The sequence below is a fragment of the Streptomyces sp. NPDC017979 genome (assembly GCF_044328175.1).
In the GTDB taxonomy this organism is placed as follows: Bacteria; Actinomycetota; Actinomycetes; order Streptomycetales; family Streptomycetaceae; genus Streptomyces.
This window is the reverse complement of the sequence record NZ_JBIRGU010000022.1, coordinates 1-56,437: the sequence shown is the minus strand read 5'-3', so window position 1 is coordinate 56,437 and position 56,437 is coordinate 1. Positions and strand designations below refer to the sequence as shown.

General features: G+C 70.0%; 57 protein-coding genes (1 of these 57 cut by a window edge). 33 read left to right on the top strand and 24 right to left on the bottom strand.

From position 1 onward, the window contains the following. Positions 1-1,560: the 3' portion of an amidohydrolase gene (locus tag ACH4E8_RS34250; protein ID WP_398455546.1), read on the top strand. It extends 411 nt beyond the left edge of the window; the window shows 1,560 of its 1,971 coding nt (coding positions 412-1,971); its start codon lies off the left edge, out of view; its stop codon occupies positions 1,558-1,560. A gap of 450 nt (positions 1,561-2,010) precedes the next feature. Here the strand turns inward: ACH4E8_RS34250 and ACH4E8_RS34245 are convergent, their stop codons facing one another. Continuing rightward, positions 2,011-2,598 (bottom strand): hypothetical protein, encoded by a 588-nt coding sequence (locus tag ACH4E8_RS34245; protein ID WP_398455553.1) that lies wholly within the window; start codon positions 2,596-2,598, stop codon positions 2,011-2,013. 41 nt (positions 2,599-2,639) lie between these two features. Here ACH4E8_RS34245 and ACH4E8_RS34240 point away from each other — a divergent pair, with 41 nt between their 5' ends. From ACH4E8_RS34240 to ACH4E8_RS34230, 3 genes are all read left to right on the top strand, one after another. After that, positions 2,640-2,942 carry a hypothetical protein gene (locus tag ACH4E8_RS34240; RefSeq protein ID WP_398455545.1) on the top strand — a complete coding sequence of 101 codons (303 nt, stop codon included), beginning with the start codon at positions 2,640-2,642 and terminating at the stop codon, positions 2,940-2,942. A gap of 807 nt (positions 2,943-3,749) precedes the next feature. Then, positions 3,750-4,346 carry a hypothetical protein gene (locus ACH4E8_RS34235; protein WP_398455544.1) on the top strand — a complete coding sequence of 199 codons (597 nt, stop codon included), beginning with the start codon at positions 3,750-3,752 and terminating at the stop codon, positions 4,344-4,346. A 188-nt stretch (positions 4,347-4,534) separates the two neighbouring features. Continuing rightward, positions 4,535-5,323, top strand: coding sequence for a sulfite exporter TauE/SafE family protein (locus ACH4E8_RS34230; protein WP_398455542.1), 789 nt, complete (start codon positions 4,535-4,537; stop codon positions 5,321-5,323). A 1,497-nt stretch (positions 5,324-6,820) separates the two neighbouring features. Here the strand turns inward: ACH4E8_RS34230 and ACH4E8_RS34225 are convergent. After that, the gene (locus tag ACH4E8_RS34225) at positions 6,821-8,107 is read right to left on the bottom strand and encodes a DUF6236 family protein (RefSeq protein ID WP_398455540.1); all 1,287 of its coding nucleotides are present in this window, start codon (positions 8,105-8,107) and stop codon (positions 6,821-6,823) included. Between the two features lie 240 nt (positions 8,108-8,347). On the opposite strand from ACH4E8_RS34225, the gene ACH4E8_RS34220 reads away from it, so the two are divergent. Then, positions 8,348-8,659, top strand: a complete 312-nt coding sequence (locus tag ACH4E8_RS34220) for a hypothetical protein (protein ID WP_398455539.1) — start codon at positions 8,348-8,350, stop codon at positions 8,657-8,659. A 69-nt stretch (positions 8,660-8,728) separates the two neighbouring features. Here the strand turns inward: ACH4E8_RS34220 and ACH4E8_RS34215 are convergent, their stop codons facing one another. The 10 genes from ACH4E8_RS34215 to ACH4E8_RS34170 all read right to left on the bottom strand — a co-directional run bounded on the left by ACH4E8_RS34215 (position 8,729) and on the right by ACH4E8_RS34170 (position 19,282). Further along, a complete protein-coding gene (locus ACH4E8_RS34215; protein WP_398455537.1) occupies positions 8,729-8,881 on the bottom strand; it encodes a hypothetical protein in 153 nt (50 codons plus the stop codon). Between the two features lie 49 nt (positions 8,882-8,930). Continuing rightward, entirely contained in the window at positions 8,931-9,095 is a 165-nt protein-coding gene (locus ACH4E8_RS34210; RefSeq protein WP_398455536.1) for a polyprenyl synthetase family protein, read from the bottom strand. A gap of 2 nt (positions 9,096-9,097) precedes the next feature. Further along, on the bottom strand, positions 9,098-9,364 hold the full coding sequence (locus ACH4E8_RS34205) for a hypothetical protein (protein WP_398455535.1): 267 nt from the start codon (positions 9,362-9,364) through the stop codon (positions 9,098-9,100). Positions 9,365-10,081: 717 nt separating this feature from the next. Continuing rightward, entirely contained in the window at positions 10,082-11,605 is a 1,524-nt protein-coding gene (locus ACH4E8_RS34200; protein WP_398455533.1) for an aldehyde dehydrogenase family protein, read from the bottom strand. 129 nt (positions 11,606-11,734) lie between these two features. Then, positions 11,735-13,300 carry a GMC family oxidoreductase gene (locus tag ACH4E8_RS34195; RefSeq protein ID WP_398455531.1) on the bottom strand — a complete coding sequence of 522 codons (1,566 nt, stop codon included), beginning with the start codon at positions 13,298-13,300 and terminating at the stop codon, positions 11,735-11,737. Positions 13,301-13,346: 46 nt separating this feature from the next. After that, positions 13,347-14,942 carry an APC family permease gene (locus ACH4E8_RS34190; protein ID WP_398455529.1) on the bottom strand — a complete coding sequence of 532 codons (1,596 nt, stop codon included), beginning with the start codon at positions 14,940-14,942 and terminating at the stop codon, positions 13,347-13,349. Then, positions 14,930-16,402 carry an aldehyde dehydrogenase family protein gene (locus ACH4E8_RS34185; protein ID WP_398455528.1) on the bottom strand — a complete coding sequence of 491 codons (1,473 nt, stop codon included), beginning with the start codon at positions 16,400-16,402 and terminating at the stop codon, positions 14,930-14,932. Before ACH4E8_RS34185 ends, ACH4E8_RS34190 begins: the two co-directional genes overlap by 13 nt. 130 nt (positions 16,403-16,532) lie before the next feature. Further along, complete coding sequence (locus tag ACH4E8_RS34180; protein WP_398455527.1) at positions 16,533-17,771, bottom strand: GAF domain-containing protein; 1,239 nt, start codon at positions 17,769-17,771, stop codon at positions 16,533-16,535. A 141-nt stretch (positions 17,772-17,912) separates the two neighbouring features. After that, entirely contained in the window at positions 17,913-18,515 is a 603-nt protein-coding gene (locus ACH4E8_RS34175) for an N-acetylmuramoyl-L-alanine amidase (RefSeq protein ID WP_398455526.1), read from the bottom strand. A gap of 410 nt (positions 18,516-18,925) precedes the next feature. Further along, on the bottom strand, positions 18,926-19,282 hold the full coding sequence (locus tag ACH4E8_RS34170; RefSeq protein WP_398455524.1) for a hypothetical protein: 357 nt from the start codon (positions 19,280-19,282) through the stop codon (positions 18,926-18,928). An 87-nt stretch (positions 19,283-19,369) separates the two neighbouring features. On the opposite strand from ACH4E8_RS34170, the gene ACH4E8_RS34165 reads away from it, so the two are divergent. The 3 genes from ACH4E8_RS34165 (at position 19,370) to ACH4E8_RS34155 (ending at position 22,963) form a co-directional block, all read left to right on the top strand. After that, positions 19,370-19,606 (top strand): helix-turn-helix domain-containing protein, encoded by a 237-nt coding sequence (locus ACH4E8_RS34165; RefSeq protein WP_398455522.1) that lies wholly within the window; start codon positions 19,370-19,372, stop codon positions 19,604-19,606. A gap of 701 nt (positions 19,607-20,307) precedes the next feature. Then, positions 20,308-21,969, top strand: coding sequence for an ABC transporter ATP-binding protein (locus tag ACH4E8_RS34160; protein WP_398455520.1), 1,662 nt, complete (start codon positions 20,308-20,310; stop codon positions 21,967-21,969). Between the two features lie 274 nt (positions 21,970-22,243). After that, a complete protein-coding gene (locus tag ACH4E8_RS34155) occupies positions 22,244-22,963 on the top strand; it encodes a hypothetical protein (protein ID WP_398455519.1) in 720 nt (239 codons plus the stop codon). Between the two features lie 25 nt (positions 22,964-22,988). Here ACH4E8_RS34155 and ACH4E8_RS34150 read toward each other — a convergent pair whose 3' ends face one another. Then, the gene (locus ACH4E8_RS34150; protein WP_398455518.1) at positions 22,989-23,756 is read right to left on the bottom strand and encodes a hypothetical protein; all 768 of its coding nucleotides are present in this window, start codon (positions 23,754-23,756) and stop codon (positions 22,989-22,991) included. A 404-nt stretch (positions 23,757-24,160) separates the two neighbouring features. Further along, complete coding sequence (locus ACH4E8_RS34145) at positions 24,161-24,613, bottom strand: iron chaperone (RefSeq protein WP_398455516.1); 453 nt, start codon at positions 24,611-24,613, stop codon at positions 24,161-24,163. Between the two features lie 514 nt (positions 24,614-25,127). On the opposite strand from ACH4E8_RS34145, the gene ACH4E8_RS34140 reads away from it, so the two are divergent. The 3 genes from ACH4E8_RS34140 (at position 25,128) to ACH4E8_RS34130 (ending at position 26,834) form a co-directional block, all read left to right on the top strand. Next, entirely contained in the window at positions 25,128-25,526 is a 399-nt protein-coding gene (locus ACH4E8_RS34140; protein ID WP_398455515.1) for a tyrosinase cofactor, read from the top strand. Positions 25,527-25,542: 16 nt separating this feature from the next. Then, positions 25,543-26,367: a tyrosinase family protein gene (locus tag ACH4E8_RS34135; RefSeq protein WP_398455513.1), complete on the top strand. Its 825-nt coding sequence runs from the start codon at positions 25,543-25,545 to the stop codon at positions 26,365-26,367. 122 nt (positions 26,368-26,489) lie between these two features. Next, positions 26,490-26,834, top strand: coding sequence for a hypothetical protein (locus tag ACH4E8_RS34130; protein ID WP_398455511.1), 345 nt, complete (start codon positions 26,490-26,492; stop codon positions 26,832-26,834). 284 nt (positions 26,835-27,118) lie between these two features. Here the strand turns inward: ACH4E8_RS34130 and ACH4E8_RS34125 are convergent, their stop codons facing one another. Further along, positions 27,119-27,709 (bottom strand): hypothetical protein, encoded by a 591-nt coding sequence (locus tag ACH4E8_RS34125; RefSeq protein ID WP_398455509.1) that lies wholly within the window; start codon positions 27,707-27,709, stop codon positions 27,119-27,121. Between the two features lie 99 nt (positions 27,710-27,808). Then, positions 27,809-28,348, bottom strand: a complete 540-nt coding sequence (locus ACH4E8_RS34120) for a GNAT family N-acetyltransferase (protein WP_398455508.1) — start codon at positions 28,346-28,348, stop codon at positions 27,809-27,811. A gap of 162 nt (positions 28,349-28,510) precedes the next feature. Here ACH4E8_RS34120 and ACH4E8_RS34115 point away from each other — a divergent pair, with 162 nt between their 5' ends. After that, positions 28,511-29,155 carry a dihydrofolate reductase family protein gene (locus ACH4E8_RS34115; RefSeq protein WP_398455506.1) on the top strand — a complete coding sequence of 215 codons (645 nt, stop codon included), beginning with the start codon at positions 28,511-28,513 and terminating at the stop codon, positions 29,153-29,155. A 31-nt stretch (positions 29,156-29,186) separates the two neighbouring features. Here ACH4E8_RS34115 and ACH4E8_RS34110 read toward each other — a convergent pair whose 3' ends face one another. The 4 genes from ACH4E8_RS34110 to ACH4E8_RS34095 all read right to left on the bottom strand — a co-directional run bounded on the left by ACH4E8_RS34110 (position 29,187) and on the right by ACH4E8_RS34095 (position 32,941). Further along, positions 29,187-30,332, bottom strand: coding sequence for an RNA polymerase sigma factor (locus tag ACH4E8_RS34110; RefSeq protein WP_398455552.1), 1,146 nt, complete (start codon positions 30,330-30,332; stop codon positions 29,187-29,189). Between the two features lie 8 nt (positions 30,333-30,340). Further along, the gene (locus ACH4E8_RS34105) at positions 30,341-30,748 is read right to left on the bottom strand and encodes a YciI family protein (RefSeq protein ID WP_398455504.1); all 408 of its coding nucleotides are present in this window, start codon (positions 30,746-30,748) and stop codon (positions 30,341-30,343) included. Positions 30,749-31,021: 273 nt separating this feature from the next. After that, the gene (locus ACH4E8_RS34100) at positions 31,022-32,044 is read right to left on the bottom strand and encodes a ScbA/BarX family gamma-butyrolactone biosynthesis protein (protein ID WP_398455503.1); all 1,023 of its coding nucleotides are present in this window, start codon (positions 32,042-32,044) and stop codon (positions 31,022-31,024) included. 279 nt (positions 32,045-32,323) lie between these two features. Further along, positions 32,324-32,941 (bottom strand): sigma factor, encoded by a 618-nt coding sequence (locus ACH4E8_RS34095; RefSeq protein WP_398455502.1) that lies wholly within the window; start codon positions 32,939-32,941, stop codon positions 32,324-32,326. Between the two features lie 250 nt (positions 32,942-33,191). Here ACH4E8_RS34095 and ACH4E8_RS34090 point away from each other — a divergent pair, with 250 nt between their 5' ends. From ACH4E8_RS34090 to ACH4E8_RS34010, 17 genes are all read left to right on the top strand, one after another. Continuing rightward, on the top strand, positions 33,192-33,368 hold the full coding sequence (locus ACH4E8_RS34090) for an acyl-CoA carboxylase epsilon subunit (RefSeq protein WP_398455501.1): 177 nt from the start codon (positions 33,192-33,194) through the stop codon (positions 33,366-33,368). Between the two features lie 760 nt (positions 33,369-34,128). Next, the gene (locus ACH4E8_RS34085; RefSeq protein ID WP_398455500.1) at positions 34,129-34,950 is read left to right on the top strand and encodes a BTAD domain-containing putative transcriptional regulator; all 822 of its coding nucleotides are present in this window, start codon (positions 34,129-34,131) and stop codon (positions 34,948-34,950) included. A 156-nt stretch (positions 34,951-35,106) separates the two neighbouring features. Next, positions 35,107-36,081: an aromatase/cyclase gene (locus ACH4E8_RS34080; protein ID WP_398455499.1), complete on the top strand. Its 975-nt coding sequence runs from the start codon at positions 35,107-35,109 to the stop codon at positions 36,079-36,081. A gap of 396 nt (positions 36,082-36,477) precedes the next feature. Next, complete coding sequence (locus tag ACH4E8_RS34075) at positions 36,478-37,545, top strand: type III polyketide synthase (RefSeq protein WP_398455497.1); 1,068 nt, start codon at positions 36,478-36,480, stop codon at positions 37,543-37,545. 66 nt (positions 37,546-37,611) lie between these two features. Further along, a complete protein-coding gene (locus tag ACH4E8_RS34070; protein ID WP_398455496.1) occupies positions 37,612-38,175 on the top strand; it encodes a cupin domain-containing protein in 564 nt (187 codons plus the stop codon). Next, positions 38,175-39,338, top strand: a complete 1,164-nt coding sequence (locus tag ACH4E8_RS34065) for a DegT/DnrJ/EryC1/StrS family aminotransferase (protein WP_398455494.1) — start codon at positions 38,175-38,177, stop codon at positions 39,336-39,338. Before ACH4E8_RS34070 ends, ACH4E8_RS34065 begins: the two co-directional genes overlap by 1 nt. Next, positions 39,335-40,330, top strand: a complete 996-nt coding sequence (locus ACH4E8_RS34060; protein WP_398455493.1) for a class I SAM-dependent methyltransferase — start codon at positions 39,335-39,337, stop codon at positions 40,328-40,330. The genes ACH4E8_RS34065 and ACH4E8_RS34060 overlap by 4 nt, the downstream gene beginning before the upstream one ends. An 89-nt stretch (positions 40,331-40,419) precedes the next feature. Continuing rightward, entirely contained in the window at positions 40,420-40,557 is a 138-nt protein-coding gene (locus ACH4E8_RS34055) for a hypothetical protein (protein WP_398455492.1), read from the top strand. 141 nt (positions 40,558-40,698) lie between these two features. Then, positions 40,699-42,285 carry an AMP-binding protein gene (locus ACH4E8_RS34050; protein WP_398455491.1) on the top strand — a complete coding sequence of 529 codons (1,587 nt, stop codon included), beginning with the start codon at positions 40,699-40,701 and terminating at the stop codon, positions 42,283-42,285. A gap of 80 nt (positions 42,286-42,365) precedes the next feature. Next, positions 42,366-43,436 carry a methyltransferase gene (locus ACH4E8_RS34045; protein WP_398455490.1) on the top strand — a complete coding sequence of 357 codons (1,071 nt, stop codon included), beginning with the start codon at positions 42,366-42,368 and terminating at the stop codon, positions 43,434-43,436. A 246-nt stretch (positions 43,437-43,682) separates the two neighbouring features. After that, entirely contained in the window at positions 43,683-43,907 is a 225-nt protein-coding gene (locus tag ACH4E8_RS34040; RefSeq protein WP_398455489.1) for a hypothetical protein, read from the top strand. A gap of 50 nt (positions 43,908-43,957) precedes the next feature. Next, positions 43,958-44,965: a mevalonate kinase gene (gene mvk, locus ACH4E8_RS34035; RefSeq protein ID WP_398455488.1), complete on the top strand. Its 1,008-nt coding sequence runs from the start codon at positions 43,958-43,960 to the stop codon at positions 44,963-44,965. Next, the gene (mvaD, locus tag ACH4E8_RS34030; protein ID WP_398455487.1) at positions 44,955-46,019 is read left to right on the top strand and encodes a diphosphomevalonate decarboxylase; all 1,065 of its coding nucleotides are present in this window, start codon (positions 44,955-44,957) and stop codon (positions 46,017-46,019) included. The genes mvk and mvaD overlap by 11 nt, the downstream gene beginning before the upstream one ends. Further along, positions 46,016-47,071: a phosphomevalonate kinase gene (locus tag ACH4E8_RS34025; protein WP_398455486.1), complete on the top strand. Its 1,056-nt coding sequence runs from the start codon at positions 46,016-46,018 to the stop codon at positions 47,069-47,071. The genes mvaD and ACH4E8_RS34025 overlap by 4 nt, the downstream gene beginning before the upstream one ends. Next, positions 47,068-48,159 carry a type 2 isopentenyl-diphosphate Delta-isomerase gene (fni, locus tag ACH4E8_RS34020; RefSeq protein WP_398455485.1) on the top strand — a complete coding sequence of 364 codons (1,092 nt, stop codon included), beginning with the start codon at positions 47,068-47,070 and terminating at the stop codon, positions 48,157-48,159. Before ACH4E8_RS34025 ends, fni begins: the two co-directional genes overlap by 4 nt. After that, positions 48,156-49,217: a hydroxymethylglutaryl-CoA reductase gene (locus ACH4E8_RS34015; protein WP_398455484.1), complete on the top strand. Its 1,062-nt coding sequence runs from the start codon at positions 48,156-48,158 to the stop codon at positions 49,215-49,217. The genes fni and ACH4E8_RS34015 overlap by 4 nt, the downstream gene beginning before the upstream one ends. Before the next feature lie 3 nt (positions 49,218-49,220). After that, positions 49,221-50,396 (top strand): hydroxymethylglutaryl-CoA synthase, encoded by a 1,176-nt coding sequence (locus tag ACH4E8_RS34010; RefSeq protein ID WP_398455482.1) that lies wholly within the window; start codon positions 49,221-49,223, stop codon positions 50,394-50,396. A 107-nt stretch (positions 50,397-50,503) separates the two neighbouring features. On the opposite strand, the gene ACH4E8_RS34005 is transcribed toward ACH4E8_RS34010, so the two are convergent. Further along, positions 50,504-50,686 (bottom strand): hypothetical protein, encoded by a 183-nt coding sequence (locus tag ACH4E8_RS34005; protein WP_398455481.1) that lies wholly within the window; start codon positions 50,684-50,686, stop codon positions 50,504-50,506. Beyond that, positions 50,683-51,171 (bottom strand): hypothetical protein, encoded by a 489-nt coding sequence (locus ACH4E8_RS34000; RefSeq protein WP_398455480.1) that lies wholly within the window; start codon positions 51,169-51,171, stop codon positions 50,683-50,685. Before ACH4E8_RS34000 ends, ACH4E8_RS34005 begins: the two co-directional genes overlap by 4 nt. A gap of 357 nt (positions 51,172-51,528) precedes the next feature. Between ACH4E8_RS34000 and ACH4E8_RS33995 the strand changes: the two genes are divergently transcribed. The 3 genes from ACH4E8_RS33995 (at position 51,529) to phzG (ending at position 53,727) form a co-directional block, all read left to right on the top strand. Further along, positions 51,529-51,942 (top strand): sigma factor-like helix-turn-helix DNA-binding protein, encoded by a 414-nt coding sequence (locus ACH4E8_RS33995; RefSeq protein WP_398455479.1) that lies wholly within the window; start codon positions 51,529-51,531, stop codon positions 51,940-51,942. A gap of 296 nt (positions 51,943-52,238) precedes the next feature. Further along, complete coding sequence (locus ACH4E8_RS33990; RefSeq protein WP_398455477.1) at positions 52,239-53,078, top strand: PhzF family phenazine biosynthesis isomerase; 840 nt, start codon at positions 52,239-52,241, stop codon at positions 53,076-53,078. Then, a complete protein-coding gene (gene phzG, locus ACH4E8_RS33985) occupies positions 53,071-53,727 on the top strand; it encodes a phenazine biosynthesis FMN-dependent oxidase PhzG (protein ID WP_398455476.1) in 657 nt (218 codons plus the stop codon). Before ACH4E8_RS33990 ends, phzG begins: the two co-directional genes overlap by 8 nt. Before the next feature lie 130 nt (positions 53,728-53,857). Here the strand turns inward: phzG and ACH4E8_RS33980 are convergent, their stop codons facing one another. Beyond that, a complete protein-coding gene (locus tag ACH4E8_RS33980) occupies positions 53,858-54,907 on the bottom strand; it encodes a methyltransferase (RefSeq protein WP_398455475.1) in 1,050 nt (349 codons plus the stop codon). A 228-nt stretch (positions 54,908-55,135) separates the two neighbouring features. Between ACH4E8_RS33980 and ACH4E8_RS33975 the strand changes: the two genes are divergently transcribed. Continuing rightward, positions 55,136-55,624 (top strand): PhzA/PhzB family protein, encoded by a 489-nt coding sequence (locus ACH4E8_RS33975; RefSeq protein WP_398455474.1) that lies wholly within the window; start codon positions 55,136-55,138, stop codon positions 55,622-55,624. 48 nt (positions 55,625-55,672) lie between these two features. Here the strand turns inward: ACH4E8_RS33975 and ACH4E8_RS33970 are convergent, their stop codons facing one another. Then, on the bottom strand, positions 55,673-56,092 hold the full coding sequence (locus ACH4E8_RS33970) for a hypothetical protein (protein ID WP_398455473.1): 420 nt from the start codon (positions 56,090-56,092) through the stop codon (positions 55,673-55,675). Positions 56,093-56,437: the final 345 nt, after the last annotated feature.

Sequence of the window (56,437 nt, the reverse complement as noted above, 5' to 3'; positions counted from 1 at the left end):
AACCCGAGCCTCGGCTATCTGGAGCTGACCATCCCGCAGTTGCAGGAGCTGCTGCGCGGGTTCCTCGCCGATCCGGCGTACGGGAGCGAGCCGGACGGCTGGCTGGTGGTGGCGGACTGGGACCCCGTGGGGCTGCTGCCCGTAGGGACCGTAGCGCACCACCGATTCCTCGACGCGCTGCCCACCCGCCGGCCGATCATGATCACTGCCACCGACGGTCACAACAGCTGGGTCAACCGGCGGGCGTTGGAACTCGCCGGGATCACCGCCACGACCCCCGACCCTCCCGGCGGGGAGATCGAGCGGGACGCGGACGGCGCGCCCACCGGGCTCCTGAAGGAGGAGGCACAGGGCCTGGTGCACTCCCTGGTGCCGGACCTCCCCTTCACCCGGGTGGTCGAGGCCACCGCCCACGCTCTGGCCGGGGCCGCTGCGCAAGGGATCACCGCCTTCCTGGACGCCTCCGCCGACGAGTGGCACCTCGATGTCTACACGGAACTCGCCCGCACCGGAAAGCTCCCGCAGCGCGTTGCCGCCGCGTTGCGGCTCGACGCCCACGAGATCCGGGAGCCGGAAGAGGGGCTGCGCTGGCTGGAGGCCACCCGCCGCCGGTACAAGGAGGTCGACAGACTCGACCTGCGGACGACGAAGGTGTTCGTGGACGGTGTGATGGAGTATCCCGCCCGTACCGCCGCCCTGCTCGACCCGTACCTGGACGGACACGGCAACCCCACCCAACACCGCGGACAACTGCAGCTGGACCCCGCCGACTTCGCCAGGCTCGCGGTACTCCTCGACCGCAAGGGTTGGCAGATCCACGCCCACGCCATCGGCGACCGCGCGACCCGGATTGCCCTCGACGGGTACGAGACCGCCCTCCGCACGCACGGCCGACGCGGCAACCGACACACCATCACCCATCTCCAACTCGTCCACCCCACCGACCTGCGACGCTTCGCCCAGCTCGACGTCATCGCCTCCATGCAACTCCAGTGGGCCATGCGCGACACCTGGACCATGGACGCCCTCCTCCCCTACATCGGCCCCGACCGCCACCGCCGCCTCTACCCCGCCCGCAGCCTCGAACGCCACGGCGCGCTCCTTGCAGGCGGCTCGGACTGGCCCATCGACCCGCTCGAAACCTGGAACCAGATCCGCACCGCGATCGACCGGGAAGGCGCCCATTCGGACGGCCCCCTTCACCCCGAGATGGAGGCCATCAACCGGGCGTCGGCGCTGCGCATGCACACCACGGGGGCCACGTGGCAGCTCCGGATGGACCGCCACATGGGCACCCTGACACCGGGTCGTGCCGCCGACCTCGTTCTCCTGGACCGCGACGTCACCCGCGTGCCGGTACCGGAGATCAGCAGCACCCAGGTACGTCTGACACTGGTGGACGGCGTACCGGTGCACGAGGAAGGCACCGCAACCGCACGGGCGGCACGGGCACGAACGGAGAACCCGGCCACCGGGGCCGCCCGGCGCCCGGCGCGTGCGAACCGCCACCAGGCATGCGAGGCCCATCACCACCAGCGGCCTTGGGGCGGCCGCCCGTAGCAGTGTGCAGCGGGTCGGCGTCATAGACGTTGACGTGGGGGCGGCAACGAGGGGCAACTTGTTAAGGCATCCCTCATCGGTCCCTGGGGCCCTGCCCGGACCGCGTCGGAGCGCAGGGGGCGTCACCCTCCGGCGGAATCGGCGCCCGTATCAAAAAGGGGGTACATCGGTGATGCGACGTCCAGCCGGAGCCGGTCGAAGCGCACCGGGTGCCGCCACGTTCCGCCTTTCAGCGCCGTGTCCACGATGACCTCGGCGACCAGCTGCGGTTCAACGAGCGCGACGTCGAGTCGGCGTGCGTGACCCCCAGGACGTCGTGAACCGTACGCCCTCCCACGGGTGCCGGGGTCCTGCCGGCGTCAGCCGCTCGACCAGGTCGCGGGACGCGTCCGGCCGCAGGGGTGTACTGCGGCCGACGGGCCGGAGCGTCCCGTTCTCGTCGAGGCGGCCCTAGATGAGAGTCTGCGGCCGGCGTACGGTGCCGGTGATCGCACCGATGATGGCTTCGGTGGTGTCTGTGGTTTTGATCTTGTACCAGCCGCGTCGGCCGGGCTGGTACCTCTGTCCCGCGCCCTTGGCCATCACGCCCTCGATGCCGATCGCGGACCAGTGGGTCATCCATTCCCAGGCTTGGGCCGGGTCGGTGGAGGAAGGACACAACATCCAGGGCGGGCCGAGAACATGCTCGGCGAACAACGCCTCCAAAGCGGTGCGGCGCGTTCGGTAGGGCTCGGTGAGCAAGTGGTGGGAGCCTCGCTGGAGGAGGTCGAAGACGACGAAGTACGGCGGCTTCTCCGCCGCCAGGTGCCGGGCGACCGCGGCGGTGCGGTTCCAGCGCCGCTGGAGCGCGCCGAAGTCGATCCGGCCCGCGTCGTAGATGACGAGTTCCCCGTCGAGGATGAGGTCCTCCCCGACGGCGGCGAGTGCCTGCGCAACCTGGGGGAACGCCGCGGTGAGGTCGGTGCCGCGTCGCGACAGCAATCGGGAGCGACCGTCGGCGGTGGCGTAGCCGAGGAGGCGGAAGCCGTCCCACTTGATTTGTGCGCTGTTGAGCTGTCCACGGACTATCGTCCAGCGTCATGTCGATCATGGGTTGGCGGGTGCACTTCACCCGCAGGGACCCGGCGTGGCCACGTGAAGCGACGCCGTTCATAAGGGAGTTCAGCGCTCTGTTCTCGGGTCTCGATCAGCGGTTAGACGACCTGGGCGTGCCCGAGAGGCAGCCGTTCCTGATCAGTCCAGCGGGTCAGTACGACGTGGCGCTGAACCGCTACTTCTCGGTGTGGTTGGCGTTGTCTCCGGTGGAACACCCAGGCCGCCCTGCCCGGGACCTGCGCACGTACTTCGACTTTCTGTGGTTCGGACGAGGTCGGTGCGACTGACGCGATGCGTGCATGGACGACCGAACGGCGTATGAGTGGTGGCGTCGTCGGGACGAGCACGGGCCTCGGGTGGGGACTCCAGCTGGGACCGGGAGGTCTCGACGGTCAACCAGTTCTATCTGTGGGCGATCGAGCAGGACCTCGTGCGGGCCAATCCCATCCGTCAGCGTGCCGCTGCGGCGTGGTCGTCCTGGGCGCGAGGTCCGGGGGTGGCACGGTGCGGCGGGTGCCGGCCGAAGCGTCGCACACGGGTCCGCGGCGTGAGGTGAAGTGGCTGCCGCCGTTGTCACCGTGCCACGGCCGCGTTCCTGACCCGCCACGATCCGGAGCCCGCAGCGTGAAACGCGACCTGCCCGACGTTGACACCGTCAAGGCCGCCATCGACACCGTCCTCGACGAGGTATCCGCCAGCGGACGCAGACCGACCGTCACCGCCATCGAGCGCCGTCTCGGCATCCCTCACGCCACCTTCAACCGCCACTACGCCGACCTGATCGACACCCACTTCCGGCCCCGGATCCCCGCTGCCCGCAGCCAGAGCGCACGGACCGGACGCAGACCGACGAGCCCAAGGAAGACAACCTCCGCCGGCTGCGACAGGAGAACACCGACCTGCGCCGGACCCTCGCCCTGTACGAGGAGGCCATCCGCCAACTCACCCTCGAAAATCACGCCTTGCGCGGCGGCGCCACCGTCATCCCCCTGCCCACGCGCAGTCGCCCCTCCTCACCATCACAGCCCTGACCCGGACGATGTCCGGGTCCGCCCAGCGCGTGAGGACCGGCGCCACCGCGTAGATGCGACGGTGTGGCCCTGACACCCCCGATCGAGCCGATGCTCGCCGAAGCCCGGCGGCAGCTGCCGCCGGACGAGGCGCTGCCGCGGGACTGGATCGCGGAACAGAAGTCGGACGGGTTCAGGGCCATCCTCTTCGCGCGCCCTGACCTGGCCATGGTCCAGTCCCGCCAGGGCTCGGACCTCACCGGCGCCTTCCCTGACCTCGCCACGACCGCCGAAGGGCTGATCGGCGGGGTCACCGGCACCCTGGCCTCACCGGCCACGCTGCTCCTGGCCCGGTACGGCGCCCTCGGTAACCTGCGCATGATCGCGCGCACCATACCCCTGTCCACCGCGGTACGCCGCGACCTCGCACAGCAATTACAAAGGGCCGACGCCGATCATCCCTGGCAAGGGCGCCATTTCAGTGCGGGCTGGGGCACCCGTGGCGAGCTGAATTCCACCCGGTACGGCCTGAGCTGGTGGCCGAGTTCCAGGCAGACACCGCCGTCGACGAGGGCCGCTACCGTCACCCCGTCCGCTTCCTGCGGCTGCGCGAGGACCTTGCTGTGCAGCGGGTACCGCCCTTCGGCACCTGACCGCGAAGCCACCGCGGCGATCCGGTAGGGCTGCTGTGCACCGGCCGCCCACCCGACCACCGACACCTGAGCACGGGGGCGACTCTGGATTCGGAGGATGCGTGTGGGTGCTGCCCGGGCTGTTCCTGCTGTTCGTGAACACCTCGTTGCCACCCCGCTCCGCCGGCGCCCCGGCCGTTGATACTGGCCGGGCACTTCGAGGGGGCGGGGACGGCAGTGGAGTGGACGATCTGGGCGGGGCTGGCCGCCGGGTTGCTGATCTCGGTGGTGACCGCTCCGGTCGGCGTGTCCGGAGCGGTCTTCCTCCTGCCCATCCAGCTGAGCGTCCTGGGCGTTCCCAGCCCTGCCGTCACGCCGACGAACCTGCTGTTCAACGTGGTGGCCGGGCCCGGCGCCCTGTGGCGCTACCGCCGCAACGGCGCCCTGCGCGGTCGCCTGGCCCGCCGGCTGATCCTCTGGACGCTGCCCGGCGTCGCCACCGGTGCCGCCGTGCGCGTGTTCGTCCTGCCCGGCCCGGACGTCTTCCGGCTGCTGATCGCGGTCCTGCTCCTGCCCCTCGGTCTGTGGCTGTGCATCCGAACCAGGCGCCCGGTCGGCGTACGGTCACCGGCCGAAGCCGCCACACCGTCGCCCACCGTGCTGTCGGTCCTGGCCCTGTGCGTCGGGGTGGTGGGCGGCATCTACGGGATCGGCGGCGGCTCCCTGCTCGGGCCGATCCTCGCCGCCCGCGGCCTGCCCCTGGCCCTCATCGCACCGGCCACACTCGCTGCGACCTTCACCACCTCCGTCGCCGGCGCAGCCGTGTACACCGCACTCGCGCTGGTGAGTACCGGCCCCGTTGCCCCGGACTGGTGGCTCGGGGTGGCCTGCGGCCTCGGTGGCCTCATCGGCGGCTACCTCGGCGCCCGGCTCCAGCCGCACCTGCCCGAGACGGCGCTCCGACTCCTGCTCGGCATTCTCGCCACCGCCCTTGGCGCCCTGTACGCCGTCCAGACGCTGGCCTGACACGGCGCAGCCCGGGCCGATGCCACATAGCGGCCTGGATGTGGATGCTGAGATCAGCGAACGAGCCATCGACACGGAGCAGTTCATGCGGACAACGGACAAGATCGATCCCTGTCCATAGCTTCGGTTCGAATACCACCCCGCCCGCCAGTGCGTTTGCGGCTGGAAGGTCGGGGCCTGGGAGGGCGCGGGCCAGTATCGGCTCGACAGACTCGGGGAAGTCCACGTCTGATCGGATAGCGGACTGCCGTGGGCGAGAGGTGGGTGGCGCGCGGGTGGGGCCTCCCGAAGGGTTCCTGTCGCACAGCCAGTTGCCGGTGGTCGATTGGCGGCTGGCTCTGCTGTGGTGCCCCTGGCGGCGTGCACCAAGCGCAGTACTGCGCCACGACGCTCCGCCAGCAGTTGGCCTCAGCGTCAGCGGTCGCGGATCCTTGACCACCACCAGCCCGCGGAGGTGTTCACCGGTCCAGGGTTCGGCAGGGTGCGACGCTGGAACTCATCGTCTATGCGAGTAATCAGCCGGCCGAGATCGCGTCGGGCACCGCCTGGGAGGTGAAGCATGGCTCCTTCCAGATCATCGCGGGCGTACTCCACCTCCAGTCCGGGCTGCCAGACCTCGGGTGCGTGCAGATGTCGGCCGGGTTGCTTGAACATCCATTCGAAATGGGCAAGTGCGTCAGCGACGGCACCAGGCCACATCCGTTCGTCCTCGACTCGGCGGACAGCTGGACGAGTCCTTGCGGAAACGCCTCGGATTCGCCCAACCACCACGTGTCTGCGAGGTCGCCACCGCTCGGCGCGGACGGCCTTCGGGCGCCTACGCGGCATCGCCCTCCCTGGTCAGCATGCCGTCATCCTGTCACGAACAGAGCCGGCTCCACATCGGCGCATTACGCATGCTCCCGCTGAGGAAGCAGGGGCAACGACGCCGGCGCGGTGCGGCTGAGGCTGGTTGGCGGACGGCTCGGTGTGAGCGAGGCGGGCCCGGTGTTGCCGTTCCTCTTCGTGGCTGCCTGGTGGGAGCGGGCTGGATCGAAGCGCTCGTCGTCCCGCCGGCAGAACTCCTCCGCGTCGAGGACTTCGCCCTCTGCGCCGCTGGCTGAGGACAGTGAGCACGGCGTGGCCCACGAACACCCCCGCACCGGCCAGCGACAACAAGGGCACATCTGTACGAAACCACGTGACAAGAAAATGGGTGCGACTGGCGGGGATGCCCGCTAACCGGCCCGCGCCCGCGGCTCCCGTAGGGCCCCCACGTCCGCCACACCGGTGGCGGCAGCTCCCGGCGCACTCGAACGACGTACCAAAACGCCGCGCGAGACGGCCCAAGTCCATCGCCGACGCCCGTCGGTGACGCTCCAGGGCGCTTGCGGGCCGTCCTTGGCCGAAGGGCTCGGGGGAGAATGCGCGTGCTGTGCGTCGCGGGCCAGGCGGGATGTCGAAGACACGGCCTACGCCCGCATCAGTCCTGGTGCTACAAGTATTCGCTGGAGCAGGCTAGATGTTGATGCCGAGACCACGCATGCCTGCGTACGTCCATCGGTTGATGAAGGAGCGTGGGTCGGCCACTTTCTCAGCCTCTAGCAGGTAGGTGACCGGCGAGTCGGACCGAATGCGGTCGCGTTCCTTGGCTGTGACGTGGTGGAGCCCGACCAGGCCGAAGCCGATCGATGCGGCGGTGACGGCCGGCCAGTCCGCTGCGGCGCCGCCGATGGCTCCCACGGCGGGCAGTTGCGTCTGGAGGTTCACCAGCCCTAGCCCCGAGCCGAGCTTGAGCCCCTTGATCGCGGCCTTGAGGTCGTTGAGCGGCTGCTCGAAGTGCGTCCGGCGGATGTGCGCCACATGGAGGGCGACGATCTGCGGATCCTGATTCTCCAGGAGGGAGCTCGTCAGCTCGGCGGCAGCTGCGTCGAGGGCGTCGACGAAACGGTCGAACTCGGATTGGTAGTCGGTGCGCAGCCTGATGATGTCGTCGACGGGTACGTCCGCGATGCCCTCGGGTAGCGGGAGCTGCGCGGCCAGCATGCCGACCACGGTTGCCGGGTTTGGGTTGTGCGAGTGGTGATCGAAGAGTTCAGCGGAGATCCGCTCCTCATCCCAGTCGTTCACCCTGCTTTGGGAGACGGGGTTGTCGGTGATCGGCGTCAGCCCGTGCTGCCGGGCCAGCTCCTCCGTCAGTGCCAACTTGTAGACCCAGGCGAACTTCGGGTCCACCGACATCCAGTCGTACTCATCGTCGCCGGACAGCAGGGTGGGGCGACGGGTGTTCAGGCCCAGCCGGGAATCGAGCAGCACTTGGCGCAGGGCAGGAGCGAACTCGTCCCAGTGCACCTCGACCAGGGACGTCCGGTCGTCCCGCGGTCGCCAGACCTCCGGCGCGATGGTGTAGCGGTTCACCGACCGCCATTCGGGAGAGCTCGGGTCGCTCTCGTCGATGTCCTCGGGGGACACGCCGAAGTAGCGGTGCAGCGCGTCGTGATGCCTGCCGATGACGTTGATGAATCCCGTGGCGATCGCTTCGGCCGCCGAGTCCGGAGGCAACTGCCGGATGAAGTCGAGCCCATCCGCGAGAGCGCGCACGGTGTCGGAGTCGTGGACCGGGTACTCCGCCGCGGCGACGCGTGCCAGCGCCGGCCAGTACAGCGCGGTGGCCTTGACCCACGCGGCGTCCCGGATGTGAACGTACGGAAAGTACAGGCCGATACGTGGCGCCACCGCTCTCCCTCGGGCGTCTGCTGCGGGATCTCTGGCATCAACCGTACGCAGTATCTTCTTCCCGGACACGGCGATCCCGCATCTCGGAGTCAGCCAACGTAGCGATACGTCCTGACCGACATGCGTCGGCATCTCGTGCCGCATCTGCGAGGCCGTCGGGACGCCCTGCTGCGGGCCCTCGCCGAGCCCTGCGCAACAGCTTGTGGGCTGGTGAGGAGGGTGGTGCAGCGACCGGATTCGACGGCTCGGGCGGCGTCGAGGGCTTGGGTGGTGGCGTGGGCGGCGGCACGCCTCCAGCAGGCAGCCCGCGTGGCTGACCGCGTGGTGCGTCGCAAGCACCACGCGGTGCGCGCCGTCCCCGGTGACCACGGCGAGTCTCAGCAGCGGCTCGCCCGGGGCGAAGCCTCCGAGGGCGGCCTCGAAGTCCAGGTCGAGGCGGAAATCCGGCGCGGCCGGCGGATCGGGCAGGTGCAACTCGAACGCCCCGTCGGCGGCGTCGATCCGCGCGCCCAGGACCGGCTGCCGTGCGGCGAGCCGGGCCAACACCGAGCGGGGCGCGTCGAGGTCCAGCGGCCCACGGACCGTGCAGGTCAAGGCGACCTGCTGGCCGAGCACGGCTAGGGCCGACTCGCCGAGCGTGAGCGGGCGGGCAGTGATCATGAGGGCTCCGATCGCGGATGCGGGGTCTTGTCACAGGTTCCGGCTGACCAGGAACGCCGTCAGTTCCTCCAGTTCGGCCACCGCGGAGGGTGTCGCGCTGGTCTGACGCTGCTCGGACAGCGCCGTTCGCGCCCGCTCCCGGGCCTCGACGACCGCCCACTCCCGTCCGCCTGCGGCCTCCACCAGGCGGGCGGCCTCCGTGACCGCGCCGGCGTCCGGTTCGTCGCCGCGCTTAGTAGAGCCGGGCCGGCTCCGCGCCCGCCGCGGTGCCGGAGGCGAGTGCGGCCACTACGGGTGGCGTCTTCTTCCGGGCGGCCAGGTCCGACCCGACGGGCTTGCCCGTCACCGACGGGTCGCCCCAGATCCCAAGGACGTCGTCGACCAGCTGGAACGCCACTCCTAGCTGACGGCGTTAGCAGGCGGCGGCGTGCCGTCCGAGCCGGCAGCGAGCGCGCCGAGCTCGCAGGCCGCGCCCGGGAGCGCGCCGGTCTGTCCCTCGGCCATGGCCAGGCACTCGGCCAGGTCGACCCGTGCACACCCCTCAAAGGAGAGGTCCGCGCTCTGCCCAGTGCACAGTTCCCGCAGGGAGGCGGTCAGCACCCGCACCGCGCCTGCGTCCGCCTCGGGCGGCCCGAGCGACTGCTCCACCGCTGCGATCAGCAGCACGTCCCCGGTCAGGACCGCACGACCGGTACCGAAAGCCGTCCAGGCGGCCGACCGAGTGGCAGGAGGCCCTGGCCTGGCTGGAGCCGAACTCCATGCCCGTGAGTGAACTGGAGGACCCTGACACCCTTCGCCGCGCGCTTGACGCCATGCGCCGCAAACTCGACGGAACGGCCGCCGCGGCCAAGACCGTGAAGCGCAAGAAGGCGGCAGTCAACGAGGTCTTCGGCGTGGCCGTCGAGCGCGGACACTTCACCCACAACCCACTCCACGGGCTCCGCTGGACAGCACCGGACGTGGCGGACGAAGTCGACCCGGACTGCGTCCCCAACCCCGCCTCACCAAGCGTCCCTACGACCTCCGGCACGCGGGCATCTCCTTCTGGCTCGCCTCCGGCGTCGACCCCGCCGAATGCGCACGCCGCGCGGGTCAGAGCATCCAAGTCCTCTTCCGGCACCACGCAGAGTTCCTGGCCGAGACACGCGACCACGCCAACCGGCTCATCGAGGACTCCATGCGGCGCTGGGAGGGCACCTCGGAGGTCGATGAGGGTCGGTTAACCGGCTACTGGCCCGGAAATACCCCGGAACAGCTGGTCAGAGGTGGAGTACGGGTGGGAGAAATCAGAAGTAAAGGCGAATTTCGACTCACCGCATGGAAGTGCATCACGAAGGGCGCCTGCCAGGGAAACCCCCTGGTCAGGCGGCCCATTCTTGACGTCTAGAAGAAGCCCAGCTTCTTCGGCGAGTACGACACCAACACGTTCTTCGTCTGCTGGTAGTGCTCCAGCATCATCCGATGCGTCTCCCGCCCGATGCCCGACTGCTTGTAGCCGCCGAACGCCGCGTGCGCGGGGTAAGCGTGGTAGCAATTCGTCCACACGCGTCCCGCCTGGATCTCCCGGCCAGCCCGGTACGCCGTGTTCACGTCGCGCGTCCACACGCCCGCGCCGAGTCCGTACCGGGAGTCGTTCGCCGTGCGGATCGCCGCCTCGAAGTCCGGGAAGGACGCGACGGCGACGACCGGGCCGAAGATCTCCTCCTGGAAGATCCGCATCTGGTTGTTGCCCTCGAAGATGGTGGGCTGGACGTAGTAGCCCCCGGCGAGTTCCCCGTCGTACTCGATCCGCTCACCGCCGGTGAGCACCTTCGCGCCCTCGCTGCGGCCGATGTCCAGGTACGACACGATCTTCTGCAACTGCTCCCGGGACGCCTGGGCGCCGATCATCGTCTCCGTGTCCAGCGGGTGCCCGGGGACGATCTTCTCGGTGCTGGCGATGCCCGCGTCCAGGAAGTCCGCGTAGTGGCCGCGCTGGATCAGGGCGCGGGAGGGACAGGTGCAGACCTCGCCCTGGTTGAGGGCGAACATGGTGAAGCCCTCGATCGCCTTGTCCCGCAGGTCGTCGTCGACGGCCCAGATGTCGTCGAAGAAGATGTTCGGCGACTTGCCGCCCAACTCCAACGTGACCGGCTTCAGGTGTTCGGAGGCGTACTGGAGGATCAGTCGCCCGGTCGCCGTCTCCCCGGTGAAGGCGATCTTCGCCACCCGCGGGCTGGACGCCAGCGGCTTGCCCGCCTCCTCGCCGAAGCCGTTGACGATGTTGACGACCCCGTCGGGCAGCAGATCGGCCACCAGGCCCATCCACAGGTGGATCGACGCCGGCGTCTGCTCGGCCGGCTTGAGGACGACCGCATTGCCCGCGGCCAGGGCGGGCGCCAGCTTCCACGCCGCCATGAGGATCGGGAAGTTCCACGGGATGATCTGGGCGACCACCCCGAGGGGCTCGTGGAAGTGGTACGCCACCGTGTCGTCGTCGATCTCGCTGAGCGAGCCCTCCTGCGCCCGCAGCGCCCCCGCGAAGTAGCGGAAGTGGTCGATCGCGAGGGGGATGTCCGCGGCCAGGGACTCCCGGACCGGCTTGCCGTTGTCCCAACTCTCGGCGACGGCGAGCTGTTCCAGGTGCTCTTCCATCCGGTCGGCGATCTTGAGCAGGATCCGGGCGCGGTCGGCCGCGGGTGTGCGGCCCCAGGCGGGGGCGGCCGCGTGGGCCGCGTCGAGGGCGCGCTCGACGTCCTCCGCGGTGCCGCGGGCGACCTCGGTGAACGGCTGCCCGTTGACCGGGCTCGGGTTCTCGAAGTACCGGCCGTGGACGGGGGCGACGTACGCGCCGCCGATCCAGTGGTCGTACCGGGACGGGAAGGAGACGATCGCGCCGTCGCTGCCCGGCGTTGCGTATCGGGTCATGAGCCTGGCCTCCCGGGGAGGTGCCGCCCGCCGTTGGACGGCGTTCCCCGGGAGGCTAGGGCAGCAGGGGTTGCGAGCGGGTTGCGGCCTGCGCTGCCTATCCGACCCCGGCCGGTCACCGGCCCCCGGTCACCGGTCCGCCTTGATCATGTCCGCGCACTTCTCGCCGATCATCATCGTGGTGATGCACGGATTGACCGCGGGCAGGAACGGCATGACCGACGCGTCCGCCACCCGCAGTCCCGGCACGCCCTTGACCCGCAGCCGGGCGTCGAGCGGCGAGTGGCGGTCCTGTGCCGCCCCCATCCGCACCGTGCCCGCCGGGTGGTAGACGGTGTTGTGCGTCTCGCGGATGTACGAGAAGAGCTCGTCGTCCGAGCGCACGTCGGGGCCCGGCGCCAACTCGCGCCCCGCCCAGTCGGCCATCGGCGAGCGCGCCACGATGTCCCGGGCCAGCCGCAGCCCGTACGTCATCACCCGTACGTCGTGCTCGTGGGTGAAGTACCGCGGATCGACCATCGGCTTGTCGCGGAAGTCGCGGGACCTCAGCCGCACCGTTCCCGTGGACCGGGAACGCGTCACGTTCGGCGTCAGACAGAAGGCGTTGTCACTGGTCGGATAGCCGCGGCGGTAGGTGTTCAGGTCGAACGGCACGGAGCCGTAGTGGAACATCAAGTCCGGCCGGTCGAGACCGGGTTCGGTGTCGGCGAAGATCCCGATCTCCCACCACTGGGTGGACGAGGTCACCATCGGCTGCTTCGCCTCCCACATGATCACCCCTTCCGGGTGGTCCTGGAGGTGGGCGCCGACGCCGGGGGAGTCCACGCGCACGTCGACACCCGCCTCCCGCAGGTGCTCCGCCGGGCCGATGCCCGACAGCATCAGCAGCTTGGGCGAGTCGATGGCCCCGCAGCTCACGATCACCTCGCGGCGTGCGGTGACCGACCCCGTGTGGACGGTGTCCGGCTGGAGGTACTCCACCCCGGTGCAGCGGCCGTCGTCGGCGAACAGCAGCCGCTTGGCCTGCAAGCCGGTGCGCACCTCAAGGTTGGGCCGCCGGCCCAGCACCGGATGGAGGTACGAGACGGAGGCCGAGGCCCGCGTGCCGTCCTCGCGGGCGTTGATCTGGAACCAGTTCGCGCCCCGCACCACGGTCGTCCCCGCGTTGAACGGGGTGGTGGGTATGCCCGCGTCGGCGCACGCCGCCAGCAGCGCCGTACCGCAGGGGTCGACCGGGGGAACGGTGCGGATGGTGACCGGACCCGACCGGCCGTGGTGGTCACCGGGGGCGTCGTTGCTCTCCAGCCGTCGGTAGAGCGGGAAGCAGTCCTCGGCGCTCCAGCCCGTGGCGCCCATCGCCGCCCACTCGTCGAGGTCCTCAGCCGGGGCCCAGAAGGCGATGCAGGAGTTGTGGGACGAACAACCTCCGAGCACCTTCGCGCGGGCGTGGCGCATGAAGCTGTTGCCGCGCTCCTGCGGCTCGACCGGATAGTCCCAGTCGTAGCCGGACTCCAACAGGGCCATCCACCGGTCCAGTTGGAGGATGTTGTCGTCACCGACGTCGGACGGGCCCGCCTCCAGGACGCACACCCTCACTGCGGGGTCCTCGGTCAGCCGGGCGGCGATCACGGCCCCGGCCGTACCACCGCCGACCACCACGTAGTCGTACTCAGGGACAGGGCTTTGCACGGACAAGACGTCTCCAGGACGGGAAGGAAGGAAGAAGAGAAGGGGCGGGGCGTCAGGACGCGGGGGCCGACGGGTCCCGGGGCGGAACGACCGCGCGGTGCTCGGCCAGCACACCGGTGCGCCGCCGCTGGACGAACCAGTAGTACGCGAACCCGCCGACCGCGACCACGCCGATGAAGAGGAACGCACCCCAGCGCAGGTACCAGTGCTGCTCACCGGTCGCGTTGTAGACCTCGGCGCGCGGCCAGGCGAGGTTGAGCGACATCACCGCGCCCCACACCACCGCGACCACGTTGACCGGCAGGCCCCAGCGGCCGAGGGAGAACCCGCCGTCGACCGGGCGCCAGGTGCCGCGCAGCCGCTGGATCAGCATCGGCAGCGTCACCAGCAGATACGCCAGATAGATCATGATGATCGCAATGCTGGTGATCACGGAGAAGATCTGCGGCTGGTTGACGTTGACGACCAGCACCGCGACGCCGACCACCCCGATCACCACCGCGGGCAGGACCGGGGTGCGAAAGCGCGGACTGACCCGGGCCAACTGCCGGGACGCGGGCAGGTTGTTGTCCCGCGCCATGGCGAACATCATCCGCGTGCCGGCCGCCTGCACCGCGAGCACGCAGACCGTGATGGCGACGACCACGCACCACAGCACGACCTCGCCCATGTCGGCGCCCAGGGTTTCCAGGACGACGTACTGGAGCCCCTTATCCGACAACTCCTTCGACGCCAGGTCAGGCACCGCCATCAGGGCGAACAACAGGATCAACCCGCCGATGAGGAAGGACGCCACCAGGGCCCGCAGGATCGCCCGGGGCGCGTTGCGGCTCGGGTCGTGGGACTCCTCGCCGAGGGAGGAGGCGGTGTCGAAGCCGTACATCACGTAGGCGGAGGCGAGCGAAGCCGTCAGGAAGGCACCGAAGTAGCCGAGGCTCTGACCGTCGCCCAGAGCCTGGGTCTCGGTGAGCACGTCGGCCGGCCCGCGGGTGATCTGCGAGGCCAGCAGCACCACCAGACCCACCGCGGCGATCAGTTCGATGAAGACGCCGGCGGAGTTGATGCGGGCCATCAGCCGCACTCCGAAGGCGTTCACGAGGGTGGAGAAGACGATCAGGACCGTGCCCAGCAGGACAGCGTTCGCCGCCGCGTCGGTCGCACCGCTGCCGTCGCCCACGATCTGGAACCGGGCGTCGATCTGCGGCAGCGTCACCTGGTACGCGAGCGCCACCGCCGAGAGCGTCACCATGGTGGCGGCGAGCATCATCCAACCGCCCAGCCAGCCCACGTGCGGCCCGCCCAGCGTCTTGGCCCAGTTGTAGACGGAGCCCGCGACGGGATAGCGCGCGGCCAACTCGCAGAAGCAGAGCGCCACCATCAACTGGCCGACGAAGACGATCGGCCAGGACCACCAGTACGCCGGCCCGCCGAAGGACACCCCGAAGTAGAAGAGTTGGAAGGTGCCGGTGAGGATCGATATGTAGCTGATCCCGGCGGCGAAGGTGTGGAAGTTGCCCAGGGTGCGCTTGAGTTCGGGGCGGTAGCCGAGCGCGCCGAGGGCCGCGTCGTCGTCCCGCGTCGACGCCCCGGGGCCCGGTGGCCCGCTCGGGCCGCCGACGTCCTCGCGCGTTCCGCTCACCCGAACCACCCCTGCGGGCGGGGCGCCAGGTTGTGCCAGACGTGCTTGGTCTCCTGGTACTCCGCGAGCCCCGTCGGACCCAGCTCGCGCCCGAAGCCGGACTGCTTCATGCCGCCCCACTCGGCCTGCGGCACGTAGGGGTGGAAGTCGTTGATCCAGACCGTGCCGGCGCGCAGTCGGGACGCGACCCGGTGCGCCCGGCCCACGTCACCGGTCCACACCGCGCCGGCCAGGCCGTACACGGTGTCGTTCGCCAGTGCGAGGGCCTCCTCCTCGGTGCGGAACCGCTCGACGGTGAGCACCGGACCGAACGACTCGTCGCGGACCACGGACATCGAGGCCGTGCACTCGTCGAGGACGGTCGGCAGGTAGTAGAAGCCCTCGGCCAGCGTGGGGTCTTCGGGCCGGGCGCCGCCGCAGCGCAGGACCGCGCCTTCGGCGATGCCGGCCGCCACGTACGCCTCCACCTTCGCCCGGTGGGCGGCCGAGATCAGCGGCCCCGTGCGGGCCTCCTCGTCGAACGGCCCGCCGAGCCGGATCCCTCGGGCCCCTTCGACGACGGCGTCCACGAAGGCGTCGTGCAACTCGTCCTGGACCAGCAGTCGGGCGCCAGCGGAGCAGACTTGGCCCGAGTGGAGGAACACCGCCGTCAGGGCGTGGTCCACCGCGGTCTCGAAGTCGGCGTCCGCGAAGACGATGTTGGGGTTCTTGCCGCCGAGTTCCAGGGCGATCCGCTTCACCGTGGGCGCCGCCGCGGCCATGATGCGCCGGCCGGTGGCCAGGCCGCCCGTGAAGGACACCAGGTCCACCCGCGGGTCCTCGGCCAGCGGAGCGCCGACCTCGGGGCCGGAGCCCAGGACCAGGTTCGCCACGCCGTCCGGGAGCCCCGCCTCGACCAGCGTGCGCATCAGCAGCACGGCGGTGTGCGGGGTCAGCTCGCTGGGCTTGAGGACGAAGGCGTTGCCGGCACCGAGCGCGGGGGCGACCTTCCACGCGGTCTGCAACAGCGGATAGTTCCACGGGGTGATCAGCGCGCAGACCCCGACGGGCTCGTGCACGACCCGGCTGTCCGTGTCCGACCGGCCGGTGTCCACGATCCGCCCCGCGCCGGCGCTGGACGCGGTCAACTCACCGAAGTAGCGGAAGCAGTTCGCGATGTCGTCGAGGTCGTACTCGCTCTCCACCAGCCGCTTTCCGGTGTCCAGGGACTCCGCTCGGGCGTAGGTCGCCTTGTCGCGCTCCAGCAGGTCCGCCACGCGCAGCAGCAGCCGGCCTCGTTCGGCCGCGGACGTCGCGGGCCACGGCCCCCGGTCGAAGGCGTCCCGGGCCGCCGCGACCGCGGCCGAGACGTCCTTGGGCCCCGCCTCGGCGACCGCACCGACGAACGTTCCGTCCGCGGGGCATCTGATCTCCCGCACGCGCTCGTCGAGTGCGGCGGTCCACCGACCACCGATGAACAGTTGCGACATGTGGGGGCGCTCCTTCGATCCGACCTGGTGGGACCTCTGGCGCGTACCCGGAGCGCCGCTCGGTATGCCAGCGTTTTTTGAACGGTCATTCTTAAGTCAGTGCAGGTCGCGGCCGGATCGGCGGTGGTCGTCAGGTTCGCTGCCAGGCGTCGATCTCGCGTACCCGTGCCATCGCCGCTGCCCGCCCGGCGCCGGCCAGCGCCGCCGCCAGTGCGCGCCACACCGCGAGGTCGTCCTCGCCCCACGGGCTGTACGCCCAGTCCGCCAGCAGCCCGGGGTCGCCCCGGGCGATCAGCGCCGCCCGGAGTTGGTCCGCGAGCCGGCGCCGCAGTCGCACCACCGCGGGCGCCAGCGAGGCCGGCAGCAGCGGGCCGGCGTACGTGCTGATCGCAGCGGTCACCGTGCCCGCCGCCAGCCGCCGGGTCACGGTGTCGAAGTCCGCGTCGACCGGCTGGGCCAGCCGGTAGGGCCGGGACAGCAACAGCTCCGGCCCGAGCAGCGCGCGCAGTCGGGACAACTCGGCCCGCACGGTGACCGGGGTGACCGACTCGTCCTCGTAGAGCTCCGTCAGCAACTCCTCGCCGCCGATGCCTTCAGGCCGGTACGCCAGCAGCACCAGGATCTCGCTGTGCCGTCGACTCAACCGCACCTTGCGCCCCTCCACCACCAGCAGCGCCTCGTCGCGGCCGAGGGCGGAGAGCTGGGCCCGGCCGGCCGCGGGCCGCGGTTGGAGCAGCGCGAGTTGGTTCTCCGCGGCGCGGGCGACCGCCTCGACGAACGCCAGGCTGTGCGGATGGGCGAGCCGGTCACCGCCGGTGATGTCCACGGCGCCCAGCACCCGCCCCGTGGCGGGGTCGTGGATGGGGGCCGCCGAACACGTCCACGCCTGCACCGGGCGGCAGAAGTGCTCGGCGGCGAAGACCTGGACGGGGCGGTCGATGGTGATGGCGGTGCCCGGAGCGTTCGTCCCGGCGACCGCCTCGGCCCAGCGCGCGCCGGGCACGAAGTTCATCAGGTCGGCCTTGCGGCGGGTGCCCGGCGGGCCGTCCACCCACAGCAGTCGGCCGTGCGCGTCGCAGACCGCCACCAGGTGCTCGCCGTCCCGGGCGTACCCGCTCGTCAACTCCCGCACCAAGGGCATCACCCGGGCCAGAGGATGGCTCTCCCGGTGGGCCACGAGTGCGTCGTCCACCAATTCCACTTCGACCGTGGCCTCCGGTCTCACCCGGGCCCGGGCGGAGCGCCGCCAGGAGTCCGCCACCACCGGGCGGACCGGTCCGTCCACCGTGCCCGCCGTCACATACGCGTCGTGTGCCCTGCGCAGTTCGGCGATCCGTTTCGCCGGATCGACGCCTGGTTCCAGGGCCACCCATGAGTGAGTCAACTCGGCCTCCCAGGCCCCCTATCGTGACCGAGGGAGAGGGGCACGACAAGCGGGTGGGAAGTGTTCGAAAACGTTTTCAGGTGTGGTTGACCTGGGCGCCTATCCGCTCGGGCCGGGTGGGTGCCGTCAGGCGAAGTTGACCAGCCGGATGTAGCGGACCCAGTCCCACAGCGGCCCCGGGTCGGTGTGCGTCGAACCGGGCACCTCGTGGTGGCCGATGATGTGCGCCCGGTCCTTGGGGATGCCGTGCCGGTCGCAGATCGCCGCGGTGAGCGCGGCGGACCGCTCGTACATCACATGGGTGAAGTACTCCGGACGGTCCACCCACCCCTCGTGCTCGATGCCGACGCTGCGGGTGTTGTGGTTCCAGTTGCCGGCGTGCCAGCCGATGTCCCGCTCGCGCACGCACTGCGCGATCCGCCCGTCCGCGGAGCCGACGACGTAGTGCGCCGAGACCTTCCGCGTCGGGTCCTGGAAGATCCGCACCGTGTCGGCGAAGGTCTCCTGGGCGACGTGGATGACGACGCGGTCGATGCGGTACGCGGAGGGGCGGCTCGACGCCGTGTAGTTCGACGGCGACGCGGGCTGCCAGGTGGCGCCGGGGTGGTCCACCGCCGGGGGCGCGGACGCGGCAGCGGCCGTCGGCGCGGCGTGGGCGCGCGCCGACGACAGCAGCACGCCGGCCGCGGTGGCGGCGACGGCTCCCCGGAGCAGTTCTCTACGGTCCATGGGGCCTCTCCTGGTGAGGTTCGCGAGTGGGCGTGGCGGTCTCCCGGGCGGGGCGGACCGGGGGTCACCGTGAGGATCCCGTGACGGCGGTCGTTTGGTGTGGACGTTCGGCGTTGCGGGTGTCGCCCGGCGACCGATGGCGGGCGACGGCAGGGCGCAGCGGTCTGGTCCCGGGCCGGTCCGACGGGAGGCACGAGCCGGTCCCGGCCGGTCCGGCCCGAGCGGATCCACGGTAGAGCCGCAGGGGCGCCCGCGGAAGACGCCCGGGAGGTCCGATCCGCGCCAACATGCGTTCGGGTCATTGGAGTTGACGCTCCGGACACCATGGAGACGTCCCCTGGGCCCGGCGGGCGCCAAGGGGACGTCTGCGTCGAGGAGTCTCGGCTGTGGTCTACCTACGCGGCTGCGGTCTACGCACGCGGACGACGGAACTGGCCCAGCAGCATCACCATGAGGGCGGCGACCAGGAGCAGGGCGCCGGTCAGCGTCCCGAAGAGGCGCACGTCCGAATCGTCGACCAGCAGGCCGAAGGCGCTCTGCCAGCACAGCGCGCACGCCAGCGCCAGTTGACCCCAGCCGTAGAGCCGTGGATTGCGCACATGGCGCCGGTTGCGGGGGAGCACCCAGCCGCGGGCGATTCCGGCGATGCCGGAGGCGGCGAAGAAGATCGCCAGCGCGACGAACGGTAGGACGAGGTACGGACTCACGGTTCCCCCCTTGTGCGCCAGGCCCACGCCGGACGTCAGTCCGATCATGATATTGCCCATCCGGTGCGTCCTGTTCGAATTCCTGGCACGCCGTCGCGCTTGTCATCCAAGATTGACGGGCTCAAAGGGGCCCCATACGGTTGCGTCATGGGACGTGACCAGCTCACTCAGCTCGCCCGGCGCGCCGGGGACGACGACCCCGTCGCGGCCCTGGCCGCGGTGGCGGAGATGAGGCGCGAGCTGGAGCGTCAAGAAGCGGTGCTGGTGCGACGGGCGCGCACCCAGGGTGCGAGCTGGGCCCAGATCGCCGAGTCCCTCGGAGTGAGCAGGCAGGCCGTCCACAAGAAGCACGGCGGTCGTCGGCTCTTCGGCTCCGAGGGCTGAGCACTCCCGACCCTCGCCGCCCCTCGTCGCACCGCCGTCAATCGCCGCACCGCCGGCGCGCACCGGGCCGACGAATTGCTCCGGTGCCGTACCGCGGGTGCGCCCTGCCCCGGTGGCCATCCGCTGCGAAGTCGGCGGCTGGGCGGACGGTCGAGAAGCCCTCCTTCGGTAAAGCCTTCGAAAGGGCGCGGAAGAGATCGGCCGAACCGAAATCCCATGGATTTTGACCGCTGACCCATGCCTGCGCCGCCAACGGCCTCGGTCAAAGGTCTCAGGGAATGGCGGAAAGTGCAGCTGCGGCGACTTGGTTCGCAACCACCACTTTCGCCAGTGGGATCCGGGCAAATTCTTCCGTGAGGTGTTTGACGAAGGCGATGGGGCGCTTCTGACATGCCGAGGCCAGTTCGCGAAGCGAGCCTTCATATGGGTGCAGGGCGCCTGTAGCGAGCCCCAGCCGTTTCGACGGTAGTACGCTGCCCGAAGTCATCCACCAACTCCCAGCGGGCAGTGGAGAAGTGCTCAAGAGGGTAGAGACTCAGCCAATGCTGGCCGAATTAAATTCGGTTGCTTCACCGTCGACGGCCCTGTGAGGATCGCAAAATCCCCCAATCCGCAGGAGTTACGTCGTGAAGCACCCCGACAAGACGCAAAAGAGATCATCCTTGCGGGTGTTGATGAGCTTGCTTGCGCCGTTCCGTTTCGTGCTGCTGGGTGTTTTCCTCCTCCAACTCGCTGCGCACGGTACTGCCCTGGTCCAACCACTGGTCGCCAGCCGGGTCGTCGAGGGAGTGCAAGAGGGCGGGAGCCTTGTCGGCCCGGTCATGGTGCTCGGCAGCCTCGCAGCGGTCGGCATGGTCCTCAACTACGCGGGCGTGTACGTGCACGGACGGGTCGGCGAGAGCTTCGTCCTGCGCATCCGGAGCCAACTGGCCCGACGAATCTTCGGCGCCCGGGTGTCGAAGGTCGAGAGCAGTTCGACGGGCGATGTCCTGTCACGCGTCGGGGCGGACACCACACTGCTCCGGCAGACCGTCATCAGCAGCACCGTCGAACTGCTCATCGTCCCGTTCACCCTGGTGATCGCGGTCGTCCTCATGATCGTCATCGACCCCGCGCTCGCGGTGACCGTGGTCGTGATGCTCGCCGTGACCACCGTCGTCGAGACCTGGGCCTTCCGGAGGGTCAGCGAACAGACCGAGCGCGCACAGGGCTACCTCGGTGCCATGACGGGCGTGATGCAGCGAGCGCTGCTCGCCTTCCGCACGGTCAAGGCGTCCCGCACCGAGAAGCACGAGGCCGACGCCTTCGACAAGGAGGCCCACGGCTCCTACCGGACGGGGGTCAGTGCCGCCCGCACCGAAGCCGTCGCGGACACCGCAGCGCTCGGCTCGGTCGAGATCACCTTCCTGCTCGTCCTCGGCGTCGGCGCCATCCGCGTCAGCGCCGGGGAGATGAACATCGGCGACCTGGTGGCCCTGCTGCTGTACGTGGTGTACATCCAGGAGCCGGTGGGGTCCCTGGTGACCTCGGCCAGCGAGCTGTCGGAGGGTCTGGCCGCCGCACGCCGGGTGGACGAACTCCTCCAACTGGAGCCCGAGGCCCCGCCAGCCGCACGAGCAGCCCACCGCACGTCCACCCCGGACGCCGAGCCCGGCGTCCGACTGGAACGGGTGACCTTCGGCTACGCCAACCGGACCGTGCTCAAGGACGTCACCATCGACGCGCCCAAGGGGCTCACCGTGCTGGTCGGGCCCTCGGGCACCGGCAAGACGACCGCACTCAGCCTCATCGAAAGGTTCGTCGAACCGGACGGCGGACGCATCCTGCTCAACGGTGCCGACATCCACGAGATGGATTTGAGCGAACTGCGCGGGCGGGTCTCCTACGTGCAACAGGAAGCACCGCTCCTCGGCGCGACCATTCGAGAGGCGGCCTCCTACGGTGCACCCGACGTCGACCCCGATCGGATCGCCGTCGTCCTCAAGTCCGTGGGCCTGATGGACTGGGTCACCACCCTGCCGGACGGACTCGACACCGAGGTGGGTGAGCGCGGTCTGCACATCTCGGGCGGGCAGCGCCAACGGCTCGCCGTCGCCCGGGCCCTGTTGCGGCCGAGTGAAGTCCTCCTGCTCGACGAGGCGACGTCCCAACTCGACCCGCACAGTGAACGCGTGCTGCTGGCGTCCCTCGCCGAACACGCCTGCGACAAGGTCGTCATCGCCGTCACCCATCGACTGCCCATCGCCCTCCAGGCGGACCAGGTCGTCATGTTGGAAGACGGCCGGGTGCACGCCGCGGGCCGACACGAGACACTGTTGGCCACCGACGCCAAGTACCAGGCGCTCGTGGCAGCAGCGTCGTGACGAGTTGCGGGACGCCCCTCGGGCGAGGGACGCCACAGGTGAGGTGCGTTCGCCCGAGGACGGGCTGCTGGGTGAACCCGACGACGGATCCAACGGCTCCGAAGTAGGTCGTGACCGGGTCCCCGCCGGCCCGGGAGTCAGTGGTGGGTGAGCAGAGGCGAGGTGATCGCCCGTATCATCACTGCGCCAAGACCCCTGCCCCCGGAGCCCTGCGCCCCCAACTCGAAATCGGGTGCTCAGGGCTCCGGCGGCCAACACTGATTCAAGGAGAAGGATGTCCGACAACACGACGTCGAGCACCGAGTTGAGATCGCAATACATCAACCAGGTGGCCAGCGACCTGGAGCGGAACACTCAGGAGCAGGAGCGCATCACTGCTGAGATCACCGCGCTCCAGGAGCAGTTGACCACCCTGCAACACGACCACACCGTACTGGTGAACATGCAGGACGCCCTCGGCGTCCCGGCGAAGGCGAAGGCGGCGGAGTCCGCGGACGGCGGCAAGGCGACCGTGCCCGCGCCCCGCAAGCGCAGCAGCGCCGCAGCATCCGGCGCCGGCAAGTCGACGAAGAAGTCCTCCGGGGCGCGTACGGCAGCCAAGGGTGCTGAGACGAAGGGCGCCGCACCCAAGGGTGCCGCGGCTAAGGTCGCTGCGGTCAAGGGCGCTGCAAAGAAGGGTGCAGCCGCGAAGGGTTCCACGGCGAAGAACGCAGCGCAGCCGACCCTGGTCGAACTGATCCGCCGGCACCTCGTCGAGCAGGGCGAGCCCCGCTCCGCGGCCGAGGTCACCGCAGCCCTGAGCAAGGTGCACCCCGACCGCAACATCAAGGCGACCGTGGTGCGCACCACCCTCGAAGGGCTCGTCGCCCGGAACCTGGCGCACCGCACCAAGCAGGGCACCTCCGTCTTCTACACCACGCCCGACGCCACGCAGCAGCAGGAGTCCGGCGCCGCCCCCGAGCCCGAGGGCCAGCCCGAAGCGTCCGCGCAGTGACCTCGGTCAAGTGAGGCAGCCGTGCTCACGGGGCGTCCCCCGGTGAGTTGCTGCCGGTCGTCCGACCCGTAGCCGTGGTGCCGGTCGCCCGCGACCGCACCTGCTCGGACCGGGCCTCCTGCGCCGGGCCTCCGCCCGTGATCGGCGGCGGTCCAGCGACGACGGGAGGGGAGTTGCGCGTCTTCCACGCGAGCCACAGCCCCAGGATCACGGTGAGGGCTCCCGCGAACAGAGCCAACTCCTCGAACGTCCTCTTCACCCAGCCGTAGGAGTCAACGAGCCAGCCGAAGGCACCGCCGTCCTTCGGCGCCTCTGCGACCTTCGCCTGCGCGACGATGGGCGGCTTCTCGTAGAGCACCGTCTCCGTGCCTTCGTAGTACGAGGTGACGGTGAGGGCGAGGTTCACCTGACCGGCCTTCTTCGGCGTGACCTCCCAGAGCCAGGCCGTCGCCTCCTTGAAGTCGCGGTCGTCCGTCACCGGTTGGCGCTCGGAGGAGATCAGCGTGCACGAAGCGGCACCGGAGCAGTGCAGCTTCACGGCCACCTGACCGCCGACCTCCACCTTCGCGCTCGCCCGGCCGTCCTGCTGCGGTGCCTGCCACTGGCCGAACACCTCCGCCCGGAAGAAGGCCGGCTCACCTTCGGTCAACTCCAGCGACGCGGGTTTGGTGTAGAGGAGACTGCCGGTGAAGAGTTCGGCCCGAGCGCGGTCCAACTTCTCGACGAACTTCGTTTCAGCGCGCGGCAGTCCACCGTCTGCGTCCGGCGACGAGAGCGAGTCAACCCACCTCATCCCCCAGGGGACGACGGCGAGCAGGGTGCCCACCACGACGAGGGCGCGGCTGAGGCGTAAGCGTGCGACGGCGGCCCGAAGCCGACCGAATCGCCACCTTCCGGCAGCACCAGGCCGGCTGCCTCGGTGTCGGTGCCCTTCGTCAGGGTGAGCCATGCGCCCCCTATGCCGAATCCTGACGGCGTGCCGATCAGCGTCCGCGACGATTTTACGCGCTGCGGCGGGGTCGGAGCACGGGATTCCCTGCCGGCTGCGGCGCTCGTTGCCCGCTCGTCTCCGTACGCACCGTCAGTCACATGCGTCCGCGCTGCGGGGCAAGCCGGAGGTGCGGGATCGACGGGCGCCGCCCGGTGCGTGACCAGCCGGTCCGGGAGCGGCGCCGAGCCCCCGAACCGGGCGTCCGCTCAGCCCACCGACCGCTTCACCAGGTCCGTGATCCGTGCCTCGACCTCGGGCGTCACCTCCGTCAGGGCGAAGCCGGCGGCCCACATGGGGCCGTCGTCGAGCTTCGCCTCGTCGCTGAACCCGAGCGTCGAGTAGCGGGACTTGAACTTCGCCGCGCCCTGGAAGAAGCACACGACCTTGCCGTCTAGTGCGTACGCCGGCATGCCGTACCAGAGCTTCGGCGCGAGGGACGGGGCGGTGGCGGTGACGACGGCGTGGATGCGCTCGGCCATGGTGCGGTCCGGCTCCGGCATCTCGGCGATCTTCGCGAGCACGTCCTTGAGCGCTGCCGCCGCCTTGTCCGCGCGCGAGCCGCGCCGCGCGGCCTTCTTCTGCTCCTGCGCGTGCTCCTTCATCGCGGCCCGCTCCTCGGCCGTGAACCCTTCGTACCCGCTGCTGTCCGAGCCGGTCATGGTGTCGCTCCCGTCGTCGTGGCCGTCGATCGGCCCGGATGCGCGCCGGCCCCGATCGCTGCCGTCACAGTTTCCCCGGTCGAGGTCCGCACCGCCTCCGTGCTGACCGCGGAAACCACCACGGACGACGACGTACGGCGTCAGCCGCGGAGGAATCCGTACCCGTCGCGGGCAGAATCCGATGGATCGGACGTACCGGACACTGCGCTGCCGTCATTTCCAGCCATGTGCGGATCGTGGCGACCACGTCGAGCTTTCCCGGCATGCCCCGGAAGAACTTCACGCTTGTGGTGGTTCCGCGGTGGAATCTTCACTTCCATGATCCATAAGCCTTGACGCACAGTGAGATCGTTGCTCTGTGCAACTTTATGGCCTGCGGTGATGTGTCCGTATGCCAGCCAACCGACGGTCGCGCCCTTCTGTGACCGGCGCGACCCGGGTAGTCATGATCGCTGCGGCCCAGCGACTGTCAGGGGGCCGCTTCGGCCACCCACCTCCCGGAGGTCCATCCGTCATGTCCAGACTCACGCGTCGCCAGGTGATCGGAGTCGTCGCCGGCGCGGCGGCGGGCACGGCGCTCGTCGGCGCCGCCACCGCGAGCGCCGACAGCTCGCCGGCCAAGGCCGCGGCACCGGGCGGTGCCGACGGCCCCGCGCCCTTCGACGAGGTCTTCCGGGGCCGCCACATCCAGGGCGTGCCCTCCGAGGCCCACGCCCACGCCCATGCCGGGCACGGCCCCGGCTACCGCGTCCTGGTCGACGGCCGCGAACTCCACGTGATGCAGCACGGCAAGAGCGGCTGGAGCAGCGCCATCAACCACTACGAAAGGTTCGAGACCCCGCTCGACGCCGCCCGCACCGCGGTCGTCTCGCTCAAGGGGGCCGCCGTCGTCCCCTTCAACCCCACCGTCTGAGCCGGGAGCAGCCGCCATGACCGTACGCAAGAACCAGGCGACGCTCACCGCCGCCGAGAAGAAGGCGTTCGTCGACGCCGTGCTCGAAATCAAGCGCACCGGCGTGTACGACGAGTTCGTCGCCGCCCACCGCCTGAGATTCGCCCTCGACATGAACACCGGGATATACGTGGGCCACTTCGGCCCGTCGTTCCTGCCCTGGCACCGCAAGTACCTCATCGACTTCGAGAAGGCGCTCCAGCAGGTCGACCCGACGGTGTCGATCCCGTACTGGGACTGGACCGCCGACAACACCGTCGGCTCCTCCCTGTGGGCTCCGGACTTCCTCGGCGGCACCGGACGCGCCTTGGACGACCAGGTCATGGACGGCCCCTTCGCGTACTCCACCGGCCGTTGGAACATCACCATCCAGGCCGACAGCCGCCCCTTCCTCGCCCGCAACCTCGCCTACCGCGTCCCCACCCTGCCGACCCGGGCCGAGGTCGACGCCGCCCTCGCCATCCCCACCTACGACTCCGCCCCCTGGCGCGACGGCTCGGCGGGCTTCCGCGCCACGCTCGAAGGCTCGGCGGGCTACTTGAGCATGCACAACCGGGTGCACAGTTGGGTCTGGGGCCAGATGGAGTCCAGCGTCTCCCCGAACGACCCGGTGTTCTGGCTGCACCACGCGTTCGTCGACAAGCTGTGGGTCGACTGGCACGCGCTCCACCCCACCAGCGCCGAGTACCTCCCCGCCGGGACCACGGCCGACGTGATCGACCTGAACGATCCGATGCCGCCCTGGACCGACGCGACCCCGCAGAGCGTGCTGGACCACACCCCGTACTACACCTACGCCTGACGCCACTGCGTGACGGCTCCCGCGCACCGCCGGTGCGGAGCGCAGGGGGTCGCCGTTGGACTGACGGGCCATGACGTCGGATCGCAGGTACGGCCCGGTTGCCGTGCCTGCTCCCGACCGTCGTGCAGGATCACCAGCCCACCGCGATCGTCCTCACGGCGATGCCCGAACGACCTGGACACCACCTGCGCTGGATGCGCGGCTCCACGTTCCGCTCCCTGTGGCGCGCCCGCTACCTCTCCCTGGCCCACCCCGCCTTCGTCGTGCAGGTCCTGCGCTGGTTCCTCCAACTGCTGTGCACCGGTGCGATCTGCTGGCTCGCCCTCCTCCACCTGCGCCACGGCACGACCCCATCGCCCTGGCTGATCGCTGTCCCGCTGGCCTCGGCTACGCCCAGGCCCTGCGCTACCTCACCGTGCGCCGCGACGACGAAACACCCACCTACCAGTTCGCCACCTGGCTGCTGACGCCGCTGGCTCTGCTGTGGGCCGGCACGGTGTTGCGGGCGGTGCGCTGGTACGCGATCGCCACCTGCCGCAACACCAGTTGGGGCACCCGCGCGTCCGGCCCCGAGGTGTCCCTCGTACCTAGTGCTGTGACCGGAAAGGTTCACCGGCTCGTGGCGTCCGGCACGGCTCCTCGCTGCGTTGTCGCATCACCCGAGTACGTCCAGTACGCGGGAGATCCTCCGCCTTGCGATGCACCGCACCGGACACCGCGAGCTACCCGGCAAACCTTTCCGGTCACAGCACTAGCTGACACCACCCCCACGCCTTGCCCGGGAACGGTCGACGGCCCACGCGCCCAACCCCACCAACACGGCCGCCCCGGCCGCGTACACCGGCAGCCACAGGGTCGTCGTGGCGGACAGACAGTCCGCCACGGCGACCTGACCGTACACCTCCTGCGCCCGCGCCAGGGCGGCACCGTCGCGACCCGCCAGGTCCCCGAGCGCCGCCTCCGTCCGTACGCTCTCGTACGCACCCAGCAGCGGACAGCTGTCCCGGCTGCCCGGCATCGGGAACAGCCACGCCCAGCGCTGCATCATCGGCGCCAGCGCGATCGCCACGCACAAGCCGACGACCAGCGAGAACGCCACGAGATTGGGCACGTACCCGGACCGCAGGCCCGGAGTCCACCGAGGCAGCCGGTACAGGGAGAACACCACGACGAGCAGCGTGACCCCGATGTACGTGGCGAACCACTGCCACGACCCCTGCGCCAACGCGGCCGCCAACACAGCGGCGAGCGCAATGCCGATGACCCCCGGCTGGCCGGCGACGCCACGGCCCGTGCCGGTGTCCGTCGTACCCCGTACTCCTCGGCCGCTGTGATCGACCACGGTTCCTCCTGCCTGGATTGCGGATCCCAGCATCCAGACATCCCGCGCGAACGCCCCGCCGCCATGCCGGGCCGACCCGCGGCCGGGCCCGATCGGCGGCTACGCGCCGGGCCGCCCCGACGTCGCCTGCGGGAGGTCGAGAAGCATCGTGTCCGACGAGCCCTCGCGCCCCACGGCCAGGAAGCCGCGGGTCATGTACAGACGCACCGCCGCATTGCCGTCCTCCACGCTGAGGCTGAGCCCCTCGACCGGCTGCTCGATCGCCGCCTTCACCAATGCGTCCAACAAGGCGCCACCGGTGCCGCGCCCCCGGTGCCCGGGAAGGACGCCGAGGGTCAACTCCGGCACGCCCGGGCCGACGTATCCGTAACCCGGATCGTCGGCCGGGAAGGTTCGCGCCCAGGCCGCGCCCACCGGATTCCCCGACTCATCCTCGGCGACGACGCCGAAGTCACCCGGCTTCCCCCAGTCGGTCACGTAGTGCGCGATGTGCGGAGTACCGAGCAGTTCGTCGCGGGTGAACCGCGGCCGGTCCCAGTTGAAGGCCGTCAGCAGCATCTCCGCCAGGAAGTCGACGTCCTGCGCCGTCGCGGGGCGCAGCCGTGCGGCGCCGGATGAGGTGTTCGTCGTGCTCGTCACCGCCTCTGTCTAACAACGGGCCGCCATGCGCGCCACCGAATATCGATCCACGCCGCGAGGTCACTTACAAGGCGGACGTTCCTTGATCGCGGAAGCACCGATGAGTTTGATCGACCCGAGGAGTCCTTTCCTGCACGAACGACCCGCCCTAGGAGGAGCCAGGTGTCCCAACTGCTGAGAGTGCAGAACTTCAGCGTCTCGATGGACGGCGTCGGCACCGGGGAGCACCAGAGCCTTGAACGTCCGTTCGGCGACGTCGACCCCGGACGGCTGTTCGCGTGGGCCGGTGCCACCGCGAGCTGGCCCGGGCGCACCGAGCCCGGCGGCACCCGGGGCCTCGACGACTACTTCACCCGGGACTTCTCCCACCACATCGGTGCCGAAATCATGGGCCGCAACAAGTTCGGTCCCCAGCGCGGGCCCTGGCAGGACCACGAGTGGCGCGGCTGGTGGGGCGAGGAGCCCCCGTTCCACACCCCGGTGTTCGTGCTGACCCACCACGAACGCCCGTCGTTCACGCTCTCCGACACCACCTTCCACTTCGTCTCCGGCACCCCGGACACGGTCCTTGAGCGTGCGCGGGAGGCGGCACGGGGCAAGGACGTCCGACTCGGCGGCGGCGTCACCACCATCCGCGAGTTCCTCGACGCCGACCTCGTCGACACCCTGCACGTCGCGGTCGCGCCGGTGAAGCTCGGACCCGGACTGCGGCTGTGGGAGTCCCCCGAAGAACTGCTCGACCGGTTCCACCTGGAGGTCGTGCCCAGCTCAAGCGGGGTGGCGCACCACCTGTTCTGGCGCAAGTGAACGAGCGCAGCGCCCGCCCGGGCGGCGCGGATCAACCCCGGCGACGGGTGTTGACGCGGGCTGCCCGCAGGGTGAGGTGATCGCGTTCGGCGACGTTGGGCGCCAGGCGGGCCGCCTCCGCGTACAGCCGTGCCGCCGTCGCGAGGTCGCCCGCACGTTCGTGGAGGTACGCGGCCACCGCGGCGTGGCGGGGGACGGCCGGGTCCACCGCCGCCAGGGCCGCGAGCCCGGCCCGCGGCCCGTCGGCCTCGCCGACGGCCACGGCGCGGTTGAGCCGGACCACGGGGCCGTCGGTGAGCCGCACGAGTTCGTCGTACCACTCGACGATCTGCACCCAGTCGGTCTCATCCGCAGACGGCGCATCGGCATGGAGCGCGGCGATGGCGGCCTGTGCCTGGTACTCGCCCAGCCGATCGCGCGCAAGGGCCGCCTGGAGGACTTCGACCCCCTCGGCGATCAAGGCGGTGTCCCATCGGGCACGGTCCTGCTCGGCGAGCGGCACCAGACTCCCGTCGGGCGCCGTACGGGCGGCGCGCCGGGCGTGGTGCAGCAGCATGAGCGCCAGCAGCCCCGCCACCTCGGGACGGTCGATCACCGTCGCGAGCTGCCGGGTCAGCCTGATGGCCTCGGCGGCGAGGTCGACGTCACCGGTGTACCCCTCGTTGAAGACGAGGTACAGGACCCGCAGCACGGTCGCCACGTCACCGGGCTGGTCCAGACGGACCCGGGAGACGGTGCGCTTCGCACGGCTGATGCGCTGAGCCATGGTCGTCTCGGGCACCAGGTACGCCCGCGCGATCTGCCGGGTGGTGAGCCCTCCGACGGCGCGCAGCGTCAGGGCGACCGCCGACGACGGTGTGAGCGACGGGTGGGCGCACAGGAAGTAGAGCTGCAAGGTGTCGTCCACCGCCGACGCCGGCCCGGGCGGCGGCTCGTCGTCGACGACCCCCTCACGCCGGCGCCGGGCGACGTCCGCCCGCCGCGCGTCGAGGAACTTGCGCCAGGCCACCGTGACCAGCCAGCCCTTCGCATCCCGCGGCGGGTCGTCGGGCCAGGTGCGCACGGCCTCGATCAGCGCGTCCTGGACGGCGTCCTCGGCCGCCGCGAAGTCGGCTCCGCGGCGGACGAGGACGCCGAGCACGCTCGGCGTGAGGCTTCTGAGCAGGGCCTCGTCCATCGATGCGATCACTCGGTGATGCAGGGGGCCGCTCCGAGGAACGGGCGCACTTCGAGCCATTCGTGAATCGGCCTTCCGCCCGCGCCGGGCGCTGCCGACAGCTCTCCCGCCAGTTCTACGGCGCGCTCGGGGCTGTCGACGTCGATGACCATCCAGCCGGCGATGAGGTCCTTGGTCTCCGCGAACGGCCCGTCGGTGACGGGCGGCCGGCCCTCCCCGTCGTACCGGACGAACATTCCCTCGGGGGCGAGCGCCTGACTGTCGACGAACTCTCCGGTCTCCTCCAGCCGCGCCGCGAAGTCCTGCATGTACTGCACGTGGGCCGAGATCTCCGCGGGCGTCCACTGGTCCATGGGCACGTCATTGACCGGGGCCGGAGCGCCGCGGTAGTGCTTGAGCAGCAAGTACTTCGCCATGGTGGTTCTCCCTGGAGTGCTGGTGCGACCCATTGTGGTCGCGTTCACTACGGGGACGGAGCCAGGCACGGATTCTCGACATCGCCGCCCGCACCTGCGTCACTCGTGCGGGCGAGCGCTACCGGCGGTGGGGTGGGGAGGTGCGTTGGTGCCGAGCACTCTCGGCCGCCGAGGGGGATCGGCGTCGTCCGGAGCAGTCCGCAGGGAACCTCGCCGCTTTCGGCGTGACGTTCACCGATGCCGAGCGGACGGCGCTGGCGCAGCCTCGGGGAGCTAGACGCTGAAGGCCGCGGCGAGGGCGTGGGTGCGCGGCTGGCCGGGGTGCGTGTGCGGGGTGGTGGTGCGTCGGCCGGTGATGTGGGTGGTGAAGATGTGTCGACCGCTTTGATGCCCGGTGACGAGCGCGGCGAAGGTGCCCGGTCGGGTGGCGGGCTGTGCGGTGGCTTCGACGAAGCACGGGGCGTCGAAGTCGGCGTAGTGGTGGAAGTGGTTGACGGTGGTGGTGGGAAGTATGGAGGTGCCGGGGTCCTGCAGGGCGCAGGCGGCCTGGCGGGCGGCTTCGAGCAGGACCATGCCGGGCATGTGGTCCCCGCCGTGGTCGAACAGGACGGGGTGGCTGGGGTCAGGGTTGAGCCACCAGACGCCCGGGCGGTCGGTGGGGGCGAGCACGACGTCGCCGGGGAGCGCGCGGCCGTAGTCGGCGGGCGACTGCCCGATGGGGTGGTAGTCGATCGACGAGGTGAGTGCGGGCCCGCGCAGCCGACGGTAGGCGGCGGGTGAGACGCAGCTGAAGTGTCCGTCGCCGGTGGCCACGACGTGCCCGTCGCGCCGGATGGTGATGTCGACGCCGAGGACGGTGTCGCGCCGGTTCCTGGTGAAGGTCGTGTCGATGGTCAGATCGCTGGGTGTGTGCCCGATCCCGAGGTGCTCGGGGTGCGTGGTGGCGGAGATGTCCCGCATGACGAAGTGATGGCCCAGCGGGATGTGGTACTCGGCGTGGGCCAGGAAGATGCCGGCCTGCCGGACCGTCTCGACGGCCTGGAGGTGATCGTGGCTCCGGCCGTCGGGACCGTTGAAGTACAGGTGCGCGCGTGGCCACTGTCCGGTGAGCGTGAAGGTGTCTTCGCCGGTCTTCACGCAGCCGGTGAGGAACACCTCCGCCAGCGAAGCCCGGTGGACGTATTCCTTGGGAACCGTGGTGGTGAGCGAGGGAAGCCGCATCGACTCCTGCTGGGATCTTTGGGCGGCGCCGTCGCGCAGGGCGTCCATCGTCTGGACCGCTGTCGAACTGCTCATGATCCTTCTCCCCCCAAGGAGCGGCTGAAAGCATTGGTCCAGAAGATACAGACTCACCGGTTTCATTTGCAAGGTTTGTTGACTGCGACCCCTCATCAGATCTTGCTCTGTGGTTGGTGGTTGGGGAGTTCGCCATGTGGCGAACGTGCCGGACGTGATTCCTGATGCTGGCGAGCCCGGACTGTCGAAGAAAGTCCTGCGAGCCTGGTGCGCGGTGTTCCGGATGTCGCATTCTGCGCCCCGGAACACCACGCCGGCACATCCGCGGTGGACGGTATGTCAGGTTGCCCAGGGGCGGAGCTTCTCGGGGTTGAGCACCGCCCAGATCCGGGTGATCCGTTCGTCCGACACGTCGAAAGCGAGCACGGAGACGGTGGCGCCGTCGCGCTGGAGTATGAGCCCGGGCTGCCCGTTGACCTTGGACTCCGCCATGGTGAGGCCGTTCGCGTTGTGGGCGGCGTTGACGAAGAAGCGGGCGACGGCCTCGCGGCCCTCGATGGGGAGGAAGGTCGTGCTGACCGATTCGTCGAGGGTGACCCGGTCCGCCGGGTCGCCGGAGTCGGTCGACGGAGCACTGATCCACTCCGTGCGCTCGGGCAGCGGCTCCGACACACATTCGCCCACGTACCGCTCCCGCTTGGCGCGCGCGGAGCCGGGCAGGTCGAGGCAAATGCTGCTCGCGACCGTGGTCAACCGGCCGCCGGGGGAGACGACGGCGTCCTGGGCCTGGGGTGTCATGGCGCACCAGCGGGCGTAGGTCTCCTGCGCGATGTCCTCGGCGTCGGCCATCGAACCGAGGAACCTGTACGCGAGGTTGATGAGCTGGCGCCGTCCGCTCAGCACCGCGCTCAAACCTGCGTCCAGCCGGCCGTCTTCCTGCTCGGGCCTTGTGTTCACTGTCGTCGCTCTCTTTCGCACATGGGCGGCTTGTTCCACCGCGGCCTGCACGAGGTCTGGCGCGTCGTGCCGGCGGGGACCGGGTTCCGCGGTTGCGCGCCCTCACCCGGCGAGGGGTGCGTGCGGTCGTTCGAACCGTCCAGCGGCGCTTGAGGGCGGCCCGAGCCGTCGTCGAGCGCCAAGACCGACCGTGATGCGGGGGTCAAGTGAAGGGGGATCCGTGGGCGGAAACGGTAGGAACTGCGCCCTGTTGAGGATCGAACGCGGCCAGGCCACCGAAGAGGAGTTGGCGGCCATCGCCGTGACGCTCATCTCGCTGGGCCTGTGGCGGCGTAGGCCGGCGGCCCCGAACCGAGAGGGACGGTCCGTCGCTCTCTGGCGCCCGGCCGGGGCCGGGGCCTTCCAGGCGCCGCACAGTTGGCGATGACGCCCCTGGGGGCGGGTGTTGGGTGCTGTTCGAGCGGGTTCTGACGCTCACAGAAGAAACCGAACGTGCGGTTGGATTAATCGCGAGCGTCGCGCCCTCCGCCCGACCCGCGCGGTGAGCAGAAGAGCGGCCGGAACGGTGGTGAAGCGCGCCCCGTCGTCAGTGTTTCCGCAGGGTGGCTGGGGGTTCTCGGCGCGGGTAGCGATAGAACATTCTGCATCCGCTGTTTCTTGACGGAGGAAGCTTCGGTCTGTCGATCATGGAACGGGAGAATCTCTCTGAGATATCCGTACCAAAAGGGACATCAGAGCTTGAGTCGCGCTCATGGCGAGGCGGTTGTCCCGCCTGTGGGTGGCTGGCGCGGTGATAGAAACCAGCTATCCGGTTTTGTATTGACAGGGTGCCGTGGATCTACTTGAATCGGTGTGCGGTCAAGTCCGCCTGCGGGCGGCACCGTCCAGGTTCAGGGGGAGAAGCTGTGGACATCGAAGCGCTGGCGTTGCACGCCGACCGAGTGGTGCCCGTCTCCGCGCCCACCGAGGGCGCCACCCCGCCATGCAGTGGACGTACCGCGTCGTGTGGCGCGTGAGGCGATCGGCCCGCCACGCACGTGCAGCGGGGCAGCCAGCAAAGAGCACGCGTGACGAAACCCGTGCGATCTCTGGTCTCGTCATCGTTCACACGGCCGCGAGTGATCCACTCGCGTGCAAGGGTGCCAAATGAGTCACGAAGAGGGCTCGACGAGGTACGGAGGGGACTCGTGAAGATTCAGGTTCTGGGTGCGTTAAGAGCTGAGGTCAACGGGGAGTCGATCGTTCCGACGGCCGGCAAGCCGCGGCAGATCCTCTCCCTGCTCTCACTGCATCCCGGACGGGCCGTGCCCGTCTCCACGCTGATGGAAGAGCTGTGGGGCTCCGAGCCGCCGCAGAGCGCGCTCACCACCCTGCAGACCTACATCCTGCAGTTGCGCCGACACCTGGGCACCGCCATGGGGCCTGACTCGCCGCACACGGCCAAGGAGGTGCTCGCCACCCGTCACGGCGGCTATCTGATGCACATACCGGCGGAGGGCGTCGACGTCCATCAGTACGAACGCCTGGTCGCCCAGGGGCGGGCCGCCGGCGAGGTCGGGGACGACGTCACCGCGGCCGACCGCTTCCGGCAGGCGCTCGAACTGTGGCGCGGGCCCGCGCTGGTCGACGTGCGGGTCGGCCCGGTCCTGGAGATCGAAGTCCTACGGCTGGAGGAGAGCCGGCTCGGCACCGTCGAATGGCGGATCGACGCGGACCTCCGACTCGGGCGCCACTCCGAACTCATCGCGGAACTCACCGAACTGACGGCCCGCCATCCCCAGCACGAGGGGCTGCACTCGCAGGCCATGGTCGCCCTGTACCGCTCCGGCCGCCAGGCGTCCGCCCTGGAGGTCTACCGCAAGCTGCGCATCCGGCTCATCGAGGGACTCGGCGTCGAGCCCTCGCCGCGGGTGCAGCGGCTGCATCAGGCCATGCTGGCGGTCGACCCCAAGCTGGACGTCGTCGCCGGACCGCGCCGCAGTTCGACCTTCGATCTGTACGCGGCCTGAGTCCACCACGGCCCGAAGCGGACTTGAGCCGCACTCGGCGGCTGCTCGACCGACTCCGGACACGCTCGGCTGACTGTCGCCGCTCGAAGGGCACGCCCGCCCGCGTGCCCCGCACACCACGGTCGGGCGGTCCGTTCGACGAGAGAGGTGGTCCCCGTGTCGGGTGAGCGCGTACGCCGGCTGTCACACACCATCGAAGTGGACGCGCCCGCGGGGGTCGTCTACACGTTGCTCCTCTCCCGCGAGCGCCGACCGCTGTACTTCCCGTCGAACGTGCACGTGGAGCAGGTCGACTTCCCCGACGTCCACGACTTCAGCGGCGCCCGTGAACGACTGCGGGTGTGGGCCCTGGCCGGCGGCGAAGTCAAGTCCTGGACGTCGGACTGGGTGTCGGATCCCGCACGGCGCCTGTTGTTCTTCCGCCAGGACCGGATCATGGAGCCCGCCCAGTCGATGGGCGGCAACTTCAGCGTGCAACCCATCGGCCCCGACCGCTGTCGGCTCACCGTGGACCACGAGTTCACCTCCCGGGACGACAGCCCCGAAGGCATGGCGTGGCTGGAGTGGAACGTCGCCGCCGTCACCCGCTCCGACTTGAAGAACCTGCGGTTCCTCGCGGAGCGGTGGGCGCGGCTGGACGAGCTGATGCTGTCCTTCGAGGAAACGCTGCGGATCGAAGCGCCCGCCGAACTCGTCCACGGCTTCTTCTACGACGTCGAGAGCTGGCCCAAGTTCTTGCCCCACGTGCGCCGGGTCGAACTGAACGAGCCGCAAGCCGGCGTCCAGCAGGTCTCGATGGACCTGGCCGAAGCCGACGGCACCGTCCAGAACATCACCTCCGTCCGCCTGTGCTTCCCGCACGCCGGCCGCACCGTGTTCAAGGAGACGACCCCCCGCAAGCTGCTCGCGGCCCACTGCGGCGAGTGGTCGGCGGTCTCCGACGACCACGGTGTGACGGTGACCTCCAAGCACCACGTCTTCCTGCGGGAGACCGACGTCGAGACGGTCCTCGGGCCGGGCGCCACGCTGGAGGACGCCCGCCGCCGGGTGCGCGCGGAACTCGGCGACGAGAGCCGGCGGACGCTGTGTCAGGCCCGCGCACACGCAGAGTCGGCCGTCCGCATGCTCTGAGGGCGCACGGGCCGCTGCGCGTCGCGGTGAGCTCCGCTGCGCAACGAGCCGTATCGATCGCCTCGCGCCCTTGCCGCCACGGAATCCGGAGACGGCGTCTGCACCTCGTGCCCCGCGACACCCGAATGTGATGTGATTCACGTCACACTCCTGGGGGTTGGCTTGCCGGCCCGCCCCGTGTCACGATGTTCGGACATTCTCCCTGCCCAAAAACATCGGTGGGAGTCGTTTCTCTTTCAATGCCCCATCCCGCACGGCGGGATGGGGCATTTCTGTCGGCCTGGAGTTGGCCGCATCGCTCATGTCCTTTGTCTTCGCCCCATCCGGGCAGCACGGGAACGGTGCGAGCGATTCCTCCCGTGCACGAGGCAGACTCTAGAGAAAGTGGATTCTGACATGCCAAGGCTGTGCAAGCCCTCGGTGAGTGTGCCGGAATACGTCATCACAGCAGAAGAGACCCTGGCCTTCGCCGAACAGGTCCACGCCGGAAAGCCACAGCTCCCGCTGGCCCTTCGGCTGATAAGGAACACGGGGGTGTTGAAGCGGCACATCGTCCAGCCCATCGAGAAGACGTTGCGCCACCCGGGTCTGACGGAACGCAACCGGATCTACGAGATCGAATCCAAGAAGCGGACCCCCGAAGTCATCGAACGGGCCATGCTGAACGCCGAGGTGACGGCGTCGGAGATCGACGCCATCATCTACGTGTCGTGCACCGGCTTCCTCATGCCGTCGCTCACGGCCTGGCTGATCAATCGCATGGGATTCCGCAGCGACACACGGCAAATACCCATCGCGCAGTTGGGGTGTGCAGCAGGCGGCGCGGCGATCAACCGGGCCCACGACTTCTGCGTGGCCCATCCCGGAAGCAACGTCCTGATCGTCAGTTGCGAGCTGTGCTCGCTGTGCTACCAGCCCGACGAGGACGACATCGGATCGCTCCTGTCCGACGGGCTGTTCGGCGACGCGGTCGCAGCCGCCGTGGTGCGGGGCACGGGTGGAACCGGCATCGAGTTGGAACGCAACGCCTCCTACCTCATTCCGAACACCGAGGACTGGATCTCCTACGCGGTGCGCGACACCGGATTCCACTTCAAGTTGGACTCCCGGGTGCCCGGCACCATGGAACCGCTCGCCCCGGTCATCCGTGAATTCGCCGCGAACCACCGCTGGGACATCGCCAACCTCGACTTCTACATCGTGCACGCGGGCGGCCCGAGGATCCTGAACGACCTCGCAAAGTTCCTCGACGTCGACCGCAAGGTGTTCCGCCACAGCTGGGCGACGCTGACCGAGCGCGGGAACATCGCCAGCGCCGTGGTGCTGGACGCGACCCTGCGGCTGTTCGAAGAAGACCCCCCGATGGTCGACGCGACCGGTCTGATCGCCGGCTTCGGCCCCGGCATCACCGCCGAAATGGCGTTGGGGCGCTGGGGCAGCGATGTGCCGCGGGCCGGCGACTGAGCCCGGCGCAGGGGCCCGCGCCCTCCCCGGCGCAAGATCTCACACGGACAAAGGAAACAAGAGCTCATGACTGACCTCATCATTCCGCCCGGCGGGGGGCGAAAGCTGATCACCCCGGCGCAGGAAGTGACCTTCAAGGCGACCAAGGCGCAAGGATCGTCCATATCGATCTTCGAAGTGATCGTCCCGCCGGGATTCGACGTCGGGGCCCATGTGCACAACCACTCCCAGGAGTTCTTCTACGTCCTTGAGGGCGAACTGGACCTGCTCTGCTTCGAGCCGGCCGAGCGCACGGCGGACACCTGGCACCACTGGACCTCGCCCAAGGGCGACCGCGTCATCAGGGCGGCGGAGGGCGGCTGCATGTTCGTGCCGCCCGGCACCCCGCACGCGTTCCGCAACCCCACGGACAAGCCCGTGAAGATGCTCTTCCAGAGCTACCCCTCGCCCGAGCACGAGACCTACTTCGAGGAGATCGCGGAGATCTGGGCCCGCGGCAGCACGGTGGACGCCTCCGCCGTGGAGGAGATGCGCAAGCGCTACGACGTCAGCCAGATCACTCCGCTGCGGTACGAGCCGCCCGTGCCCGTGGTACCCGGCCAGCGGGCGAACGCGGATCGGAGCGCGTGATGCTCTCCGTCGAGGCGATACCCCTGGTGCACGCGAGCCTGGGAGAACGGGAACTGGCCGCCGTCGCCGAGGTCTTCGCCTCCGGATGGCCGGCCGGGCAGGGCCCCAAGGGCAAGGCGCTGGAAGCCCAACTGGCCCGCAAGTACCAGATGTCCGACGCCGTCGCCGTGAGCAACTGCGGCGCCGCCCTCCACCTGGCCCTGATGGCGCTCGGCGTCCAGCCGGGCGACGAAGTGATCGTCGCCGACTACACCTTCCCCGCGCCCGCCCACGCCGTGCGCTACCTCGGAGCCGTCCCGGTCTTCGCCGACGTACGGCCCGACACCGGCACCGTCGACCCGCAGGCGGTCGCCGATCTCATCGGGCCGCGGACCGTGGGCGTGATCGCGGTCGACACGGTCGGCATGCCCGCCGACTACGCCCCGCTGCAGGCCCTCGCCGACCGCCACCAGCTCTTCGTCGTGGAGGACGCCGCCTGCGCGGTGGGCGCCACGTACCAGGGGCGTCAGGCGGGTGCGCTGGCCGAGGTGGCCTGTCTCTCCTTCCACGGGCGCAAGGGCGCCACGAGCGGCGAGGGCGGCGCCCTGCTGGCCACCGACCCGGCGATCGCGGCCAACGCTCGACTGCGCTCCTCCTTCGGCATCGGCAGCATCTTCGACCTGGGCAACGTCGTCGGCCTGCCGATCCCCGAGTTCACCGAGATCGGCTACAACTTCAAACTGTCCGACATCGCCGCCGCCATCCTCCAAGTGCAGATCGACCGGATCGACGAACTGCTCGCCCGCCGCACCGCCGTCGCCGCGCAGTACGCCGAACTCCTCGCGGACGAGGAACTCCTGACCGTCCCGCAGGTGCCGGACGACCGCACCCACGCCTGGCAGTCCTACATGGTGACCCTGGACGCCGACGTGGACCGCGCGGCGGTCGCCGCCGACCTACGGGCCCAGGGCATCGGCTGCGGACACGGCACGTGGGCCACCCACCTCCAGCCCGTGTTCGCCTCCGGCCAGTCCTGCCCGGTCGCCGCGGACCTCTTCCACCGGAACCTCGCCATACCCATGCACGCCGAACTCGCCGCGAGTCAGGTCGAACGGGTCGTCGACGCGCTGCGCGGCGCGCTGCGGGCCCACTCGACGACCCGCGTCCTAGGAGGTGCCGCATGACGGACGACCAGCCCACGCCCGACGGCGTACTGCAACTGATCAACGGCTACTGGGCCACCGGGGTCCTCGGCGCCGCGGCCTCCCACTCGCTCTTCACCCACCTGGAGAACGGCGCCGCCACGGCCGCGGAGCTGGCCGCCCGCGCCGAGATCTCCGAACGCGGCGCGCAGACCCTCCTCGACGGGCTCCTCGGCGTCGGCCTGATCGAACTGCACCAGGGCCGCTACCGCAACACCCCCGCGGCCTCCGCCTACCTCGTCGAGGACAAGCCCGCCTCCCTGAGCCGCCTCGCCCGGCTGAAGTTGAAGCACATGGGCGCCCTGACCACCCTGCCGGACGTGGTGCGCGCCGGGGGACCGGTGGCGGACCCGACCACCGAGGTGGTCGACAACCCGCACTGGGGGGAGGTCGTCCCGGCGATCGCCGCCCAGTCGGTGCCGGCAGCGACGGTCGCCGCCGAGGTGCTCGGCCTCGCCGACGCGGGGGAGGTCTCCATCCTCGACGTGGGCGGCGGCTCCGGCATCTACTCGGCGATCTGGCTCCAGACCAACCCGGCCGCCCGCTCCACCCAACTCGACTGGGAGCCGATCAACGCCATCGCCCGCCGGCTCCTGGCCGAGCGCGGCGTGGCGGACCGGTTCACCTGCGTCAACGGCGACTTCCACACCACCGACTTCGGCACCGCGACCTACGACATCGCCCTCTACTCCCACATCGCCCACCAGGAAGGACCGGAGCAGAACATCGAGGTCTTCAGCAGACTGCGCAACAGCCTCAAGCCCGGCGGCGCGCTCGTCGTCTGCGACTACGTCGTCGACGACGACCGCGGCGGTCCGGCCTTCCCGTTGATCTTCGCCTCGGAAATGCTGCTGAAGAGCCAGCAGGGCGGCACCTGGCGGCAGTCCGACTACCGCGACTGGCTCGTCAAGGCCGGCTTCGAGGAAGTCTCCTTCCACCCCGCACCGCCCGCCACCCTGGTCGTCGCCCGATAGCCGAGCGCCATCCGATGAAGGCCGGCAGCACCGCCGGCTGACCTGCCGAGCCGAACCCCTCCAAGGAGAACTCCCGTCAACGTCGCCCTGTGGATCAGCGCGGCGTCACCCACCTGCGGCGACACGGGAACCAGGCGATCGCGGTGAACGCGGTCGTGCTCGTGGTGGCGGCCTTCGCGGCGTGGGGCGGCTTCCGCCCCTACCTTCTGACCCAGTCAAGGACCTGACCCACCGCGGGCGGCGCAGCAGCGCAGCGCATCGAACGAACCGACGTGCCCTCGGCTGGCTCCGAGGGCACGTCACTTCATGCGCTGCCCAGCGGCGACGGTCCGGATACGACATCGCCCACCGCAAAGGAGACGGCCCCCATGAAGGGCTCCACGGCCTACAGATCCATACAGAAGCGCGGTCTGCACATCGGCCTCCTGCCGGAGATGGCCGCAGCCGTGAACCCCACTACACCCATCACCCTCGACCACGACCTGGCGGTCTTCCCCGATGCGGGGCGCCGTCTGACGGTGGCCCGGTACGCCGAGCACGTGGACGACCTGGCGGCCCGCCTGTGGGCCGCCGGCGTCCGACCCGACGAACACGTGGTGCTCTACAAGACCGCCAACGCCGACCACTGGATGCTCGCCGCCGCGGTGTCCCGCATCGGAGCGGTCGTCGTGAACCTGTCGCCGACCCTGGACGCGGCCACCGCAGCCGTGCTGATCGAGCGGGTCCACCGGCCGACGCTGCTCACCGACGGCGCCAAGCTCGACGTGCTGGCCGAGGTGCCGCTGGCGGACATCACCCGGCGGGTGATCACCTCGGCCGGCGATCGGCCCGGTGCCCGCTCGCTGGCCGAGTTCGCCGGATCGCCGCGGGTCAGGCCGGTCGTCCGGCCGATCGACGAAGCCGCCGTGATCACCCACACCTCCGGCACCACCGGCACCCCCAAGCTCGTCGTGCACACGCCCCGCACCCAGGCCATCCGCCTCCTCCCGCAGTGGCGGCTGCTCTCTTTGGCGCGCAAGAAGCAGCCCGTCGCGATCCACATCCCCTTCGTGCACTCCCGGATGGTCGCGGCGATGTCGCTGGCCCTCCTCAAGGAGTTCCCGGTCCTGCTCATGAAGGAGGCCGCCCCCGCCGACGTCGCCGAGCAGTTGATCGAGCACCGGCCGTGGCTCATCGAGGCGCTGCCGAACTCGCTGATGGAGTGGGAGGGGCTGGCCGAGGACCCGCGTGCGCCCTTCGGGCCGGTGAAGGTCTTCAGCAGCACCTTCGACGCGATCCACCCCGGCACGATGAGCAAGCTCCTCAACGCCTCCGACCGGCGCGGCGCCCTCTTCTTCCAGATCTACGGCCAGAGCGAGGTCGGCCCGGCCGTCGGCCGTGCCTACTTCCGCTCCCTCGCGCACAAGGCGAACGGCCGCTGCGTGGGCTGGGCCATGCCGAAGGGCGCCGCCCGGGTCCGGGTGGTGAGCCGGGACGGGCGGACCCCGTCCGAGACGAACCCGGGCTTCATCGAGGTCGCGTGGGACGGCCTGGCGAAGACCTACTTCGCCGAGCAGCAGCGCTACGACACCAATCGCGACGGCGAGTGGTGGCGCACCGGCGACGTCGGCTACCGCACCAAGCTGGGCTGTCTGCACATGCTCGACCGGGAGGTCGACATGATCCCCGGGGTGCGCAGCTCCCTGGAGGTCGAGGACGTCGTACTCGGCCGGCTGGACGAGCTCAGCGAACTGGTGCTGGTGGAGGGCCCCGACTCCGAGCCGATCCCGGTGATCTGCACCGACGGCGACAGGCCCCTGGACCGCGCCCGCTGGCGCACGGCCGTCGCCGACTTCCCCCAGTTGGGCGAGCCGGTCCAGATCCCGCAGGCCGAACTGCCCCGCACCGCCACGCTGAAGGTGCAGCGCAACGCGCTCGCCCACTGGTTCCAGGAACAGCTCACCGACCGGACCTGAGGAACCCGCACACCGGTCGCGGCCCTGGCCGCGGCCTCGAACGGCTCCGCCAGGCAACCAACTCGAAAGGGATCCTTGCAATGACGTCTGACGCGACCCTCGCGCGGTTCCGTGAGTACATGGTGGGCCCCTCGCGGTTCATGACCTTGTTGTCCACCTTCGAGCTGGGCATCGTCGACCTGCTGCGCAAGACGCCCGGTCTGACCGCCAACGAGCTCGGCAAGGCGGTCGGCGCCAAGCCCGACGCCGTGGAACAGCTCCTGCTGCTCCTGGTCAAGGAAGGCTTCATCGCCCACGACGAGAGGAGCGGCGCCTACGCCCTCGACGCCCTCGCCGACGTCGCCGAATCCGATCTGCGCCGCGCACTGGCGTACATGAACCTGATCAAGGTCACGGCGCTGCGGCAGTTCTTCTACTTGACCGAGAGCGTGCGCACCGGCACCACCGCCGGCCTGAAGCACCTCTACGGGGTCGACGGCACCCTGTACGACGCCGTGGCGGACCACCGTGACCTGCGGGACGCCTGGTCCAAGCTGATGGACACCGTCACCGCGAACATCGACCCGTGGTTCTTCGCCAACGTCGACATCCCCGCCGGCGCCCAGGTCCTCGACGTCGCCGGCAACACCGGACTCGGCGCGATCCACACCTACCGGCACAAGGCGTCCCCCGGACTCAAGGTCACCACCTTCGACCTGCCGGAGAAGGAGGGCGAAGCCCTGGCGAACTTCAAGGCCCACGGCGTCCAGGAACACTGCTCCTTCATCGGCGGCGACGTCTTCGACGAGATCCCCCAGGGCTTCGACACCGTGCTCATCAAGCACTTCCTGGACATGTTCGACAAGGACGACGTGCGCACCATCCTCGACGGCGTCCACAAGGCCCTGAAGGTCGGGGGACAGGTCAACATCCTGGTGCCGGTGTACCCGGAGAACATCAAGGACACCGACAACTACAACGTCGACTTCTTCCCCGCCTTCTTCATCGGCGCCGCGATGGGACAGGGCGGGCCGCAGAAGCTGTCGACCTACCAGAGGTGGCTGGAGGAGAGCGGGTTCCAGGTCACCAAGGCGGTCACCAAGGCGTCCGCGGAGATCCCGCCGGACGTCATCCCCGTACAGGCCATCCTCAGCGCCACCAAGGTCGACTGACCCAAGGCACGTCCCTCCACCACGTCACGCCCCGCCCCACCGCGAGTCCAGTTCGCCGCCGGGCACTACGGTGCGATCGTCGCCCCCGCCCCGTACAGCTTCAGCCTCACCACCGTCGTCCCGGTCTCCATGGTCATCTGCGCCGCAGCCTCGGTGGACCTACGGGGCGAGGGCGGCTGGCTCGCCGGCAGGACCACGGTGTGGCCGGGCAACGTCTCCTTCGCCTTCTAGCTCGTCCAGGCCCTGGTGATCTTCTACGCCAGACCCGAGCCGTTCGACGGCCGCACCTTCGGCACCCCCGCGGCCCTCGGCCTCCTGATCGTCGTGTTCGCCGCGAACCTGCCGGCCGTCTGGCTGCCGTACAGCCTGGTGGAGAAGCCGATGATGCGCGGCTGGAGCCGCAGCCGGAAACGGCCCGAGCCGAGCGCACCGCAGCGCACCGAGTTGGCGGCGACCGGCAAGACCGTCTGACCCGAAGGCGGTGAGACCTCACACCATCAGCGACAAGGGAGCTGAGCGCGTTGACCCCACCGACCCTGGGCCAAGCCCCGTCACAGCAGCACCGGACGCGCGCCATCGGAACCGGCAGCGCCCACGCCAAGGCGATCCTGCTCGGTGAACACGCGGTCGTGTACGGCGCCCCGGCGCTCGCCCTACCGATCCCGCAACTGACGGTCGTGGCGAGCGCCGGGCGGTCGCCCGATTCGACGGACGACCAGGACGACGTGCTCTCCACGATGACCGCGTCCGCCTCCAGACAACTGGTCACCGAAGCCTCCGGCAGCCTGGGGCGACTGGTCACCGAAGCCAAGGCGTACCTGGGCGTCCCGGACGGCCCCCGCCTCGACGTGATCGTCGACTGTGCGATCCCGCCCGGCCGGGGACTGGGATCCAGTGCGGCCTGCGCCCGCGCGATCGTCCTCGCCCTCGCCGAACTCTTCGACCGAAGGATGTCGGAGGGGGAAACGTTCGACCTGGTGCAGACGGCCGAGAACGTGGCACACGGCCGGGCCAGCGGCGTCGATGCCCGCGCCGTCGGCGCACCCGCTCCACTGGTGTTCCAGGGCGGCGAAGCACATGAACTGGCCGTCGGCTGCGACGGGCTGTTCATCATCGCGGACAGCGGCGACGTGGGCCGGACCAAGGACGCGGTCGAACTGCTGCGCACCGAGTTCCTGCGCCGGCCCGGCGCACGGGAGGAGTTCGTCCGCCGCGCCTGGTACCTGACCGACGAGGCGCGCCGCGCCCTCGCCGCCGGCAGGCCCCGCAAGCTCGGCGCGTGCCTCACCGACAACCACGAGCTGCTGCGCGCGGCCGGACTCAGCACCGACCGGATCGACACCCTGGTCGACACTGCGCTCGCCGCCGGCAGCCTCGGCGCCAAGATCACCGGCGGTGGACTCGGGGGCTGCATGATCGCACTGACCGAGATGGGCCAGGCGCGGGAGGTCACCCGCCGGCTGCACGCAGCCGGCGCCGCGCGGACCTGGGCCGTACCGCTGAAAGGACCGTCCCGCCATGCGCGTTGACGACCAGAGCAGCGCGCACCGGGCCCCGGATCGAAGCAGCACGCCCGCCACGGGACATGCCACCGCCGTTGCGCACCCGAACATCGCCCTGGTCAAGTACTGGGGCAAACGGGACGAGCGGCTGGTCGTCCCGCGGACCGACAGCCTCTCGATGACCCTGGACGTCTTCCCGACGACCACCCGCGTCCACCTGGCCGCCGCAGCCGGGCCCGACACGGTGATGCTCGACGGGGCACCCGCGGCGGGCGAGGCGCGGCGGCGCGTCGTCGCCTTCCTGGAGTTGGTGCGCAAGCGGGCCGGATCGGCCCGAGCGGCCGTCGTGACCAGTGAGAACACCGTCCCCACCGGGGCCGGCCTCGCCTCGTCGGCCAGTGGCTTCGCCGCGCTCGCCGTCGCCGCCGCCACCGCCTACGGACTCGACCTCGACGCCACCGCACTGTCACGCCTGGCCCGTCGGGGCTCCGGATCGGCCTCCCGCTCGCTGTTCGCCGGCTTCGCCCAATGGCACGCCGGACCGCGCGCCGCATCCGATGCGGAGGCGGACCTCGGCTCGTACGCGGAGCAGGTGCCCGTCGGAGCCCTCGACCCGGCGCTGGTCATCGCCGTCGTCAACGCCGGCCCCAAGGCCGTGTCCAGCCGGGCGGCCATGCGGCGGACCGTGGAGACGTCGCCGCTGTACGAGCCGTGGACCCGGTCCAGCGCGGACGACCTCGTCGACATGCGTGCCGCGCTCGTACGGGGCGACCTCGAAGCGGTGGGGGAGATCGCGGAACGCAACGCGCTCGGCATGCACGCGACCATGCTCGCGGCCCGCCCGGCCGTGCGCTACCTCGCGCCGGCCACCTTGTCCGTACTCGACGCCGTGCTCCACCTCAGGCAGGACGGCGTCGCGGCCTACGCGACCATGGACGCCGGCCCCAACGTGAAGGTCCTCTGCCGTCGCGCGGACGCCGAACGGGTCGCCGACGCCGTCCGCAACGCCGCCCCGGACGCCGCCGTGCACACGGCCGGGCCCGGCCCCGCCGCCCGACTGCTCGACGGGGGCGGACGGTGACCCCCCGAAGGACCGTGGTCCGGCGCGCGCCGGGCAAGCTGTTCGTCGCCGGCGAGTACGCCGTGGTGGAGCCGGGCACCCCGGCGATCCTCGTCGCCGTGGACCGGGAGGTCACGGTCACCGTGTCCGAAGCCACCGGGGCCGACACCGTCGTCTCCACCGACCTCGGCCCGCGGACCCGGACGCCCCACGTGAGCGCGGCGATCGACACCGTGGGCCGTCTGCTGACCGAACACGGCCTGCCCGCACCGCCGTTGCACCTGTCCATCAGCAGCCAACTGCACGAGAGGGGACGCAAGTTCGGCCTGGGCTCCAGCGGCGCGGTGACCGTGGCCACGATCTCCGCCGCCGCAGCCTTCTGCGGCCTCGCGCTCTCCCACGACCACCTGTTCCGACTGGCCCTGCTCACCACCGCCCGGATCGATCCCAACGGCTCCGGCGGCGATCTCGCCGCCAGCACCTGGGGCGGCTGGATCGCCTACCGGTCGCCCGACCGCGCCTTCGCCCTCGACCTGGCCCGCCGCAACGGCGTGGGCGAAGCGCTGCGCACCGAATGGCCCGGTCTCGACGTACGCAGACTGCCGCCGCCCGAGGGACTCGCCCTGGAGGTCGGCTGGACCGGAACACCCGCCTCCACCACATCCCTCGTCTCCGACCTGCACCGACGGACCTGGCGTTGCAGCGCCGCGCACCGGGAGTTCGTGACGGCCGCCACCGACCTGGTGGGCGCCGCGACCGCAGCACTGGAACGCGGCGACGGGCCGCACCTGCTGCACCAGATCCGGCGCGCCCGACACCAACTCGCCCGTCTCGACGACCAGGTCGGCCTCGGCATCTTCACGACCGAGCTGACGGCGCTGTGCGACGTCGCCGAATCCGTCGGCGGCGCGGCCAAGCCCTCAGGGGCAGGGGGAGGCGACTGCGGCATCGCCCTGCTGGACGCCGAAGCACCCCGGGACGCCCGTCACGTACGCGAACGGTGGGCCGCGGCCGGCGTGCGGCCCCTCACGATCCGCCCCGCTACGCAAAGAATCGAGGAATCATCGGCATGATCGGCCAACGCAAGGATGACCACGTCCGCCTCGCCGCCGAACAGCAGCGCGCACACAGCGGACGCAACCAGTTCGACGAGGTCTCGTTCGTCCACCACGCCCTGGCCGGCATCGACCGGTCGGACGTCTCGCTGGCCACCACCTTCGCCGGCATCGCATGGCAGGTCCCCCTGTACGTCAACGCGATGACCGGCGGCAGCACGAAGACCGGCATCATCAACCGGGACCTGGCCATCGCCGCCGCCGAGACGGGGGTGCCGCTCGCGTCGGGATCGATGAGCGCGTACTTCAAGGATCCCTCGTGCGCCGACACCTTCAGCGTGCTGCGCACCCGGAACCCGGACGGCTTCGTCCTGGCGAACGTCAACGCGAACGCCTCCACCGAGCAGGCCCGGCGCGCCGTCGACCTGCTGCGGGCCGACGCCCTGCAGATCCACGTCAACACCGTGCAGGAAACGGTGATGCCGGAGGGCGACCGGTCCTTCGCCGCCTGGGTCCCCCGGATCCAGAAGATCGCGGACGCAGTCGACGTCCCCGTCATCGTCAAGGAGGTCGGCTTCGGACTGAGCCGGGAGACCGTCCTGATGCTGCGGGAACTGGGCGTGCAGGTGGCCGACCTCGGCGGCCGGGGCGGCACCGACTTCGCCCGGATCGAGAACGGCCGACGCGAACTCGCCGACTACGCCTACCTCCACGGCTTCGGCCAGTCCACGGCCGCCTGCCTGCTGGACGCCCAGGGCGTCGGGATCCCCGTCCTCGCCTCCGGCGGCGTCCGCAACCCGCTCGACGTCGCCCGCGCCCTCGCCCTCGGCGCATCCGGCGTCGGCGTGTCCGGAGGATTCCTGCGCACCCTCCTCGACGGAGGCGTATCGGCGCTGATCGCCCAGATCACCACCTGGCTCGACCAACTGGCCGCGCTCCAGACCATGCTCGGCGCGCGCACCCCCGCCGAGCTCAGGCGCTGCGATCTGACGATCCACGGCGACCTCCGCTCCTTCTGCACCGACCGAGGCATCGACACCCGTCCGCTCGCCCAGCGGTCCCGCGCCGTCGACGCCCCCCACGAGCCGACGGGAACCACACGATGACTGACGTGCACGCGATAGCGGGAGTCCCCATGAAGTGGGTGGGACCCCTGCGGATCTCGGGGAACGTCGCCACCACCGAGACCCACGTCCCGCTCGCCACCTACGAGTCTCCGCTGTGGCCCTCCGTGGGCCGCGGCGCGAAGGTCTCGATGCTGGCCGACGACGGCATCGTCGCCACCCTCGTCGACGAACGGATGACCCGGTCGGTGCTCGTCGAGGCGGTCGACGCACAGACCGCGCACACGGCCGCGCGGACCATCGAGGCACGCATCGACGAGCTGCGCCGGGTGGTGCGCACCGGCAGCCGGTACGCCGAGCTCATCGGCATCCGGCACGAGATCGCCGCCAACCTGCTGTTCGTCCGGTTCGAGTTCTCCACCGGCGACGCCTCCGGGCACAACATGGCGACCCTCGCGTCCGACGCACTGCTGAAGCACCTGCTCCAGACCGTCCCGGGGATCTCCTACGGATCGATCTCCGGGAACTACTGCACGGACAAGAAGGCGACCGCCGTCAACGGCATCCTGGGCCGCGGCAAGAACGTCGTCACCGAACTGCTCGTGCCGCGCGACGTGGTCGAGGGCGTCCTGCACACGTCGGCCGCGAAGGTCGTCGAGCTGAACATCCGCAAGAACCTCCTCGGGACCCTGCTCGCCGGCGGCATCCGCTCGGCCAACGCCCACTTCGCGAACATGCTGCTCGGCTTCTATCTGGCGACGGGCCAGGACGCCGCCAACATCGTCGAGGGCTCGCAGGGCGTCACGATGGCCGAGGACCGCGACGGCGACCTGTACTTCTCCTGCACCCTGCCCAACCTGATCGTGGGCACCGTCGGCAACGGCAAGGGACTCGGCTTCGTCGAGACCAACCTGTCCCGGCTCGGCTGCCGGGTCGAGCGCGCGCCCGGCGAGAACGCGCGCCGCCTCGCGGTGATCGCCGCGGCCACCGTGCTGTGCGGCGAGCTCTCCTTGCTGGCCGCGCAGACGAACCCGGGCGAACTCATGCGCGCACACCTCCACCTCGAACGCGACAAGCAGACAGCAAGGGTCGGTGCTTGAGACATGGCCAGTCAGTCCGCGATCGGAATCCACGACCTGTCGTTCGCGACGACCGAGTTCGTCCTGCCGCACACGGCACTCGCCGCGCACAACGGCACCGACATCGGCAAGTACCACCTGGGCATCGGGCAGCATTCGATGAGCGTGGCCGCCGCCGACGAGGACGTCGTCACCTTGGCCGCGGCCGCGGCCGAACCCTTGATCGCCCGGCACGGCACCGACCGCATCCGCACGGTCGTGTTCGCCACGGAGTCCTCCATCGACCAGGCGAAGTCGGCCGGCGTGTACGTCCACTCGCTGCTCGGGATGCCCTCGTACACCCGGGTCGTCGAGCTGAAGCAGGCGTGCTACGGCGCGACGGCCGCCCTCCAGTTCGCCATCGGCCTGGTGCACCGCGACCCCGAGCAGCAGGTCCTCGTCATCGCGAGCGACGTCTCCAAGTACGAACTCGACAGCCCGGGCGAGGCCACCCAGGGCGCGGCGGCGGTCGCCCTGCTCGTCGGCAAGGACCCCGCGCTGGTGCGCATCGACGGGCCTTCGGGCCTGTTCACCGCCGACGTCATGGACTTCTGGCGGCCCAACTACCGCGAATCCGCCCTCGTCGACGGACAGGAGTCCATCACGGCGTACCTGCAAGCGGTGGAGGGCACGTGGAAGGACTACACGGAACAGGGCGGGCAAGCGCTCGACGCGTTCAGCGCGTTCTGCTACCACCAGCCGTTCACGAAGATGGCCCACAAGGCGCACCACCACCTGCTGAGCACCTGTGGGTACGACACGGACGCCGTCGACGTCAAGCGCCTCATCGGACGGACCACGGCCTACAACGCGGTCGTCGGCAACAGCTACACGGCGTCGATGTACCTGGGCCTCGCCGCGCTGCTCGACCACCCGGAGGACCTGACCGACCAGGACGTCGGCTTCTTCAGCTACGGCTCCGGCAGCGTCGCCGAGTTCTTCGCCGGCAGGGTCGTGCCGGGCTACCGGAAGCACCTGCGGACCGAACAGCACCGAGAGGCGATCGACCGGCGCGGGACGCTCGACTACGCCGCCTACCGCGAATTGCACGAGCGGTCGTTCCCGACCGACGGGGGAGACCACCCCACCCCGGTGCAGACCACGGGCTCCTTCCGGCTCGCCGCCCTACGGGGCCACAAGCGCATCTACGAGAGGCGCTAGTTGGTTGCCACGGCTTCAGCGCCGACGAGGTGGCGTGTGACCGTGGCGGCGAACACACGCACCCCGCCGTGGACCTACCCACGGCGGGGTGCCCGCCCGCGATGCGATCAGCCCCGGCGTTGCAGGGCGATCTCGGTGAGTTCCTGTATGTCGAACTCCGAACGGCCCGGTATGCCGTAGCGCGTCAGCTTTCCCCGGCTCACCCACTTGCGGATGGTGGCTTCGGACACGCCCGCCGCGAGGGCGGCGACGTTGGTGGGAATCAGCCTGTGCCGTGGTGGTCTGCTCACGCGACGTCCTCTCGCTGCCGGTTCATGAGTTGTCGAAGCGCCAGCCAGTCCCGCAACTCCCAGGAGTGTCCGAAGGAGCAACCGATGCTGCCCTGCTGGACGCCTGCGAAGTGTTGTGGCGAGGCGATGATGACTCCGGTGCAGTCGGGCACGACGCAAGGAGCGGCGAGCGCACGGTGACCGCCGTGCTCCGGATCGATGACGCGCAACAGGTCCGTTCGCAGGCCGTCGACCTCGTCCGCGAAGTCATCGGCGGGCTGCTGGGCGGTCAACCACTTCAGATGATGGGTCAGGAAGCGCACGAGCTGAGTGACCGAAGAATCCGGTGCGGGAACGCCGAGGTCGTCCACGACGACCTCGGCCCACGACATGAGGACGGCGACGATGTGGTGCCGGGTGTCGAGCACGGACACGTTCAGACGGTCCCGCTCCCGACTCCCGGAAACTTTGGTCGGATTGCTGATCCGCCTGGTCGTGGACGACATGTGCTGCAAGGATTCCTGATGCAAGCCGGGAAGGGCGCGCAAATTACGTTCGACCTGCTTGAGGCAGGGGGTGCAGAGGGTGGACCCGATGGCGGAGCGAATTTCCTGATCATGACTCCTGGGACATATGTCAAACTCCATTGGGTGTCCTTCGTGAGGTGAATCGCCCTGCGATCAGCGCGGATCGCATGCCTTTCGTTGACTCGTCATGCGCATTCATGGATGAACTTGAGCGTTCCACGATGAAACGTGGGTGTCAACGTACGACCGGGACGGCGAGAGCGATAATCTAGCCTCGTGTAATTCTCGGTCCATCGCCTTTAAAGGGAGATACGATGTCCGTTCGAGGAGGACCGGGTGAGTGGAGCCGAGGGATGGGCGGCACTGGAGGGTTTGCCGCCCGTCGAACGCGCGGTGTTCGTCCTGCGGGAAGTGTTCGCGTGGCGCCTGCCGGACATCGCGGCGGCCCTGGGATGCTCGGCGCAGGCGTGCCGTCGACTCGCCGCCGCCGTCCCCGGATTCGACGGTGGTGACGAGCCCGGGGAAGGGGCCCTGTGCGTCGTCGGGGCCGCGAGCGTGGCCCGACTGCTGACCGCGACCGTCCCCCCGCTCTTGCACATCGGCTTGTCCCTGGAGCAGTGGCCGGTCGACGGCGGGCCGGGCGTCGTCATCCGCGACCGCAACGGCGAGGTCCGCGGCGCCCTGGCGCTGGACTTCGTCGACGGTCGAATCCACACGATCCGCGCGGTGCCCGACTCTACCCGGCCCTGAGCGGCCTCGCTAATTCGGTACGGCGTCCACCAGTGCATCAGTTGAATACGGCTTGAGACCTCATCGCGCGGCCATGGGCTTCTGTTGCGAAAACGCCCTTTTCGGCGCGATAGTGGGTGCGGCATCGAGTATTGCGCGTAATGGGTGCAATGCTGGGTCCTGCCATGCCCTTTTATTTGCTTGATATTTCCCTTCTCCTGGCGCCAATTGTGGCGACCGGAATGTCCCCACGTTGCCCCCACCGCCCGAGCCAACTGATCCACCCGCACCACTTCGACCAGTGGGAGAACGAACGAATGCACACGTACGTAGTCGTCGACGCCTTTGCGCGCCAGCCCCTCACCGGGAACCCGGTGGCGGTCTTCTTCGGCAGCGACGACCTCACCGCCGAGCAGATGCAGCGCATCGCCCGGGAGATGAACCTGTCGGAGTCCACCTTCGTGCTCCGGCCGCGACACGGTGGCAACGACGCCCACGTGCGGATCTTCACCCCCGTCAACGAACTCGCCTTCGCGGGTCACCCGCTGCTCGGCACCGCCATAGCCCTGGGCGCCCGCACCGACGGGCACCGGCTGCGGATCGAGACCGCGATGGGTGTGATCCCCTTCGAACTGGACCGCGTGGCCGGCACGGTCGTCGCCGCGAGCATGCGCCAGCCCGTCCCCGTGTGGGAGCCCTTCGACCGCGCCGACGAACTCCTGGAGTCCCTGGGCATCGAGACGTCCACCCTCCCGGTGGACATCTACCGCAACGGCCCGCGCCACGTCCTCGTCGGGCTGGCGAGCCTGGAGGCCCTGTCGAAGCTGGACCCCGACCACCGCGCCCTGGCCCGCTTCCTCGACATGGCGGTCAACTGCTACGCGGGATCCGGCCGCACCTGGCGCAACCGCATGTTCTCGCCCGCGTACGGGGTCGTGGAGGACGCCGCCACCGGCTCCGCCGCCGGGCCCATCGCGATCCACCTCGCCCGGCACGGCATCGCCCGCTACGGACAGGACATCGAGATCACCCAGGGCGTCGAGATCGGCCGCCCCTCGCTCATGGGCGCGTGCGTGCAGGGGCGGGGCGACCGGGTCGACTCCGTCGACGTCCACGGCCACGGCGTCGTCACCATCGAAGGGATCCTCCATGTCTGACCCGACCCGAACCCGCTCCGAGTCGCTCACCGGCGCCGTCGACGTGGACTTCCCCGAGTTCCGCACGCCGCCGTCTGAGCCGATGGGGCTGCTGGCGAGGTGGCTGGAGACCGGCGCCGCCCACGGGGTGCGCGAGCCCCGCGCCCTGGCCCTGGCCACCGCCGACGAGCGGGGCCGCACCTCGTCGCGCACCGTGGTGCTCTCCTCGGCGACCGGCGCCGGCATCGACTTCGCCACCCACGCCGACAGCCAGAAGGGCCGCGAACTGGCCGCGAACCCATGGGCGTCCGGCGTCCTGTACTGGCGGGAGACCAGCCAGCAGATCACCTTCGCCGGCCCGGTGCACCGGCTGTCCGACAGCGAGACCGACGCCCGGTGGAGCGCGCGGCCGGTCTTCACCCACGCCATGACCACCGCGTCCCGACAGAGCAGGCCCTTGACCGACCTGGACCACGTAGCCGAACTACGGGCCAAGGCGCTGGAACTCGGCGAGCCGCAGCGGCCACTGCCGCGCCCCGCGACGTACGCGACGTACCGACTGGTCCCCACCTGCGTCGAGTTCTGGGCCAACGGCACCGACCGACTGCACGAGCGACTGCGCTACGACCGCGCGGACGCCGGCTGGAAGGTGAGCCGGCTCCAGCCATAGGGCCCGCCCCACGGATCGGGCGAGCGCCGCAGGATCCGTCAGGCACCCCCGGCGGTCGCGGCGGGGCACCTGGAAAGAGCCCCCGTCGCCCACCTCTGGCAGGTGGGCGACGGGGGCTTCTTGTGGGGGGTCAACGGGTCGGGACGGCCTCGACCACCGACGCGTGCGACGAGGGCTCCAGGAAGCGCGTGACCGTGAACCCCGCGGCCGTGAGCAGCGCCTCGTACTCCGCGCGGGTGCGGCCCCGGCCGTCGAGGACCGTCATCATCAGCATGTCGATGGTCTTGCCCGGGTGGGGCTCGTTGCCCGCCGGGATCATGGCGTTGACGGCGAGGAGGCGCCCGTGCGCGGGCACCGCGGCGCGGCACGTCCGCAGGATCTGGAGGCACTGCTCGTCCGGCCAGCTCGCCAGCACGTGCTTGAGGAGGTAGACGTCGGCCCCGGACGGCACGGAGGCGAAGAAGTCGCCACCGACGGCGCTCCACCGCCCGGTCAGGTCCGGTTCGTCGAGCACGTGCCCCGCCACCACGTTCTCCCGGTCCAGCAGGGTGCCCGTCATGTGGGGGTTGCGCCGCAGGACCGCGCGCAGCAGACCGCCGCGGCCGCCGCCCACGTCCACGACGCTGCTGGCCCCGGGGAAGACGCAGACCTCCGCGACGTCGTCGCTCAGCGCCTCGGAGAACGCAGCCATGCTGGAGTTGAAGGCCCTGCCGAACTCGGGCTCGTCGGCGACGTAGTCGTAGAAGGGAATGCCGTACAGGCCGGCGAAGGCGGTGGTGCCGGTGCGGACCGCGTCGTGGAGGCGGCCCGCCGACTCCCAGAAGGCCGCCTCGCCGCGCACCATGATGTACTCGCGCAAGGACCGCTCCGTGCCCGTGCGCAGCGGCTCGGCCAGCGGAGTGAGGTGGAAGCGGCCCTCGTCGTCCTCGCGGAAGACGCCCTTGGTGGCGAGGAACCGCAGCAGCCGGTACAGGTGCGGACCGTCGACCTGCACCGCGTGGGCGATCTCACCGGCGGTGCGCGGGCCTTCGGCCAACTCGTCGGCGACGCCGAAGCGGGCGGCGGCGTGCAGGGCAGCTGAGTACACATAGCCCAGGGCGAGTTCGAGCAGTTCACCCGTCACCTGCGAGGTGTCGGACGTCGGCGGGTCTTCTGCTGCCTCCAGGCGAACGCCTGCCATCGGTAAGGTCCCCTCTCCCGAGCCGTACGGGGCCGGCGCACACAACGCCCACGGACCCCGGAGTGCGCCTCCCAGCTTGGTCCCGGCGCATCGCGTTCGACTTGAGTACCGCGGGAGCACGCCGCTCCTCGGCCGCGCGCAGACCCTCAAACACCGCTCGACCCGGTCCCGAGCCGTGAACACGATGATTCACCTCGATCGGCCCTAACACGTTGCTGAGGGGACACCATGACTGACGAGTCGACGCACGGCTTCACCGACGCCGCCGAACTGCGGCGCAAGAACCGTGCCACCGTCGAGAAGTACCTGGCGGACACGAAGGGGACGGCCCGGTTGCGCCGGCACGAACTGTTCGTCGAGCACGGCAGCGGCGGGCTGTGGACCAGCGACAAGGGGGAGCCCATCGTCATCAAGGGCCGCGACCGACTGGCCGCGCACGGGGTCTGGTCACTGGACATGTTCCCCGACTGGGAGTGGTACAACATCCAGGTCTTCGAGACGCAGGACCCGAACTTCTTCTGGGTCGAGTGCGACGGGCACGGAAAGATCCGCTTCCCCGGCTACCCCGAGGGCTACTACGAGAACCACTTCCTGCACTCGTTCGCGCTGGACGACGGCAAGATCGTGCAGAACCGCGAGTTCATGAACCCCTTCCAGCAGTTGCGGGCCCTCGGCATACCCGTCCCGGAGATCAAGCGCGAGGGCATCCCCACCTGACCGCCGCACCGCGACCGGCCCCCGCGGGGCCGGTCGACCGGCACGGCCTCAGCCCGGGTACCGCTGGACGGTCGGCGTCAGCAGCTCGATCAGCTCCTCCGGCGAGGCGGACGCGATCGGCTGCATCGTGAGCACGGTGTCGAAGCCCTGGGGGATCTCGTCGAAGACGTCGCCCCGATGAAGGCGCAGTGTTCCTGGATTGCAAGGATCCCTTTCGGATTGGTCGCTGCCGACGGCGGTCCTGGCAGCCGAACGGAGACGGTCCGGCCCGGCGGCGAGCGCCGGGCCGGACCGTTGCCTTGCTCGTCGGAATAGGGCGGTGGCGCCGCCGTAGGTGTCCGCCGACAGCTGAGTGCCGGTGACGGTGGACACCCGGTCCTTCCAACCGGCGGCCACCGTCCGCACGGCGGAGCCGTCATCGAGGTCGATCAGCACGCCCTCCGCGCACGTCTTTGTTGCTCTGGACATGCCTTTCCTCAACTTGGCACGCCTCCGCAGCCAGGAGCGAATCAATTCCTGCATCTCCGTAGACGCGGCAATTGGCTCGAATGCCGTGCGCAAAATCGGAAATTCCGCAGTTTTGCGCCGGGTTGGTCGACCGTCGCGAACTCCCCTGTGCATTCGAGGCAAAAGTCAGTTGAGGAATATCGGCAGAGCTTCTCAAACACTTGATGGCGGGGGCCGGGATGCGCTTCGACGGCCCGATCAGACGATTCCCGCGAGCCGTAGGAGTAGGGATTTGACGTCGGTGGCTTTGATGCGGTTTTGGATGGTGTGGGGGGTGGAGCAGAGGAGGAGTGGGCTTTCGTTGTC

Excerpts from the sequence above, each read along its gene's own strand:
- ACH4E8_RS34240 (WP_398455545.1), top strand. The coding sequence starts at position 2,640 with ATGTCGATCATGGGTTGGCGGGTGCACTTCACCCGCAGGGACCCGGCG.
- ACH4E8_RS34200 (WP_398455533.1), bottom strand. The coding sequence starts at position 11,605 with ATGACCCGATACGCAACGCCGGGCAGCGACGGCGCGATCGTCTCCTTC.
- ACH4E8_RS34185 (WP_398455528.1), bottom strand. The coding sequence starts at position 16,402 with ATGTCGCAACTGTTCATCGGTGGTCGGTGGACCGCCGCACTCGACGAG.
- ACH4E8_RS34175 (WP_398455526.1), bottom strand. The coding sequence starts at position 18,515 with ATGGACCGTAGAGAACTGCTCCGGGGAGCCGTCGCCGCCACCGCGGCC.
- ACH4E8_RS34170 (WP_398455524.1), bottom strand. The coding sequence starts at position 19,282 with ATGGGCAATATCATGATCGGACTGACGTCCGGCGTGGGCCTGGCGCAC.
- ACH4E8_RS34165 (WP_398455522.1), top strand. The coding sequence starts at position 19,370 with ATGGGACGTGACCAGCTCACTCAGCTCGCCCGGCGCGCCGGGGACGAC.
- ACH4E8_RS34155 (WP_398455519.1), top strand. The coding sequence starts at position 22,244 with ATGTCCGACAACACGACGTCGAGCACCGAGTTGAGATCGCAATACATC.
- ACH4E8_RS34150 (WP_398455518.1), bottom strand. The coding sequence starts at position 23,756 with ATGAGGTGGGTTGACTCGCTCTCGTCGCCGGACGCAGACGGTGGACTG.
- ACH4E8_RS34145 (WP_398455516.1), bottom strand. The coding sequence starts at position 24,613 with ATGACCGGCTCGGACAGCAGCGGGTACGAAGGGTTCACGGCCGAGGAG.
- ACH4E8_RS34140 (WP_398455515.1), top strand. The coding sequence starts at position 25,128 with ATGTCCAGACTCACGCGTCGCCAGGTGATCGGAGTCGTCGCCGGCGCG.
- ACH4E8_RS34135 (WP_398455513.1), top strand. The coding sequence starts at position 25,543 with ATGACCGTACGCAAGAACCAGGCGACGCTCACCGCCGCCGAGAAGAAG.
- ACH4E8_RS34110 (WP_398455552.1), bottom strand. The coding sequence starts at position 30,332 with ATGGACGAGGCCCTGCTCAGAAGCCTCACGCCGAGCGTGCTCGGCGTC.
- ACH4E8_RS34105 (WP_398455504.1), bottom strand. The coding sequence starts at position 30,748 with ATGGCGAAGTACTTGCTGCTCAAGCACTACCGCGGCGCTCCGGCCCCG.
- ACH4E8_RS34100 (WP_398455503.1), bottom strand. The coding sequence starts at position 32,044 with ATGAGCAGTTCGACAGCGGTCCAGACGATGGACGCCCTGCGCGACGGC.
- ACH4E8_RS34075 (WP_398455497.1), top strand. The coding sequence starts at position 36,478 with ATGCCAAGGCTGTGCAAGCCCTCGGTGAGTGTGCCGGAATACGTCATC.
- ACH4E8_RS34070 (WP_398455496.1), top strand. The coding sequence starts at position 37,612 with ATGACTGACCTCATCATTCCGCCCGGCGGGGGGCGAAAGCTGATCACC.
- ACH4E8_RS34065 (WP_398455494.1), top strand. The coding sequence starts at position 38,175 with ATGCTCTCCGTCGAGGCGATACCCCTGGTGCACGCGAGCCTGGGAGAA.
- ACH4E8_RS34060 (WP_398455493.1), top strand. The coding sequence starts at position 39,335 with ATGACGGACGACCAGCCCACGCCCGACGGCGTACTGCAACTGATCAAC.
- ACH4E8_RS34050 (WP_398455491.1), top strand. The coding sequence starts at position 40,699 with ATGAAGGGCTCCACGGCCTACAGATCCATACAGAAGCGCGGTCTGCAC.
- ACH4E8_RS34045 (WP_398455490.1), top strand. The coding sequence starts at position 42,366 with ATGACGTCTGACGCGACCCTCGCGCGGTTCCGTGAGTACATGGTGGGC.
- mvaD (WP_398455487.1), top strand. The coding sequence starts at position 44,955 with ATGCGCGTTGACGACCAGAGCAGCGCGCACCGGGCCCCGGATCGAAGC.
- fni (WP_398455485.1), top strand. The coding sequence starts at position 47,068 with ATGATCGGCCAACGCAAGGATGACCACGTCCGCCTCGCCGCCGAACAG.
- ACH4E8_RS34015 (WP_398455484.1), top strand. The coding sequence starts at position 48,156 with ATGACTGACGTGCACGCGATAGCGGGAGTCCCCATGAAGTGGGTGGGA.
- ACH4E8_RS34010 (WP_398455482.1), top strand. The coding sequence starts at position 49,221 with ATGGCCAGTCAGTCCGCGATCGGAATCCACGACCTGTCGTTCGCGACG.
- ACH4E8_RS34000 (WP_398455480.1), bottom strand. The coding sequence starts at position 51,171 with ATGTCGTCCACGACCAGGCGGATCAGCAATCCGACCAAAGTTTCCGGG.
- ACH4E8_RS33990 (WP_398455477.1), top strand. The coding sequence starts at position 52,239 with ATGCACACGTACGTAGTCGTCGACGCCTTTGCGCGCCAGCCCCTCACC.
- phzG (WP_398455476.1), top strand. The coding sequence starts at position 53,071 with ATGTCTGACCCGACCCGAACCCGCTCCGAGTCGCTCACCGGCGCCGTC.
- ACH4E8_RS33980 (WP_398455475.1), bottom strand. The coding sequence starts at position 54,907 with ATGGCAGGCGTTCGCCTGGAGGCAGCAGAAGACCCGCCGACGTCCGAC.
- ACH4E8_RS33975 (WP_398455474.1), top strand. The coding sequence starts at position 55,136 with ATGACTGACGAGTCGACGCACGGCTTCACCGACGCCGCCGAACTGCGG.
- ACH4E8_RS33970 (WP_398455473.1), bottom strand. The coding sequence starts at position 56,092 with ATGTCCAGAGCAACAAAGACGTGCGCGGAGGGCGTGCTGATCGACCTC.